The sequence below is a fragment of the Flammeovirga sp. AWQ4_249 genome, from assembly GCF_056161045.1.
Genome location: NZ_JBSWYJ010000006.1, coordinates 1 through 57,671 on the forward strand (window position 1 = coordinate 1; position 57,671 = coordinate 57,671).

Consider the following 57,671-nt stretch of genomic DNA (forward strand, 5'->3'; position numbering starts at 1 on the left):
TTTGGAGACACGATAAATCGTGCCTCTACAAGGGAATACTTTCAATTTATATTCTACGCTTTTTTGGAAGGATAGCCAACCTCAAGCCCATCATTTCAATCATGGGAATACGTGTATTAGCGTTATTAATTATTCATTATTCACTTTTCATTTTTTGCTTGTGGTTTGGAGACACGATAAATCGTGCCTCTACAAGGGAATACTTTCAATTTATATTCTACGCTTTTTTGGAAGGATAGCCAACCTCAAGATCATGAATTTATGCGTGGGAATATGGGTATTGGCGTTTTTTATTTTTCATCCTTCACTTTTCACTATATTCGTGTATTAGTATTTGAATGAAATCACATGAAGCAGACATTTTTTATCCTTCTATTATCATTTTTAACGATGAATAGTTACGGTCAAGATTTTTTAAATTTATGGGACATAGCGGAAATTCCTAACAGTAGAAAATCTAATGAAAAAGAAGAAATTCCTGAGAGAGATATTGTTTTTATTAAACATGTTCAATCTCCTACTTTGGAGGTTTTTTTACCATCAGAAAGAATGGCGAATGGTAAAGGAATATTGATATTACCTGGAGGTGGTTATGGTGGTGTCGCTTATGATTGGGAAGGGACTGACTATGCAAAATGGTTGAATACACAAGGTATTGCTGCATTTGTATTGAAGTATAGATCTCCTCAATCGAAATCTGTTGTTACTTCTTATGAAGCACCTATTCAAGATGCACAGCGTGCTATGCGTTATATTCGTCATCATGCTTCTAAATTTCATGTCAAGAAGGATAAAATTGGTGTCATTGGTTCCTCTGCTGGTGGTCACCTTGCCTCTACTTTGGGTACACATCAAAAAGCTTATTATGAAGCCAGTGATGAAATTGATCAAGAAGAATTTTCACCTAACTATATGCTTTTGATCTACCCTGTGATCAGTATGCAGAAAGGAACAACGCATATGGGTTCAAGGCTTAATTTACTAGGTCAGGAGGCTACTGAAGAACTAATTCAACAGTTTTCCAATGAATTACATGTTGATGAAAATACGCCTATGACTTTTATTGTCCACTCTGGAAATGATGGAGCTGTTCCTGTCGAAAACTCTATTCTTTTTTACAAAGCCTTAAACGATAAAAAAGTGAAGGTAGATATGCATCTTTTCCCAAAAGGAGGTCATGGTTATGGAATGGGAACTGCTAGTGATAGTACTCCTGACTGGACAGTTTTGGCAGAACAATGGTTATTACAATTTGATAAAGAATAATATTATACTGCCTCTATTTTATCACAAATATTGAGGCTTTTTTCTAAAGAAATATTCGAATTTAACCTCCACAGTAAAAATAGCCTTATTTTCTTAAATAAAGTTATAATCAATAACCTTTCTAGTATGCTTTCGTAATACAATTAAAATCTATTTATTGAACACTACTGACTAACAAACTTTGAAAGCAAACAAAAACACCCCTTATGTAGTAGGTAGTTTAGTGCTATTTATACTCTTAAAATTTGGGTTTACATTTACTGAAACAGAACATTTACATTTCATATTGTATCCTATAGATCAATTTGTCTGTTATTTTACAGGAACTTACTCGATCTATCAGGAGGGATACTATCATCCTGAACTAAATATCATTATTGATAAATCATGTGCGGGAGTCAACTTATGGTTAATTAGTTTTATACTTATTAGTTATCTCTTTATCAAATACACTTCAGACAATGTATTCGTGAAGTTGATCATTTATCCTTTTGCATTAATAAGTACCTATTTTTTTACCATACTAGTTAATTCTTCTAGAATTATCTCATCGATCATAATACAGACACATACTAGGGAAATATTTGAGCATTCTCAACATATCATTCATGAGGCTATTGGTGTGATTACGAATTTAACCTTCCTCATACTTCTTTATTTAATTACCGAAAAATTACTAAAAAGCAAACAACAAAATGCGCAACTTACTTCATCCTAGATGGCTTTTTGTCATCAACACAGCCCCTATTGTATTACTTTTCCTTCTCTTTTTTAGTCAATACAACATCATTCATACTTTATTAAAAGAAGATGAAATTGATAGCTGGATTCATCTTACTATTACCTTAAGTTTCCTCGGCATCAGCAACTTTATTTATGCTGTAGTATTGGAATTTAAAAAACAAAAGGTCTCTGTAATTTATGGCTTTATAGCACTTGTTTGTTATATAGGATTTATCTATTTCTACCTCAATGAAGGTCATAATATTATTCCCTTTTCTATTCCTAGGTGGATGATCTCTGGAAATCTTGAGTTGTACCCTGCCACTTTTTTAATGCCTACTCTACTGTATTCTATTCTGATAATTGTAGTGCATTTTACACCCGAAAATAAAGATAAAAAAGCTTGGAAAAGCTTTCTTGGAGCTATCAGTGTTCCTTTGATTTGTTATCTATTTATCCAATTGATTTTACCATTATGGAAAGGTTTTGAAGATATAATCTTTTCAAAACATGTGGGAGTGGTTTTATTCACTTCTTCAACTTTATTGTTTTTATTTTTCCTCCTTCAATGGGTCTATATATTAATCTCAAGGAAAGCACAAAAAATCAAAGAACTAGCGCTACTTTATAAAATACCTTTTACGATCTTATTTCCTATTTTAGGTTTAGCCCTAAATAATGGAACTTTTAAAACTCAAATGGGTCTTCATGGTGTGTTTGGAGACTTCTCTAATCATTGGTTTTATATTCTTGCATTGGTCAATGGTCTTTTAATATGTTGGCCTGCAATACAAAATAAATCCATCAGATTATTGATCTTTTTAGGAAAAAGTATCACACTCGTCTATACTCTTTATTTTTTAGTTGTTTTCCTTCCTTATTTTCCTCTTTCAATTATAGCCATACTTATTTTTGGAGCAGGCTTCTTGATGCTAACTCCACTTGTATTAATGGTTATTCATGTTGAAAATTTGGTGCAAGATTATCGATTCTTAAAAGCCAATTATGAGGATAAACTACTAAAAATGCTCTTGATTTTAGGACTTCTTGTTCTCCCCTCAATCATTACTATTCAATACAAAAAAGATAGAATAGTATTGCATGAAACGTTAGATTATATCTACAGCCCTGATTATAATGCTGAATATAAGATTGATACCACTTCCATTCGAAAGACACTCTCTTTAGTAAAAATACATAAGGAAAATAATAGAGTCAGTTTTGAAAATGATAATACTCCTTATTTATCGGCCTATTATAAATGGATGGTATTGGATAATTTAACCTTGTCAGATAGAAAGATAAATACCATTGAAAAAATCTTTTTTGATCAAGAACCAATCGAATTGAGAAGTGAACAATTAGTCAATAAAGAGGTAGATATAACAGGAGTTTCATCTACCTCAACATACGATCCTGATGAAAAAGTTTGGCATAGTTGGGTGGACCTTGAAATTACAAATCATAATAATAATAACTTCCAATCTGAATATGCGACAACCCTTGACTTACCTGAAGGATGTTGGATTAGTAATTACTATTTGTATGTAGGAGATAGAAAAGAATATGGATTATTGGCAGAAAAAAAAGCCGCAATGTGGGTCTTTTCACAAATAAGAAACATAAGAAAAGATCCTGGTTTGTTGTATTACCTTACTGGCAATAAAGTAGCCTTTAGAGTTTTTCCTTTTGCAAAGAAAGAAGTGCGTAAAACAGGGATAGAATTCACTCACAAAGAACCTATTACAATCACATTTGATCAACATCAAATAAAGCTAGGAAATAAAGAAATGGAGTTGTCTGAGATAGTTGAATTGGAGCAGATTGCCTATATTCCTTCTCTACAAAAAAAGAAACTCCCTTCAATAAAAAGAAAGCCTTATTTCCACTTCCTATTAGATGTTTCCTTAACACAAGAAGAGGCGAAAGACCGCTATACTCAAAATATTACTTCACTTGTAAATCAATATCCACATTTGGTAGATGGAGCCAAAATAAGTTATGTCAACACCTATACCCAAACGATGAATTGGACTTCAAATTGGTCAGAAAACTTGAATACTATTCCTTGTGAAGGCGGTTTTTATTTGGATTATGCAATCAAGAGCACTTTAGTGAAAGCACATCAAAATAATGATAATCGCTATCCTATCTTTGTTGTATTAACGAACTCGATAGGAAATGCAATTGTCAAAAATGACTTTGCTGATTTAGCATTCACTTATCCAGAAAGTGAGCAATTTTATGTTATCGATCAAAATGGTATTGTTAATGCACATTCTTTAGCTAAAAAAGTAAAAAATGTAGTAGAATATGCCGCAAAGATAAAGGTTGATACAGAGGTGAAAAAGTTTACGTTTAAGGATCAATCGATAGCCTACCTCCCTCAAAATAATAAAGGCAATTTAGCCATTAAAAAAGATTTGAAACCAATACAATCAGAAGTATCTAGAGCTAGAGATTGGGAAGCTGCATTGATCATGCAAGGGCAATGGTATCAACAACAATTACATCCTGAAGAAGCCGATCAGGAATGGCTCTCATTAGTGAAAAATAGTTTTACGGCCCAAATGATGACACCGGTGACCTCTTTTATTGTTGTAGAAGATGAAGCACAAAAGGCCATGATTTTAAAGAAACAAGAAGAAGTACTATCTGGGAAAAGAGCACTTGATCTCAGTGAAAATATAGATCGAATGAGCGAACCAAATTTACTTTTGATAATTGGTCTTTTGTTCTGTATTATAGGCTATAGAAACTATTGTAAAAAAATTAAACTTTAAGTTTAAACCAATGAAAACAAGCTTAAACTTCATTTTTTTGTTTTGCTTTGCCATAAATTCATTTGCACAATTTGGTAAAATAATTCCCAATGATACATCTGCTCAAGATCCATCATTAGTAGAATTTTTGGAGCAATTAAAAGTAGCTGTTCAGTCAAAAAATAAAGCCTTTATTCAAGAGCATTTAGCAACTACATTATATACACCATACGAAGGAGGTGAACAAGTATCTCCTCAAAAATTTATGAAATATTACTTCTCTGAGAGTAGTAATGAAAGTTCCTTATGGAGTAATTTTAATGCTATTTTCAAAATCGGTGGAGGTGGATTTGGAAAAGATGCTCATAAATACTGCATTCCATATACTTCTGGTAATATCAAAGAAAATGATGAAAAATGTGGTTTAGGATTAGTCGTTGCAAAAACGGATCATGTAAAGGTGTATTCTTCTTCTGATAATAACGCTACAATCATTGATACACTTTCCTATGATGTCGTCGCAATTCCTTACGATGACTTTGTACAAAAATACAATTGGCTAAAAATTAAATTGGCTGATAATAAAGTAGGGTATGTTCATGAAGATGAGATCTATTATACCTTATCCGTAAGAGCAGGTTTTATCAAGGAGAATGGTCTTTGGAAAATACAATACGCTGACTACTACGATTAAATACATATTAATCGTTACAATCTAAAAGTAGGTATATAACTAGCATGTATACCTACTTTTTTATTTGACAAACTTCGAAAAAGTAGTAAATTGAAATATTGAAATGAAACTCATTCACTACTAGAATTATTTAAACTAATCTTTCTTGTTATTGCACATTGTTAAATGAATGTACTAAACAAAATAACTAACTTAGGTATATCTGAGAGTATACCTGAATCTGCACAAACCAAAATAAAATTGACCAATTCATTTTTGGTAATAATGCTACTTCATGTACCTGTCTATTTGGTACTTTTTTACTTCTTTGATTTAATGCATGTAAGTTGGGGATTTATTTTTCCCTCTATATTGTATCCAATAGGGCTTTATGGGGCAATGAAAAAAAATCACCTCCTAGCAAGACATAGTCTTATGTTGGGTTTTATTTCTGGAATTTGCTTCTTTCTTTATTTACTTGGAGATGGTATTGGTATAGAAATGTTCTTTTTTGTAGTGATTGGCCTATCCTATTTGGTCTGTCCTCCCACTGATAAATATTTTAGTTATGTCTATACAGCACTTTGTATTTTATTAATGGGCCTAGGGTATATAGATTGGAACTTTTCATTACAGCTTCCCGCTAATATTAAAGTTGCCTTAAGAATGTCTCTCTATCCTGTTCCTTTTGTTCTTGTATTTTTATTAATGAAATTTTTCAATGATAATATCTATAAACATGTCAATAAGATAGAATCACAGAAGGAAGATCTTGAAAAGATGAATAAAGAGTTAGAACAATTTACCTATGTATCTTCTCATGATCTCAAAGAACCCTTAAATACCATCAGTAGTTTCACAGATATTATTCAATTAGATTATAAAGACAAATTTGACGATCAACTCAATCAGTATTTTAATTATATCTTAATAGCAACTACACGAATGGGGGCATTGATTGATGGATTGATGAACTATGGAATTATCGGAAAAAGAGGCCAACCTACCACTGTCGATTGTAATCAAATTATAGACAATATTAAAGGTGAATTAAGTTCTAAAATAGTAGAAACTGGAGCTATTATAAATTCAAGTAATCTTCCAAAGTTGAAGGCAAATTCAATGGATTTGCATATTCTCTTTCAAAATTTAATTTCTAATTCGATTAAATACCATCAAAAAGGCGTTACACCAAATATTACAGTATCTGCCGTGGAAATGGAAAAGTATTGGAAATTTTCTATTGAGGATAACGGAATCGGTATTGAAGAAAAATACAACACACGAATTTTTTCAATCTTCCAAAGGTTACATACAAGAGAAGAATATGAAGGCACTGGTATTGGTCTTGCACATTGTAAAAAAGTTATCGATACCTATGGTGGAAAAATATGGGTAGAATCAAAATTGTATGAAGGGAGTACTTTTCATTTCTTATTTCCCAATTAAAATCCGTTTTGGATATCTTTATTCGTTTTGTATTTTTGAATAAAAGAAATAATGATGAAAAGCAGACTACAACTTCCTTTAAAAGACAATATTTTACTTTTATTAAATGCCAATAAAATCGGATACATTATCAATAGTTTTATGGTATTGTTAATCCTATTTATCGGTTATAATTATGATAATCTTGACGTTCAATCGGTTTTTTATCTTCATAACAATAGCCCTGTTGGTGAAGGTGAGATCGTAAATATTTTCCCAACAAATCAGACCATGAATGATGAAACCTATTATGGCTTTGATTATGTTTTTCATCATGAGCTGGGAAATTTTGAATATACTTCTTACGGTCTTGGTGAACTATATGATATTGGAGAAAAAGTTTATATTCAATACAACCCTGACAAACCTCATATCAATAGGATTTCTGGTTTGTCTAATCAACCCATCCTAAGTTCATTTTATTATATTTTTATCTTCATTTTTATAAGTTGGATAGTCAATACATTGTTTGCTTTCAATAAATTATCCATCATACGAAACGCTATTTTAGTTGATGGTGAACGTTTATCAGTAACCAAAACGCTTGTAAGAATAAATAATGATACATTGTTTAACTTAAAGATTAAATATAAGACAATCGAAGGGACGAAATATACATTAAGTCATTATACAACATATCCTTATCTTGTGAATGATTATTCTGTTCTTTATCATAAAAAAAAACCTGGAAGCAAAATTTTACTTGCTTCTCTTCCTTCTTCAATCCAAGCTGTAATTCTCAAAAAATATAATGAAGAAGAAATGATTTAGAAATACTTACTAGGTAGTATTGTGATCTAATCATTTACCTTCTATCTTTCGACTTTTCTTAGAGTACTTTACTTAACAAACAATTCATTTTTAGTATTACAATGAAAATTCATTACCTTCTTTGTATCGTATTTTTAGCTTTATGGTCTTGTGATTCTTCGGAAGAAACAAATGAAGAACAAAAACAAGAAGTTACGGAAACAGATAAGATTAAATTATATCCGTCAGAATTGATTGATGGTCCTGCTAATATTCGCCAAAACCGAAAAGGTAAAGTGGAACTAAGTCTTCACAATAATGTCGCTGTTGAAACGGGTGTGGCTGTTAAGGGATGGTATCCTATTGGTGTTGATTTCGATCTTTCTGATCAACAGGTAAAAGACTGGAAAATCAATCAAGGAGAAAAATTATTCATTAATGGGAAAGAGGTTGGCGAAGCAAAAACAACTTTTTCTCTAACAATGGTCAACCGCCGAGCGAAAACAGGATATTATATGGGCTATACTTTTAAAGATAATATCCAATCTCCTACAATTTTGGAAAATCAAGTAGCAGCATTAATTGATATAGGAGAAAACACAAAAAATAGCCTACTTAGTAAGCTATCCACTTTAAAATTTGAAGAATTAGATGTTTATAATTTTGAAGGAATAAAAGGTTATTGTGTTTATGATCCTTTAGTAGTTGATCCATCTCCAATGGATAGAATTACGGTTTTCTTTAAAGGAGATCAATTGGTTGGCGTAAAGCATTCAAGACCATTACATTTTAAACATAGTAAGGATCTTTCCTTGAAACGTGATTTTATTTTGTCCATTTCAAAATCGATAAAAGACATTGATGTCAACGCATTTCAAAAACATATTAATGATGTACTGGGTGTAATAGATTAATAAAAATTTAAAAAGGCTATCTGAGATTATTTTAAATCAGATAACCTTTTTTATGAAACTGGAAATCGCTTATTTATTCTCTACAATTGAAATACGCTTTAAACGTCTCACCTTCATACGTGTCTGTCAATACCAGCTGACCTGAAACTATCTCTGCTTCAACACCTTCAAAATATAATGATCCATCTTCATAAGTTTCTGTATCTGTAGAATCTTATAAATTTATATATCCAAAGTCGATTACAGTAAGTTTGCCCTCTTCTTCGTTATAGGCCCAACTTCCTGTATATTTATCATGAAACACTTCTTCTTCTTCATAGTAGATTTCAGTACAAGTAGCTCTAGATGAATCATAATCTATCACATGATATGCATCATCATAAGATTCATAATAAGAACCATCTTGGTTTAAAACAAAATTCCATATATTACGATCATATCTATATTCTTCAACAGTAAGACTATCTCCATTATCACAAGAGATGCTATACCCTTCATCATCATCTTCTGGCTCAGCTCTATCAAAAACCCACTCACCAACAATAGAAGCATTTCCACCCCAAGCTTCTACAGTTACACAAACCGTTTGGATTTGGCTTACATTATTCGATGCATCATACAAGCAGATATCATAACAAAATTGGCCAGCAGGAACAGCATCACCAAAGTCCACATCAATCACTTCATCATAATCAGTTGTTGGTCTTGCATTCGAAAAACTATTATTTCCCTTTTTCTTCTTTGTAACTAAGCGGTCATTTGAGCTTCCAAAAGCAGAAGATGGAACGTCAAAATAATTCTAGTAGCATTACCTTCACTATCTTTAAATAAGATGTAAGCTCCTGCTACATTTGCTGTTGAAGTAAATTCAATTGTAAAACCTGTACCTTGAAACCCTTCCGTCAACTCTGTATTTAACTGGAAATCCATTTCACTGTCAGGTGCTGGAGGTGTTCCTACTTTTGAAGATGCACCATCAATTTCTATCCCTGTATCTAGTGTTTAGTAGTAGGAATATTGTTTTCTTCCGTAGCATTTTGATCATTAGATACCTGTTCATCTCCTGTATTTCCAGGATTAGTATCATCATCATTATCACATGATGTAAATAGTGTCGTCATTGCAAAAATTGCAATCAATAATAGGTAGTTTAACCTCTTCATCTTATTGTTTAAGTATGGGTAAAATAATAGAATACATTGAAGTAAATAGCAACCAGTTTCTAGCGGCATCGAAATTAATAATTTAATGGAGGTAACAATCATTTTAAATTGAATAATTATACTTTTTCTTTATTTCAAATAAAATATTCCTATAACAATGTACACCACATTTAAAAGCATAAAAAAACTCCATTCAATTTTCTTCAATGGAGTCTTCGTTTTTAAATTAATTCTTTGATAATAAAATACAGAAGTATAGCACCTACGACCACCATACTAAAGATGTTTCCCGGCCTTGTCTTCTCTTCTGATTTACTGGTTCTTTCGGGTTGAATGTTATTTATTGAATTGTCTTCCATACTTTGTGTGTTTATTGAATAGTAGTTTCGATAATTTACTGATACTGATTAAATTAAATTTTTATTAGAAAAAAAGCAAGAGATCAGAAAATGGATTTTGAATAACATCTTACAATCATTATTTTTAGTTCGTTAAACACAAAACCATGAGCAAAGTAGATTTTAATACGCTTTATCCAATTGATGGATTTACCAATACTATTTCTTTAAAATACCTCGTTGAGCAAAGTGATGTTCAAAATGTACAGGTCGGAGAATATACCTATTATAGTGACTTTGAAGATCCAACAAAGTTTCTAGAAAAAAATGTACTTTATAACTTTGGGATGTCTGATACCTCATTAAAAATTGGGAAGTTCTGTGCCATTGCCAATGGTGTCACATTTATTATGGCAGATGCAAATCATGCGATGAAGGGAGTTTCTACTTTTCCATTTGCTGTTTTTGGGGATGAATGGTCTGAAAAAATACCTATACAAGAGTATCCCATGAAAAAATACAAAGATATCATAATTGGAAATGATGTTTGGTTGGGTTATAATGCTACGGTTATGCCTGGAGTAAAAATTGGGGATGGAGCTATAATTGGAAGTAATGCTACAGTGACAAAAGATGTCCCTGCCTATTCTATTGTTGGCGGTAATCCTGCTGAAATAATTAAATACCGCTTTACGCAAGATGAAATCAATTTTTTGAAAAGTATCAAATGGTGGAATTGGGATCAAAAACATATTGATGAAGCCATGGAACTGTTAGTCAAAGGTTCTGTAGAAGAACTCCTTTTGTACGCTAAAGAAAAAGGGATTTTTTAAATTTTTGAGTAAGATCACTTGAAAAAAAATATAGCTAATAATATTCGAATTGAACTCTATAATGACGCTCTTATAAAGGGCTTAAATTCATTGGTATCAAAATACAATGGTTCTTTTGATGGAAGAATGTTTTGGGTCAATAATTCCATGATGAAATGGAAGATGGAATATTATGAATTCGTTGATGGTTTTGAGTGTGTCATTAGCGATTACATTGGTACAGAAGATACCGATTTATTCATTCATGGGGTTGAACCAGATATTGATAATAGTATCTATTTCAGGCTTGATTTTACAGAGGAGAATACCTTAAACCAAGCTCTACATGATCAAGGAATTTGTGTACATTCCTCTTCCTATTCCTTAAAAACACATATCAAAAAGAATCAACCCTATAGGTGTCTATTAGTAAAGATTTCTAAGAATATGATTGATCAACAATTTCCTTTTTTTAAAGAAATCTTATTACAAAAACTAAAACCATCTTTGATTTGGGTTCAATATGGTATTGTTCCTTTTTCGTTATACCTACTCCTCAGATCCATTTTTTATGTAGATAATGATCTCCACCCTGCATATAGAAAGTCAATTCTTATTGGTCGCTCTATTGAAGCTGTTGGTATAAGCTATGCAACACTTTTTGATATAGACAACAAAAAAAAGTCGCCAATTCACAAAGATGATTTGAAAGAATTAATCGAATTGAAAAACATGATTATTAAGATCAATGGTACCTTACCATCTTTAGAAGATCTTGCTTTTCAATATGGAGCATCAGTTTCTAAACTAAGACGAGATTTTAAGATTGTATATGGTATGAGTATCCATAGTTATCATAATAACTACCGTCTTGAAGAAGCAAAAAAATACATCTTCAATAATAACTTAACCATTTCTGAAATTTCTAGAAAACTTGGCTTTCCTTCCGTCGCAAAATTCTCGACTGTTTTTAAAAAGAAGTTTGGGTTGAGTCCAAAGCAATATATGAACATAAGTGTAAAAAAATAGACATTTATCGTCAAAGAATATCATCTACATTTGCGTTATGAAAATGTATGACTTAAAACATTATTCTTTGATATGAAAAAAATATATTATCCATTATTATCACTATTTCTCCTTTTTGGACTTACAAACTGTACTATAGATAACAGTAATGTATCAAAAAAAGGGAACAGTATTACCGCTAACTTCAAAGGTAAGATTGCCAAAACCTATGAGGAATCTGTTGAAGATTGGCCAAAAGAAAAAACATTCACAGGAGAGGAACCCAATGTATTAATCATTATGCTAGATGATACAGGTTTTGGTCAACTTGAAAGCTTTGGAGGTATCGTTTCCACTCCAAATATGAACAAAATTGCGAGCAATGGATTGAGATACAACAATTTCCATACAACTTCACTTTGTTCCCCCTCTAGAGCAGCTATTTTAGCAGGAAGAAACCATCACTCTATTGGTTTAGGGTCACATGCTTTGACAGCGATGGGCTTTCCTGGATATGCTGGTCGTGTACCCTTAGAAGCAATGGAAGTTGCTCGTCTTGCAAGGGATGAAGGGTATACCACTTATGCTTTAGGTAAATGGGACCACACTCCTGGCTATCATGTACATCAACAAGGGCCTTTTACATACTGGCCTTCAAACGATGGATTTGATCACAACTATACCTTTATGTCTGCCGATGCTAATAATTTTGATCCTGTAATGTATTTAGGTCATGAGCCTGTTGATGCAAAGGAAGATAATGAAGATTACCATCTAACAGAAGATATTGCAGACAAAGCGATCAATTATCTAACAGGACATAAATCTATCAATCCTGATCGTCCTTTCTTTATGTTTTGGGCTCCAGGTGCTATGCATGCCCCACATCATGCTCCACAAAATTACATTGAAAAGTACAAAGGTAAGTTTGATATGGGTTGGGATGAGCTTCGCAAAATTGTCTTTGAACGTCAAAAGAAAATGGGTATCATTCCTGAAAATACCCTTCTAACAGAAAGAGCAGATGACCTTCCTGCTTGGGATAGTTTAACAGACAGACAGAAGAAAATGTATGCCAAGCAGATGGAAGCTTTTGCAGGCATGTTAGACCATACGGATGCTCAAATAGGTCGTATTATGGAAACCATCGAAAGAATGGATGAATTAGATAATACAATTGTAATTGTTACTTCTGACAATGGTGCTTCTGGTGAAGGAGGAACGGAAGGTAGTCATAATGAGCTTAATTTTATTAATGGCATTAGTACTACTCCTTTTGAAGAAAACGAAAAGAAAGAAGATGAATGGGGTACGATTGAAACAAACAATCATTATCATGCTGGTTGGGCATGGGCTGGTAACACACCTTTCAAATACTTCAAACAAATGTCACACAGAGGAGGACAAGCTGATCCATTGATTATTTCATGGCCTAAAGGAATCAAAGACAAAGGAGCTATTCGCCAACAATATTGTCATATTATTGATATTACTCCTACGATCATGGAAGCGACCAATGTTGAATTTAGAGAGGAGATCGATGGTATTGAACAAATTCCAATGGATGGGACAAGTTTGGCTTATACTTTCAACAATCCAACTGCAAAAGATAGACATACAGTCCAATATTATGAGCTTTTAGGAAATAGAGCGATCTATAAAGATGGATGGAAAGCAGTCACAATTCATGGTAATAGAATGCCTTGGGATGGTGCTGGACGATATGATTTTAATAAAGATGTTTGGGAATTATATCATGTTAGTGAGGACTTTTCTGAAGCAAAAGATCTTGCTAAAGTACATCCTGAAAAATTAGAAGAACTTAAAAAAGTATTTGATGAAGAAGCTGTAAAATACAATGTATTCCCATTGTATGATGACCTTTTTGCTAGATTAAAAAATACCAATCTACAGTATGCCCCACATAGAGAAGAATATATTTACTATCCTCCAGGGGCTGTAAGAATTGCAGAAGGTTATTCTCCTCCTGTAAAAAATAAGAAACACTCTATCACATCTTATATCAAAAATTACAAAGGAGAAGAAGGCGTATTATTGGCAGCGGGTGGTATCTATGGTGGTTACACTGTTTACATTAAAGACAACAAACTCGTATATAATTACAATGCTTATAACAACAAATATTTTACTATTTCTAGTAACATTTTACCGAAAGGTCAAGATCTAGAGCTTGAAGTTGTTTACACTCCGATTTTGCCAAAAGATAAACGTAAAATAAGAGAGGCAAAAGCTAAAATTGAATTATTTGTAAATGGTCAATCCATTGGAAAAGGATTTGTAAATCAAGTGATGCCAGGTACATACTCACTGTCTGAAACATTTGATGTAGGTACAGATGAAGCTACTTCTGTAGCGAAAGAATGGAGAAATAAAGATCCTAAATTTAAAGGTGATCTTCAAAAAGTAAAAGTGAAATTACTTTAGAAATACAAATTTGAATAACAAAACATACCATGATAGTCAATTGATTATCATGGTTTTTTTTTAAGCCCATTTTTTATACATTTGACTAACCATTTTTTAATAAGCAAACTTCATGGACAACAGTATCATTCTTCTGATCATACCTATCGCCATTGTAACTTACAGTGGACTTAGAGATTTTAGTTTTAATAAAAAGTATATTTTTCATACTGAAAACATACTCAGTGGAAAAGAATATTATCGAATTATATCTTCTGGATTCCTACATTCAAGTTGGATTCACTTTGGTTTTAATATGGTCGCATTACACTCCTTTGGTAGTTATGTGATTTACAGGTATGGTTTTTTAGAATTTTTACTTATCTTCTTTGGCTCCTTAATTACCGGAAGTTTATTGTCTTTATTTATCCATCGTAATCATGCTGATTATAGAGCATTAGGAGCTTCAGGGGCTGTTTCAGGAGTTGTTTTTTCGACCATTGTAGCTGATCCTTTATCACCTATTTCATTTCTCTTTATTCCTATGGAGTTCCAGGCTTGGATCATTGGTGCATTATTTATAGCTGCTTCTATTTGGGGTATCAAAAAGAATCGTGATAACATTGGTCATGATGCTCATTTGGGAGGAGCTATCTTTGGTATCTTGATTATGTTAGCAATTCAACCTTCTTCTATTTATGACAATTGGTGGACTTATGCTCTGTTAGGCATTCCAAGTGTTGGGTTTACTTTATTTATCATCAAGAATCCCACTTACATTATGTATGAATCTATGTCGATTAGTGGTCATACATCTTTTTCTAAAAAGAAGAAAAAAGAAAAAAATAAGGAAGAGGAACTCAATAGAATTCTAGATAAAATCAATGAAAAAGGGATTGAAAATATCTCTAAAAAAGACAAAGCGAAGCTAGAAGAATTAACTGCACATGCAGATTAAAAATTTATTTCGTATTTTAGAATAGAAAATTTTTCTCAACCCAATAACTACTATACTAATGCTTCAACGTAAACTGGAACAATTTAGAAACATTATTCACCTCACTCCTATCAAACTTAGAAAATTAGGAGAGGTAGAAATGAACTATAAACCATCTCCCAATAAATGGAGTAAAAAGGAAATTTTAGGACACCTAATTGACAGTGCTGCGAATAATCACCAACGCTTTGTTAGAGGGCAATTTGAAGAAACGCCTTCTATTAAATATGATCAAAATGAGTGGAATGCATTTAGTTATTATCAAGATAGAGACACTGAACTTTTGATCTCTTTTTGGGAACTTTATAATCGTCAGATACTGGATATTATTGTGAGAATTGCTCCAGAACATTTAAATAATAAAGTTCAAGTAGGCGATGAATTACACACTTTAAAATTCCTTATAGTCGACTATGTAGATCACCTCCAACATCATTTCAAACAGATCTTTGATGAAAAAGTGATTTCAAAAACTATATAAGATAATAAATTTCAAGTGTACGTTTTATACAAATGATATGATTAAAAGTACAACTGCAATAAACTATAACAAGGTAAATTTGCAACATCTTAAAAAATCATTTATTAAAAATAATCATGAAAAAATTTACACTTATTCATCTAATAATATTATGTTTTTCAAACCTATTATTCAGTCAACAATCTAAACAGCCAAAAGAAGCTGGTGAATTATATGAAATTACATTCAAAAGTAATAGTAAAGATACTGTCATGTATAATGAAACAAATGTTGATATTAATGGATATAATACCAAACAAGATATTATCAATTCGATAACAAGAGAAAATAATGAATTTGATAATATCATTACAAAAGTTGGTTTAGTCTCATCAAGTGATCTAAAAGATTATTTTACATTATATGATAGAGAAGAATATCAAAAAGAGGTAACTCCAAATTCATACGAAGTAGAACTTATAACCGATAATGGGATACAAAAAAGTATTACAATGAAAATGGGGCTCTAATATTTATCATGGAGTATTTTGAATCAATTGACCTTCCTATAAAGTTAACTGAACAAATAAATGATAATTATCCAGGGTGGAAAATTATAAAAACATCAGAGAAAATTAAAGAAAATCAACAATCTTCAACTGAAGTTTTCAAAGTTTACATTAAGAATAAAAATAAAGCAAAAAAACTTTATTTTATAAATACTAATGGGTCTTTTAACTTGAAAGTAAGTAAATAAAATATATGGTAATCAGGCTAATAGTCATTTTCATATTATTAGCCTGATTGTTATATCTTCCCCAAAATCTTATCCATGACCCAACTTGTATGCGTGGCCGTTTTTCCAGTTGAAGGATGATGAAAAGTTGAATCAGTCAATGCTTTCATCATATTTTCAACATGATACTGTTGGATATGTTGAGGATTTTCAATAGATATTTCTTCTTTTTTTTCTCCTTGAATTAAGACGAGTGGTTTGTTGTCAAATACTGAGAATTCTATTCTTCCAATACTGCCGATAATCTCCACACTATCTTCATAATGATCACTGCCAAAATTCCATACTCCACATCCTGTTATTCCTTTTTTGTAGATCCAATTGCCTGTGATTGCATCGTATGAAGAGTAGAGCTTCTGCTGATTATTGACTAAACCTTTTGCCTCTTTTACATCTCCTAAAAGATAATTAAACAGATCCAGACCGTGACTTGCTAAATCATCGAAATATCCTCCGAGTGCAATCTTCGCATCGGTTCTCCAATTGTAATTTCCAGAACGATCAATAGCACTTGGTGTTCTCAAGTACTTCCAACTTATATGTCTTATCTTTCCTATTTCCTGATCCTCTAACCACTTTTTTAATTGTTGAAAACGAGGTAATGAACGTCTATAATAAGCAACAAAAAGAGGTAACTTCTTCTTTTCAAACGCTTCCGTAATTGCTCTACATTCTTCGTAAGAAGGTGCCATTGGCTTCTCAATACAACAGATTTTATTTGCTGCTGCTACTTTAATGGCATATTCATGATGAGAATCAGGTGGCGTTGCAATATAAATCGCATCCAATTCTGGATCTTGAATTAATTCATCTGCATTGCCATAATATTTTTGGACATTGTGTCTAATGGCATAGTCCTTTGCCTTATCAATATCTCTTCTCATGACTGCATCCAAAGAAAATTCATGTACCAATTGATAGGCTGGACCACTTTTAACTTCAGTTACATTACCGCAACCTAGAATTCCCCAACGTACTGTTTTTATGATTTCCATAATGAAAAAAGGTAATTAATAGAATAAAAGTAAATTTCTGAATAGTAAAGCCTTTTGAAATGACAACTCTTTAATGTGCATATATCACCTAAATGGAATCAAGTTAGTTGTCATTTTGTGAAAATTCAAATTCTATACAATACTTTTTTGCTTGATTTATCAATTTAATTACGTTTTCTTTTCCTCTAATTGTAGATAATTAATTAAATTGACATTCAACTTCCACAGTCCAAGAAACATAACTTTAAAACAATTCAATCATTAAATCATTATTTAAACGATAGATCAGTTTTTATTAATTTCCAATAATCAATTTTAAACTTCCAATCCTGATCTATTTATAAACTAAATCTTATGAGAAATATTACTCTTTTGCTATTGGTAGCTGCACTTTTTTTCAGCTATACGGAGAGCTCTGCACAAAGAAAACGAGCAGCAAAAACGAAAGTTACTCCATTAGACACACATCTTTTTGATAGTCTTACCTTTAGAAGTATCGGCCCTGCATTTATGTCGGGAAGAATTGCAGACCTTGCTATTGACCCTACCAATGAAAATATCTGGTACGTAGCTGTTGGTTCTGGCGGTGTTTGGAAAACGGTCAATGCCGGTACAACTTTCCAGCCTATTTTTGATGGGCAATCCGTCTATTCTATTGGCTGTGTTACTTTAGATCCTAACAATCCAAGTACTGTTTGGGTTGGAACAGGAGAGAATGTAGGTGGTCGTCACGTTGCTTTTGGAGATGGTCTTTACCGTTCTTTAGATGGTGGAGCCACTTGGGAAAATATGGGATTAAAAAACTCTGAGCATATTTCTAAAATAATTGTACATCCAGATAATTCAGATATCATCCTTGTCGCTTCCCAAGGGCCTCTTTGGAGTCCAGGTGGTGAAAGAGGTTTTTATAAATCTATTGATGGTGGAAAAACTTGGAAGAAAACCCTTGGAGATGAAGGATATACAGGTGTGACGGATATGGTGACTGATCCGAGAAACCCCAATAGAGTGTACGCTGTTACTTGGGAACATCATCGAACTGTCGCTGCTTGGATGGGTGGTGGAGAAAATTCTCGCATTTATGTTTCTGATGATGCAGGTGATACGTGGACACAATTGAAAGCAGGTTTACCTGAGGGAAAATGGGGAAAAACAGCTATTGCGATTTCACCTCAAAATCCGGATGTATTGTACGCTGCAATTGAATTGAACCGTAAGAAAGGCGGTGTTTGGAGAACTGAAAATAGAGGAGGGAACTGGACTCAAATGTCTGATGTTGTCTCAGGAGGAACAGGACCGCATTACTATCAAGAAATCTATGCTTCTCCTCATAAATTTGACCGTTTATACTTCATGAATAATCGTTTGATGAAATCTGAAGATGGAGGAAAGAATTTTACATTTATGGATGAAACGGCAAAGCACGGTGACAATCATGCTATTGCTTTTAAAGCTTCCGATCCCAACTATTTATTGGTTGGAACTGATGGCGGTGTATATGAAAGTTTTGACCTAGGTACAACTTGGAGATTCATGGAAAATATTCCAATTACGCAATTTTATAAAGTTGCAGTTGATGATGCTGTACCATTCTATAATGTCTATGGTGGTACACAAGACAACAGTACTGAAGGAGGTCCATCTAGAACGGATAATCACCATGGTATTCGTAATGCAGATTGGAAAGTTGTACTTAATTGGGATGGACACCAACCAGCAACGGAACCTGGAAATCCTGACATTATGTATGGACAACGTCAGCAAGGAACGTTGTCTCGTATTGATTTGAAATCTGGAGAAGTAATAGACATAATGCCTCAACCAGCTGCAAATGAAGGAAATGAAAGGTACAATTGGGATGCTCCAATCTTAGTCTCGCCCCATCAACCAACAACGATTTATCATGGTTCTCAACGTTTATGGAAATCGACAAATAGAGGTGATTCTTGGACGGCACTCTCCGATGATTTAACTAGAAATGAAGAGCGTTTGGCTTTACCGATTATGGGAGGCCAACAAAGCTGGGATTCTCCATGGGATGTCTATGCGATGTCAAATTACAATACGATTACTTCTATAGCTGTTTCTCCAAAAAATGAAAAAGTAATCTTTATCGGTACAGATGATGGATTAATACAAATCACTTCTGATGAAGGGAAAACATGGAAAAAAATTGAAGTCAGTAGCCTTGGTGTTCCTGCTAAAAGTTATGTCAATGATATAAAGGCTGATTTATACGATGAAAATACTTTGTACGTCGCTTTAGACAATCATAAAGAAGGAGATTATCATCCTTATCTATTAAAAAGTACTGATAAAGGAACCACTTGGACGACACTAAATAATGGTCTTGGAGACAAGAACTTAGTTTGGAGAATTGTTCAAGATCATGTTGATAAAGATCTACTATTTGCAGGAACTGAATTTGGTGTGTTCTTCTCTGTGAATGCTGGTGAAAGTTGGACAGAATTGAATGCGGGTATTCCTACTATTTCCTTTAGAGATTTAGCGATCCAAAGAAGAGAAAATGACTTAGTCGCTGCTTCATTTGGACGTGGTTTCTATATTTTAGATGATTATACAGCATTGAGAAATGTAGATGCATCGCAATTAGAACAAACGGCTACCCTATTTACACCAAGAAAAGCATGGTGGTATTTAGAGAAATCTACGATGGATTTTGACAATGCTAGAGGTTCACAAGGAAGTCAATTATTCCTAGCTAAAAATCCTGAATTTGGTGCTACATTTACTTATTACCTAAAAGAGCCAATTCTTAGTTTGGAACAAGAACGTCAGGAAAATGAAAAAACAAATGGCACTTCCTCATTCCCTGGCTGGGAAGCATTGGAGACAGAAAAACGTGAACTAAAACCCTTTGTTTATCTAGAAGTAAAGGATCAATCAGGAAACATCATCAACCGTGTACAAGCTGCCAACGCAAAGGGTTTCAATAGAGTAACATGGGATTTAAAAGTGGGTGGAACGGGTACTATTCTATTGAATGGAAAAGAGGAAAGGTTAACCGCTTTCTTAGCTGCACCTGGAACCTATACAGCTACTCTGAACGCCTTCGAAAATGGAAAGTCTACACCTCTAGCTGCTCCTGTTAATGTAGAAGTAGAACGTCTTGGTGAAACGGCATTGAAAGGTAGTGAAATGGAAGAGGTTATCGCTTTTTGGCGTCAGTACGAGCAACTAACAAGAGATGTCAATACACTGTCCATTCAACTAGAAAATACACAAAAGACAGGTCAACAATTATTCAACGCTGCGATGCACTCTTCTGTCAATAAAGACATTATAGAACAAATTGCGGAAATGAATAAAAAATTAGACGCACTTGATACAGCTTTATATGGTAATGCCGCAAGAAATGAAGTAGGTGAAAAAAATAAACCCACAATTGGTGAACGTTTATTTGCCTTAAACAGAGGAATTTCTGGTTCTACATATGGCCCTACCCCTACTCATCTTGAAACTTTAAAAATCATTAAAGACCAATGGAAAGCAATTAATGATCAATTGATTCCACTTAAAAAGGAAGCCAAAGAAATCGGTACGATTATCTTACAAGCTAACGGTTCTTGGATCGAAGGAATAGAATAATAATATTACATTAATATACTTATAATAAGGAGATTGCTCTGTCGTAATCTCCTTATTTATTGAACCATAATTAATTTACAAAAAACAGATACCCCTATTGAATCTCTTCAGATTGATTTGTTTATCAATAAAAAATCATAATTGAATTTATCAATTGTTAATTAACCTCGGTTTCAGCATTCTAGAAACTAAAATAGTTTAAATCAAACAAATGTAAATTGTAAAGAGAATCTGGATCTTTTAGATTAAAAAAAATAATACACTCTTTTAATCTATACTATCTTATGAAGCAACTATACTTTTTATTATCAATTTGTATCTTAACCTCCTCGTTTTCTTTTGCTCAAAAGGTAAAACCTTTCAAAGAATACAATCCAGAAAACAAAATTACAGTTAATTTCAAAGCGAAAATTGATGCTTTTCCTGATGAAGTTTGGTTTGGTGTAAAATTAGATAGACCTACTAGAAAAATTTATTTTTTGATCACAGATATCAACTACTTTGATGTTCTTTTTCCTAAAAAAAAGAGTGGAATTGTCATTGATTTAATTAAAAAAAGTCAATTTTCGTGTTCTAGAGCCAATAATGATTATTCCAGTAATGGGGATAATTTTTATGGCAAAAGTATGTTCACTACACTTCGAAATGAGTTAGAAAGTAATAAAGAAAAAACAACAGAAGGTTATTATAGATTTGAGATCGGAAGACTACCCAATACCTATAAGTTTGAAGATGTTGAAATCAATTTTCAGTTATTTATTAAAAATCAACTTACCTATTATCGGAGTTCATATAGTCTAGAAAGTAATTATCTTGATACTTTTTATATCCCCTTTTTACAATTCCCTTCTGTATCTGAAAATTTTATTAATTACACAAAAACACTAGAAAAAGAACTAGAAGCTGAGGTGAAATTTCAAAGAAATCAAACTAAATTTAATCAGACATTACTGGATAGCCTCCACCATGAACTTCAGCTTACTGATTATACAATTCAATCCATTATTATAGAAGCGTATTCTTCTATTGAAGGTAATCCTGATAAAAATAAAAAGATACAACAAAAAAGAGCACAAGCTCTGATTGAAGAACTAAGACCCTACATGCATCAAAATGCGGAGGTGAAAATTGAAACAAAAGAAAATTGGGATGCTTTTTTTGAGGATATCTCTTCCACATCTTATGCCTATTTAGGTACTAAATCAAAAAAGGAAATTCAACAAAGTCTAATGTCTCAAAAAGTATTAAAAGGTTTAGAACCGATTTTTCAAAAACATCGAAAAGGGATGATAAAAGTAGCTTTAAAGAAAAAAGAGAATTTTTATATGCTATCGAATGAGGAAAGTATAGAAGTCTTCAATACAATGATCAATAAAAAAGAGTATGAAAAAGCATATATGCTTCAAAATATAATTTTTTCAAAAATTCAAGTGGGTGAGTTTACGAAGGATACATATGAAAAAGTAAAAGTACCGAATGAACCACAATATGGGTATTTCTTGAATAATGAAATCTTCTTTTTAAGAAATTCACAAACCATAGATATCCCCACTGCTATCAAAAAGTTTAAAGCACTTTTAGAGCTGATTCCTGATACTGAAGAAACATATTTTAATATCGCTAATCTAAAAGTGCAATACTACTTTGATAATTATGATGTTTCTGATAAAGATATTCTTTCTTTACTTCGTCGTTTAGTAAAGAATAATTTTGATCCTGTATTAATGGATAAACTATTATTTAACTATCATCTTGGAAAGATTAAGAAAGCGTATTCGAGAAAGGATTATAAACAAGTCAGAGCGAGTATCAATGAGATCGATAAACTTTTTAAAGAAGTAGATTTGTCTGATGATGAAATTTTACGTCTAGCAAAATATTATAGTTTGTATAGTCAATATAAGAAAAGAGATCAATTACTTGCTACTAGAATTAATGAAAATAATGTATCGGAAGATCTTTTATTCTATTATCTCAATATTACTATTATTGACCCTAAATATTTAACGAAGTCAACATACAAGCAGTTATTATTTAAAGCAATCGATCTTAATCGAAAGCGTTTCTGTCAAATGTTTAATTCAAATCTATCTGGAGGTATCACTTTTCAACTTCTTCATCATGATATACTTAAAGAAATATATTGTAAAGAATGTAGTATAATGAACTAACTTGAATATATGATAATTTCAATAAAGGAAAATGTATTTAAGTAGAAAACTACCCTTTTTTTTGATCAGAATACTGATAGTATAAGCGACCGATTATTGAAGAATTAGTAGGGGAATTTTATTGGATTTTGTAAATGAAAATAAAACAATTGTCAATAGATTCTAATGGTAATACTGATCATTGTAAGTTGTTCCAATACGCTCAATAAAAGATTAAAAAGACGAAAAACATTGATTTATTGAGCATTAGAGTACATTTCATAACAATTTCAATGAGGCTATAAATAAAATTAATAGGGTTCTATAAATTTTTCTTATACCGCTATAGATTTTATCACTTTGTATTATAAATAGGTGGCTGTTATGTTTGCATCGTGTTCAGAAAATGGCACTTGAAAACGAAAAAATTTTATTAAACATAGATTTAACAATTATGTCACAAATCGGAAAACAAATTGTAGATTTCAAAGTAGAAGCTTTTGCTAACAACGATTTCAAAACTGTTACAAAAGAGGACGTTTTAGGAAAATGGTCAATCTTCTTCTTCTACCCTGCAGACTTCACTTTCGTTTGCCCTACTGAGTTAGAAGACTTAGCTAACTTATATGAGGAATTCAAAGCTACAGGTACTGAAGTTTATTCTGTGTCAACTGATACTCACTTTGTTCACAAAGCATGGCATGATACTTCTGAGACTATCAAAAAAATCAACTACCCAATGTTAGCAGACCCAACAGGTGTTCTTTCAAGAGGTTTTGACGTGATGATCGAAGAAGCTGGTTTAGCTGAAAGAGGTACTTTCATCGTTAACCCTGAAGGCGAAATCGTTTCTTACGAAGTAGTTGCAGGTAACGTAGGTAGAAATGCTGAAGAGTTATTAAGAAAATTAAAAGCTTTACAATTCGTTGCTGCTAACCCATCTGAGGTTTGCCCAGCAAAATGGAAAGAAGGTAACGAAACTTTAAAGCCTAGCATTGACCTTGTAGGTTTAATCTAGTCAAAGTCGACACCCAGACTTTTGTTAACACGAAATCCCATCTTTTGCTTCGGTAGAAGATGGGATTTTTTTATACTCTTTTTTACAATGGTACTCTATTAATTATTAAATTTAAGAAACTACTCAATCTTCACTAACTATTCGTATGAAAAATATAGCTATTTTTTTAATGTGTATTACACTAACTATTCTAAATTCATTCGCTCAAAATCAAGCCTATTATTTTGATAATTATACCGATAAGGAAGGTCTTATTCATAATCATGTCTTATCCATTTTCAAAGATTCCAGAGGGATTTTATGGGTAGGTGGTTACGGTGGTTTACAATACTATGATGGATATAAATTCCATAATTTTAATGTAGCTATTGATGAAAAAACCAATAAACTTTCGCATACAACCCTACAGGTTATCTATGAAGATCAAAAGAAAAATCTTTGGTTTGGTACAGAAAGCGGGCTTAATAAATTCGACGTCAAAACAGGAAAAGTAGAAGCCTTTCTTATTGAACAAAATTCTGAATTGAAATCAGATAATATCCGAGCAATTACACAGGATAATCAGGGAAACTTTTGGATTGGCACATATGGTGGGGGCTTAGTAAAGTTTAATGCTGAACTTAAAGAATTTTCAAGTATTTCGATTAAAGTGAGCGACAATCAAAAATTTAACACTCAATTTATCAATACATTATATTTTCAAGGAAATCAGCTCTTAATTGGTGGTGAAAATACAGGGGTAATCATTTATGATATTGCTACACAAAAAGTAGAAACCATACTTAAAGATGAAAAAAATGGTTTCCCTACTGTTAATACCTTATTTGTAGATTTGGACCAAAATATTTGGGTGGGCACTTGGGGAAGTGGGCTATTGCAGTATGATGAAAATTATAATTTAACCAATACTTTTGTACAACATCCTGCCTCCTCAGACGGTATTCCGGGAAATGTAATTCGTGTAATAGCTCAAAAAGATAAAAGGAACCTTTGGATTGGAACATATGGAAATGGATTATGTATTTTCAATAAAAAAGATAAGACTTTCACGTCAGTTCAACCCAAGGAAAAGAAAGAAAATTTAGATTATATATGGACAGCTTATTTTGATAAAAATGAAAATTGGTATGGTACATTTGGTTATGGTCTGATGAAGAGAAATATTCTCAAAAGTACTTTTAAATATCAAACGGTTAATCAAGGCATCAAGAAAGTTGACCAATTTGTATTAAATAAAAAAGGAGATGTTTTTTACAGAAATGAAAAACATGGACTCTTTTCCCCTTCAGAAAAACTCAATTTTTCAGAAGACATTTATAGAAGCTATACGAATTGTTTCTACATTGATCATCAAGACAATTTCTGGATCGCTAATAATGAATTTCTCTATTGTTTTGACATCAATCGACAATTAAAATCTGCTTATCCATTAGACAATACTTTTTTACCACATGGCAAAATCTCTAATATCACCCAAGATCAAGAGCACAATTTGTGGATAAGTTACGATAAGCAAGATGTATTTAAATTAGACTATAAAAACGGAAAATATTCCGAACATTTTACGAGTATCTATCAAGTATTCAAAGGGCAAAATATTCCTTTACATGGACAAATTTCTGCATTTGAAATTGATGACAATAACACTCTATTTATAGGGACTCCAACACACCTCCTCGCCTTATCAATTGATGATAAAAAAAGTAAGCAATACCCTATTCCAGTGGTAACTTGCCTTGAATCAGATGAACTAGGTAATCTTTGGGTAGGAACAAATGGTGAAGGATTTTTTCAAATTAGTTTTCGTAATAATAAAGTATTCAATTACCAAGAAGGACATGGTTTTGATTGTTTAGATATTCAAAGCTTACAAATAGATACACAACAACGGGTTTGGTTATCAACTTCTTGCGGTTTTTCAGTTTTTGATATCAAAACCAATAAAGCAACCAATTATGGAGAAAGTTATGGGTTAAAAAAATTCAGTTTCATCAATGGAACTGCTACGAAGACAAAAAATGGACAGTTCTTATTTGGAGGTAACCATGGTATAATCGCATTTAATCCCAATGCTATTCGCCAAACATATATTTCACCTCCTTTATTTTTAACAGATATACGAAAAGACAATGTTTCTATTGCCTATGAAAATAGAAAGGATTCCATCTATCAAGTTGATGGGCTTCTTGCTGAAATAGATACTATCACATTGGATTCAGATCATCACATTCTGACCTTTGAGTTTGCCTCCATAAACTATGAAAAAATAGCAAATGTATTGTATTCTTATCAATTAGAAGGATATGATAATCAATGGATTGAAACAGCCGATGGAGAACGTACAGCCACCTTCACCAAGCTACCTGCAGGTGAATATAAATTAAAAGTCAAAAGTAGTTATCAAAAAGGGTATTGGGACAGTAATATCAAAGAATATCTTGTCGTTGTAAAAGGAAAATTCTATGAAAAAATCTGGTTCAAAATAGCTTGTATTTTATTTCTTTTAGGTATGGTATCACTTATTATTCGCTCTTACTTAAAACGTCTAAAATTTGAATCAAAATTCGATCTTAAAAACAAAGAAATCTTTAAACTTCATGAAGAAAAAATCAGTCTAGAGCATCAAAATAAATCCTTAAAACAACAACTTAATGATGCAAAAGCAAATACACATGCAATCAAAATAAAATACGAAAGTATAAATGAACATATGCAATCAATGTATCAAACAGTGTCAGAAATAATGGAAAGTCCTTCCTCTGAAGTTCCTATTAATCACTTAAAAGACAACCTTCAGACAATCAAAAATGACCCAATGTTTGAAGATTTTAAAGAAGTTGAACGCGAAAATTTCACCCTAGATTTTGCCAAAAAATATCCTAAGTTGACCTCAACCGACCTTCGTATATGTGGTTTAATTAGACAAAATAAAACAAATAAAGAGATCGCTCAAATCCTCAATATAACTAGCAGTAGCTTAGAACAAAGTAGGTATAGAATTCGTAAGAAAATGGCCTTGGATAAAAACGTCAATCTAAACGATTTAATTTTGAGATTTTAGTCATCAATGAATGAATTCATGGGCTAAAAAGTAGATATCTCTCAAAAAAAATTTAAATGGAATTATAACACATTGATTATCTAGACCTTATGGTACATGTAGAGTATTTGTAGAGTCGACAAAAAAGGTTTGTAGAGTGCCTTTTTTTCTCCTTTATAAATGTAGTAAGTACTATTGTGACATTACTTTTTTTTACTAACTATCATAAATGAAATGAGAATTAAATACTTATTACTCTACTTATTTTTTGGGTTAACCTTTGTCCCTGCTTATGCACAAAAAGGAGACCTACTATGGAAAGAAGATTTTAATGATCTCAACGACAATGTTTGGACTTTTGAAACAGGCAATGGCGACTGGGGTTGGGGAAATGGGGAACTCCAATATTATTCTGAAAACAACACTTCTATCCTACCTATTCCGGGGGAATCCAACAATTCGGCGATTGTGATTGAAGCGAGACAAGAAGAGAAAGAGGGTTTTCAATTTACTTCTTCTCGATTGATCAGTGAAAATGGATTAGCGGTTCGTTATGGTCTAATCGAAGTACGTATGAAAGTACCTGAGTTGGGGAATGCATTATGGCCTGCTTTCTGGATGATGGGTACAGACCAACCACAATGGCCTCAGCGTGGTGAAATCGATATTATGGAAATGGGACACAAACAAAGTGTCAGAGAACATCATGCAGACAGTGATGTCAATAGTTTTACAGGATCGAATATTATCTTATATGCTGATGCGGCTTGTAGTCCTGAAAACCCTACTTGTGCAGGAAGTGCAGCATACGATGTAAATTATGCCAATCCTTATATTGCTCCTACTCCCTTAAATGACCGTTTTGTACTCTACAGAATGTATTGGTCAGAAGAGTCTATTCGTATTACAATGGTTGATGAAGGTGTGGAACATGAGATGTTTAATGGTCCATTTGGCTTAGAAGAAGGTACAGAAACGGAAGTATTCCAAAAACCTTTCTTTTTCCTATTCAATATGGCTGTTGGAGGTAATTTCACGGATGCTATGAGCAGTGATGCTGTAAATATTTCCACTCCTGCTCAATTATGGATTGATTATATCAGCGTGCATCAATGGAATGGTCAAGGTGAAGTTTTTGAAGGGACTATCAGCAAACCAGAAGTTGCTTTTACCTCTCCTACTTCACATGCTGTAAATAATGCTTCTCCAATTTTATTAGAAGCGGATGTGACTTCAGAAAATAGTATTCAAGAAGTAGATTTCTATTTAAATGATTCTTTAGTAGGAACTGCTACTACAGCACCTTATCAATTCAATTTAAATACTATTGAAACAGGCGATTATACGCTAAAAGCAACTGCCAAAGATAGCAAAGGAAATACGGGTACTTCTGCTGATTTTGACCTTTATGTTTCTGACGATTCCGGTGAGGGTGAAATCATTTGGGAAGAACAATTTACAGAAATTGATCGTAATGTCTGGACGTTTGAAACCGGTAATGGCGACTGGGGTTGGGGTAATGGAGAATTAGAATTCTACACTGAAAACAATACTTCTATTCAAGAAATCCCAGGTGAATCTGGTAATACTGCTTTGGTAATTACTGCCAAAGAAGAAGCTGCTGGAGGATATAATTATACTTCTTCTCGTTTGAAAAGTGAAAACGGTTTAGCGATACAGTACGGAGTTATTGATGTGAGAATGAAAGTTCCTGAGCTAGGAAATGCCCTTTGGCCTGCTTTCTGGATGATGGGAACGGATCATCAACAATGGCCACAAAGAGGAGAAATTGATATCATGGAAATGGGACACAAAACTTCGGTTCGTGAACGTGAAGGGGGTGAAACAGTTGATGTCAATAACTTTGTGGGATCAAATATTATCCTTTACTCTGAAGCGGCTTGTAGTCCAGAAAATCCTACATGTGCAGGAAGTGCGGCATACGATGTAAACTATGCAAGACCGTATATGCCCGAGACTTCATTAGCTAATAAGTTTGTTAATTATAAAATGTATTGGAGTCCTTCAGAAATTCGTATTACAATTATCGATGAAGGGCAAGAATACGATTTATTTGCCGGTCCATTTGGATTGGAAAAAGGGACAGATACAGAAGTTTTCCAAAAGCCTTTCTTCTTCTTAATGAATATGGCTGTGGGTGGTAACTTCACTGATGCATTAAGCAATAATGATGTAAACATAACTACTCCTGCTGAGATGTGGATTGACTACATTAAGGTATCAAAATGGAATGGTAGAGGAGAAGTTTTTACAGGAAAAAGAAATGCTAAAACAGGAAAATTTGCCGTTTTTACAGACGATACGTCAATAGAAAATGGGATTACTGTGGGTGTGGATGCGAATGTATTTGTTTGGGAGAACTCTCTGATAGAGGGAGACATCACTCCTTTTGAAGGCAGCAATACGCTTTCTTGGAACAATGCATTTGAAGATTGGTTTGGTGGTGGTATTGCGACTTCTACTTCTGAAAACATGACAGATTATGCAGAAGGATCATTAAACTTCGCTGCTAATGTACCCTCAGATTTAGGTTTTAAAATCGGGATTATTTCGGCTTTAAATGAAAGTTGGATTGAATTCCCTGCCAACCAAAGTAAATACGGATTAGACCGTTCGGGAGAATGGGAAGAAGTCAGTATTCCAATCGCTGATTTTGGTTTAATTGACCTTACTCAAGTGGACTATTTCTTTGCGGTGGAAGGTTTAGAAGGTATTGCTGCGAACCAATCTTTTTCATTCGATAATATCTATTGGGATGATACTCCTACTGTCTCTAAACCACCGGTGGTTACATTATTGAATCCTTCTAATGGAATGCTTATTGAAAGTCTAGAGCCCATCGAATTGAGAAGTGCTGCTTATGATCTTGATGGTACTATTTCCTCTATTCAATATTATGTCAATGACTCTTTAATTGGCTCAAGCAACAACGCTCCATATAGTGTGATTTGGAATGATGTAGTAAGTGGTACACATCAAATTAAGGCTGTTGCCACAGATGATGCTGGTATCACTGGAGATAGTGAAAATGTAGAAGTTTATGTGATGGATACTTCAGAAGGAATTGGTGAGGTATTGTGGGTTGACGACTTCAATGCTATTGATAAAAACTATTGGCAATTTGAACATGGAAATGGCAACTGGGGTTGGGGAAATGGTGAATTGGAATATTATACTGAAAAGAACAGTACGGTCAGAAATATTCCTGAGGAAGGCGATAATTCAGCCTTAATCATTACTGCGAAAAGAGAAAATATTAAAGGCTTTTCTTTTACTTCCTCTCGTTTAAAAACACAAGATAAATTAGCCGTCAAATATGGTGTAGTAGAAGCTAGAATTCGTGTTCCTGATTTAGAAGATGGACTATGGCCTGCTTTCTGGATGCTAGGTACAGGATCTCAAGGATGGCCTGCAATTGGCGAATTAGACATCATGGAAATGGGACATAATGAAGCTGACCGATTAAAGCATTTGGAAGATTCTACGGTAATTCCTCATGTCAATAATTTCACAGGTTCCAATATGTTTTGGAAGTCAGAAGCCGCTTGTAGTGAGGATAACCCTACTTGTGCTGCAAATGGTACTTGGTTTAAAGGTTCAGCCACTCCTTATGTTTCTGAAACTTCTATGGCAGATCGTTTTGTCACGTATAGAATGTACTGGTCACCTAAAGAAATTCGCTTTACTATTTTAGATGAAGGCATTGAGCATGATTTATTACCTGCTCCTTTTAACATCGAAAGTGGTGATGGAATTGATGCATTCCACCAACCTTTCTACATCTTATTGAATATGGCTGTGGGTGGCGTATTCCCTGATATTCTTGATCCAAATGGTATTACGGCTGATCTTCCTGCGGAAATGTGGGTGGATTATGTCAAAGTATCAAAATGGAACGGATTGGGTGAAATTTATACGACTCCAGTTTCCAATAAGAAAGAAGGTCTTTATGCTGTATTTAGTGATCTAGAAGCTGTAGACAGTAGAATGAATCTAGGAGTTGATGCGGATGTTTTTGTATGGGAAAATACTTTTGAAGGTGGTTCTACTGCTCCTTATCATGGTAATGGTGTCATTGCATGGAAAACTTCTCAACCAAATTGGTGGTTTGGTGCAGGCTTGACTTCTAGAGAATATATTGATCTTACAGCACAAAGAAATGGTACTTTACGCTTTAAAGTAAAAATCCCTGCTGATGTAGGATTCAAAGTAGGAATTGAAACCGTAGATGCCCAATATTGGGTGGATTTTGAAGCCAACCAAACTAAATATGGTTTAGAAAGAAATGGAGAATGGGGTGAGGCCATTATTCCATTAAGTGATTTCAATGGTATCAACTTACAAAAAGTGACTTCACCTTTCTTGGTTCTTTCGGGTGAAGGTGGGACGAGTACTACCTTTGACTTAGCTTTCGATGATATCCTTTATGATCCAACAGTGTATCCATCAATTGCACCAACGGTAAGCATCACTTCTCCTGAAAACAATTTAACGTTAGAAAATCCTGCATCAATTCTGATTACTGCTGATGCTTCGGATGAAGATGGCAGTATTACCAACGTAACTTTCTATGATGGTGCTCAACTCATTGGTATTGCAACTGAAGCTCCTTATGCGATCGAATGGAGTGGAATCACAGAAGGTATACATATTATTACGTCTAAAGCAACGGATAACAGTGGTGTTTCTACTTCTTCAAGTGTTACAGTTGAAGTAACTGGTGAAGGAATTGGGGAAGTAATTTGGAGAGAAGATTTTAATGCTATTAATTCTGAAACATGGAGTTTTGAGATTGGCAATGGTAATTGGGGATGGGGTAATGGTGAACTTGAATATTACCGTGAAGAGAATGCGAGTATTGAAGCAATTCCAAATGATCCAACCAACAATGCTTTAGTAATTGAAGCCAAAGAAGAGGCTTTTGGTAATCAACAGTTCACTTCTTCAAGAATGATTACAAAAGATAAAGTAGCCATCCAATATGGTGTTGTTGATGTGAGAATGAGAGTACCGGATGTATCAGGTGGACTATGGCCTGCTGCATGGTTACTGGGAACTGGTGCTGGAGAATGGCCCCATATCGGTGAGATTGATTTAATGGAAATGGGGCAAAATATAGAGGATAAAGCCCGCCAAGGTTTCCCTTATGCTGATGTCAATCATTACACCGCTTCCAACATTATTTGGTATTCTGAAGAAGCCCTTTCTCCTCAAAACCCAACAGGAGCAGCATTGGCGGCTTGGGACCCCAATTATGCAAACCCTTATGAGGCTGAAAACTCATTAGCAAATCGTTTTGTTACTTACAGAATGTACTGGTCTCCTACTTCTATTCAGTTGTCAATTTTGGATGAAGGAGAAGAACATTTTATGTTTGCTGCCCCTTATTATTTCTCTGAAAGTACTTCTACATTCCAAAAGCCTTTCTATTTCTTGTTGAATATGGCAGTAGGTGGAGTCTTTACAGATGCTCACGCCAATGAACATATCACAGCAAACTTCCCTGCCAAAATGTATGTCGACTACATTCAGGTTTCAAAATGGAATGGGCACGGTGAAGTATTCCTTGGAAAACAAGAAAATGAAGTGGCTGAAGGTCGTTTTGGTGTCTATACCGAAGAAACTGCCACAAATGAAAAAGTTACGCCAGGAATTGATTCTGACATTTATCTATGGAATAATTTAACGCCTGTTACTGCTTCGGCTTATGAAGGGCAATACAGTATTGCTTGGACGAATAATGCCTCAAATGTTTGGTACGGCGGCGGTATTCATAGCCGTGCAAATTGGAACTTAAATAACTATACTGATGGTAGTCTAAACTTAAAAATGAAGTTACCAGAAGATGTGGGTATCAGACTTGGTTTCACTACAACTTCAGCTGAATATTGGGTGAATATTGAAGCGAATACATCTCCATATGGTTTAGTAAGAGGAGACGAATGGTCTACCTTACGAATTCCAATGACTGACTTTAATGTGGGTGATCTGAGTGAAGTTAATGCTCCTTTTATTTTATCATCTTTAGATCCTTTGAAAGATAGTATTTATACTTTTGAAATCGATGATATTTATTGGGAATCTGCTACGGTAAATACACCAATTGTCAACTTTGAAATCACTGCACCTCAGAATGAGTTCGCTTATGTAGTCGGTGAATCAATTTCCACTACTGCCAATGTCTACTCTCCGACCAACTCAGTACAACGTGTCGTTTATTACTTGGATGATGTACAAATTGGAGAAGCAAATGTAGCTCCTTATTCAATTACTATTGATAATTTGACATTTGGCAATCATACTTTGAAAGCTATTGTTTATGATAATGAAAACGAAGGGCAATCCTCAATCAAAAATATCTCAGTGATTGAAGGAGGTGTAGTCTTTGAATTACCTAATGTTACTGTCACTTCTATCAGTAATGGACAAACATTTGCTGAAGGAAGTCCAATTCAATTGCAAGCTGATGCTTCTTCGGTTAATGGACAAGTGACAAAGGTTGAGTATTATGATGGTACGACTTTGATTGGTGAAAGTACGCTTGCTCCATACACTGTCAATTGGGACAATGCTTCATTGGGTGAGCATGCCATATCAGCAAAAGTATATGATGCAATTACAAGTAATACTTCTGATCTAGTAATTATTGAAGTCATCGAACAAAATTGTATTCCTACTAATATTGCTCAAGGAAAAGTAGTGAGTATGTCGAGCCAAGAAGGGTATTATATTCCTGAAAATGCAGTAGACAATGATCCAAACACCCGTTCATCAACCGCATTTAGCATTCCTCAATGGTTCAAGATTGACCTAGGTCAGACCTATGATATTGCTACTGTAAAATTGGTTTGGGAAAGAGCTAATGCAGACGCGTATTACATTATGGTTTCTGATCAAGATACTGAGCCAAACCCTGCTACTTGGACGATCATCAGTGACCAAAGTGGTTTGGAGGATATCGCGAGAACGGATTCATTGGACAACCTACAAGGAAGTGGTCGTTACATCGCACTTTATGCCACAAGTAAACAACATCCTTATGGTATTTCATTGTATGAATTTGAAGTCTACCCTACTTGTGGATCAGTAGCCAATAACACCGCTCCAGTAGCAATTGCTGATGTCACAAACCAAGGAAGTATGTATACATTTGATGCCACAGCATCATTTGACGCTGAAAATGATATTCTCACTTATACATGGGATTTTGGTGACGGTGCAACAAGTCAAGAAGCTATTACATCGCATCGTTATTTAGCCAATGGTATTTATTCGGTAGTCCTAACAGTTAATGATGGAAGAACTTCAGATACAGTATCATTCGAAATTGAAGTAAATACTATCAATGAGGAAGTTTGTTTCTTCAGCAGTCAGAATGGAGACTTTGAAGTGGAAGTTGAAAACAATGCTCAACCATTAGTGACCTTTATGCCTACTGCACAATTGGGTGAAACAGATTGGGTGATCATGACAGTATTCAAAGATGGTGTCAACATTGGTGGATACTTTATGAATCAAGATGGTGCAAATTATAGCTACAATATCAATTTACCTTTAGGTGATCAAATAGAAATCTTCTTTACGTATCAGCACGATACTTTTGGACAAAGAGATACAGGTGGTGACCGATTTGCTTTTGAAATTGGGGGATGTAGTTCGAATGCTAGAAAGATAGATATACTTTCATTACAAGAAGAATTAATCCTCTACCCTAACCCTTCGCAAGGAAAGTTTACCATTGCTCTTCCTTCAGATTTAAAAGGAGTTAACAGTCAGATTAGAATTATCGACGCAACGGGAAAAGAGATATTCTATGAGTCCTACTCTAAAGATGCTCCAATGAGAAGAGGTATTCAGCTTGAAAATCGTCTGGCTTCAGGATTGTATCATGTAATTATACAAACAGAAGTAGGGGTAATTTCAAAGACACTTACTTTAAATAAATAATTAAACTAACTACCTGAAATCTATCGCTATTTGATAAAGTCAGTACTTTCGGGTACTGGCTTTTTTTTTAAAAAAAATGTTCAAGTATACAATGGCTAATTCTATTGAAAATTGGTGATACAAAAATTCCTATATATCAGTGTTCAAAATTATTTTTCAATAAAAGTTCTTTATAAATTTCAATTTATGTAGTAATTTTTCAGCCTGACACTATAAAAACTCACCCATATGCTTACAAAGGAAGAACAATTAGCAGAAGATCAACTAGATAATAGCTTCAAATGATAGATTCAACAAATAAAAGAAGCGTTAGAAAACGAAGACTTAAATACGATTCGTGAAGTCATCGGAAATATTACTGTATGGTCTGGACATTTAGGAGAAAGACCGGACTGGTTAACGAATTTTTCTAAGGCACTTCAGGATACCATCAATAGTTATGACATCTATTCTAAGAATGAAAATAAAACACAATTCTTTCATGAACTGAGAGAGGCTTATCATAAGTTCATTTTAAAGTTATCATAAAAAAGGTGAGGTAGCTATATTGCACAATTTTTAGATAGCGAAGCTTTAGAATAGGGAACTATTCAAAAAAATAAAAATCAAAGCATTAAGTCTTGCTGTTATCTAGTTCATATTTTGATAGTGCTTGGCTCTCTTTAAACGTTGAGGGTAAATAACAAACTGTATAAAATTGAATTCAACAAATTGCTGGCTTAATGTTTTTTCTTTTCTTTCCATTTTCAAAATGGAATAGCTACATTTACCCGGAGAATAAGTTAAGTCCCATTAATCAAAAAAAGTATTTTTGCATTATGGGAAAAAGACGTACAAGAAAAAGCTACGACAAAGAATTCAAATTGATGATAGTTAACTTGGTTCAAAGTGGTCGAGCAGCAAAGACAGTTGCTGAAAACTTCTTTAAAATTTTAAAGTCAGAAATGGTTGACCATAAGTATTATTACTCTTTCACACAGGCTAGAAATGATATCTTCGAATTTATCGAGGTTTGGTATAATAGAAAGAGAATTCACTCTGTTTTGGACTATAAATCCCCAGAACAATTCATGAAATTATATAATCAGAAGGTGGCTTAACTTTTTATACGAAAAAAGGTTGCAAATCCAAACTTTATGATATTAATGTATCCTCTTCAACAATATCACGTATTACCGATCGTATTTCAGAAGATATTGTAGCATGGAAAAACAGACCTTTAGATCCGTTATATCTCATCGTTTGGATGGATGGTATTGTCTTCAAAGTAAGAGAAAATTCCAAGGTGGTAAATAAAAGAATGTATATCGCTATTGGACTGAAAACCAATGGTAAAAAAGAAGTTTTAGGCTTGTGGTTAGGTAAAAATGAATCATCATCTTTTTAGATGACAGTACTTACAGATATGAAATCTAGAGGACTTCAAGATATTCTAATTACTTCTACTGAAAACTTAAATGGGTTTACAGATACCATTAAAACTTGCTTCCCTGAATCTGTAACACAAATATGTGTAGTACATCAAATCAGAAATGCTTGTAAATATGTCGTATGGAAGGATAAAAAGGCTTTTACTAGAGATATGAAAGAAGTCTATACTGCTCCAACAAAAGAAGCAGCTCTTGCAGCATTGGATGATTTTGCAGATAAATGGAATAGTAAATATGTTTACGCCATTAAAAGTTGGAGGGACAATTGGGATGAATTAACCGTATTTTTTGATTTCCCAATAGAGATCAGAAAGATTATTTATACCACTAATCTAATTGAGAATCTTAACGGGAAAATCAGGAAATACACCAAGAATAAACTCTCATTCCCTACCGATGATGCAGTCATTAAGTCTGTCTATCTGGCTACTAGAGAAATTACCAAAAAATGGACTATGCCTATCAGAGATTGGGGCATTATACTTAATCAATTTTTAATTATATTCGGAGATAGAGTCAAGTTATAAAACTTAACTTGACCCTATCCAAAAAGAACTTACACACTTTACAGGAAAGTGTCAATCATTGAGAATTATGTATAAAAACAATTTTATAAACTTGTTTGCAATGCCGCTTTCAGCAGTATTGCTAACCTATTTTGGCTTTATGAATAGGAGTTTTACTAGCATTTGGTTTCATGGTATTATTTATTGTGGAGTTATCACTCTATGTTTTTGTTTAATATTTTTTTTAAGTAATTATTATGATGATATCAAAAGTCGAATTATTGGAGTTACTCCTTACGTAACTTTATCAATACTATATACTTACAGTATTAATTATTTTTTACTAATTCCGATTGTAATTGCATATTTATTGATATTTGTTTTGCATTCAAAAGCAAAGAATGTAATAGTTTTAGATTTATCTATATCAGTTTTATCTAATTTTATTAAGCAGGCTAGCCCTTTTTATAAGTTAATTTTAGTTGCCTATATAATTATTACTTTAGGGATGTTTAAAAAATTAGGTTTAGGGCTTTAAAAGATTCACTCTCTTGTTGAAAACATAACATGAAAACTAAACCACTCTGCACTGAAAGTGCAGGGTTTTAAACCCATTTCTGAGACCAATAAATTCCCTACCTATAAAGGACATGATTACACCGCTGCAAACAAAAGAAAATTAAAAGCGATTAAAGGGAAAAAATGGAAGACAATTCGAAAAGAGCATATCGAAGATTATCATCAATTGTTCCAAAGAGTCACGCTATCTTTCGATGAAAATTCAATAAATTCTCTTCCAACGGATGAAAGATTATAAGCATTTTCTGAAGGAAATAATGATTTAGGGTTAGTGCAATTGTACTTCCAATATAGTAGATATCTGATGATTTCTGCCTCTTGAAAAGGTACAATGCCTATGAATTTACAAGGAAAATGGAACAATTCATTAAATCCAAAATGGGCATGTGATTATCATATGAATATCAATCAACAGATATTGTATTGGCCTGCTGAAGTGACAAACCTAAGTGAATGTGAAACACCATTGAATGACTACATCGAAAATCTAGTAGAGCCTGGCAAGAATACAGCAAAAGCATTTTACAATACCAGAGGTTGGACTGTGGGAACAATGAATAATCCATTTGGTTATACTGCTCCAGGTTGGAAATTTCCGTGGGGGTACTTCCCTGCTGGAGCTGGATGGATTGCTCAACATTTATGGGAACATTATGAATTTACACAAGATAAAGAATTCCTAAAAAAGCAAGCCTATCCTATCCTAAAAGAAGCCTCATTATTTTGGATGGATGTATTAATAGAAAATAAAGAAGGTTACTTAGTTTCTGCACCATCCTACTCCCCTGAACATTGAGGCATATCAAATGGTGCTTCTATGGATCTTCAAATCGCATGGGATTTATTGTCAAACACAATCTCTGCAAGTGAGGCCTTGGGAATTGACAAGGAATTTCAAAAAGAAATGTTGGAAATACGTGATAAAATTGCTCCTCCAAAAGTAGGTTCTTGGGGACAATTACAGGAATGGATGGAAGATGTTGACGACCCTAATAATAATCATCGACATGTTTCTCATCTATATGCCTTACATCCAGGAAAACGAATTACTGTAAAAGAAACGCCTGCATTGGCTGAAGCCGCAAAAGTTAGTTTAAATGCAAGAGGGGATGGTGGTACAGGTTGGTCTTTAGCATGGAAAGTGAATTTCTGGGCAAGATTAAAAGATGGCGATAGAGCCTATAAACTATTCCAAAGGTTATTAAAACCAATCGAAAAGAAACATGATTCTGGTACATACAACAATCTATTTTGTGGACATCCACCTTTCCAATTAGATGGAAATATGGGAGGAGCAGCAGGTATTGCCGAGATGTTATTACAATCGAGAACAGATGTTTTAGAAATTTTACCAGCTCTTCCTCAAGCATGGAAAAATGGAAAAGTAAATGGTCTGAAAGCTCGAGGGGGATATACTGTTGATATACAGTGGGAAAATAATCAATTAAAAAAGTTGGTTATTAGGCCGATGAAAAATGGTAGTTGCCAAATCATTTATGGAGAGACAATCATCACCAAAGAAACAAAAGCCAATAAGGATATTTTTTAGAATTCTAATCTTTATACAGCTTTAAATAATAAAGGACAGCTCATCAAGCTGTCCTTTTTGCATTAATCATCTAGTAACGAGTGTGTCTGGTTGAATTTCTCGTAAACATTTAATTCTTTCTTTGCTTTCTGATAGGCTTCCTCATACGTTTTATGTACAGAATAATTTAAATTCGTTTGTGAGACGAGATTTATTCCTTTAAATAAGATATTCTGTACAACGTTAGGAATGACCATGTATGACTTTCTAATAATTGAACTATAATTATCTTCGCTATCTCTAACGCCCTTACCTAACTCAATTCGAGCATCGGCAGGTATCCATTTAATGGCTGATGTATCAAAAATAAATACAACTTCTTCTCTAATAGCGTCAAAAATGTCCTTTTTTAATAGTTGATATTCCTTTATATCTTTTAAGTCTGGCTCTGGGCAAGTCGTGATAATCTTTATTATTGGGTATTCTGTAAGATCAAAAGTCGCGAAATTACAAGTGTATTTTTTTTCTAAACGCATAGCTGTAATGATGTAATAATTAGTGGTCTATTACTACTTACTACATTTTTTTTACGAAAATCGTTCAAAAGGTACTTAACTAATATTTTGTCTGATATTGAATAAAATTATTCTAATGGAAAAATCTTTTATTTCACAATCAACTGATTAGTGCTCTATTTTTAAAAAAATATAAATAGAATAAAGACGTAAAGACATGGATTAAGATGGTGAAACTTGTTTATTGATAAACAATCATATTCAACGGTTCTATAGAATGAAAAAATTGAGATAAAAAAAACTCCTTACAGATTACAACAAAATGTATCTGAAAGGAGAATAATTTTATTAAAAGTATTTTTTTTAGTTCTTCACCTCATCTGAATTATCTACTTCGATAAAAGGAATTGTAACGATAAATTGTAAAATATTCGCTTTAGATGACAGTTCTGCTTTATCACTCATTACATCTGACAAACTTAGGTTATAACGTAAACGCATATCTAATCCCTTCCCTTTACGCACATTTCCAAAACTTCTTACAACTTCAAATGCCCAATTATAAGAAACTGCATTAAAATAATCTTTTACGTTTTGATTAAATGTTGCATTATTTCCGTTGGTTAAATCAACCTCTGTAACTTCTGTCGCTTTTCCCACAAATGAAAACATTGGACCTGTACTCACGTGCCATTTATTAGTTGCTGAATAACGTAATAAGATAGGCACATCTAAATTATTCACTTCCCATGAGGTTGAACTTGTAGAAATCAATGAATCCGCAAAATCGGGAACCGGTAATATTCTTGGTGTATTTCCACGACTACGATCACTTAACATCTTAAATTCTGCCACCAATTGAAACTTATCAGAGATTTTTGTATGAGTACCCAAACCAAAATTCCAACCTGCTTTTACATCTCCTGGTGCATTGGTATAAAAAGTACCATTAACGCCAAGGTCTAAACTTAGATGGAAGTTTTCTGAGGCGACTTTGTCTCCAAAAATTAATACTAGAATAGCTGCTTGAGCATTACACAATCCAACATTGAATAATGAAAATAAAACAAGTAGAGAGATTTTTTTTGTATTCATATAGATTGATAGAAGTGGTAATAGTAAATGAAGATACTGAAAAAAATAAGAGCAAGGTTGCCTATGAATAGAATAATATAGACAACCTTGCTTTTTATTATAATGACATTTGAGATGTCAAATTATTTATGTTTTTATTCATAGTTTCATTAAAATCTCCAATTGAAGGTTTATTCCCGCAAGGGTTAAAAACTACATTCCAATAGATACACTGTTTATTAAAAAACTAACCCTTACTTTTGAGATAAGAAAATACCGCCAATGATTAATAATAATCCTAGTGCTTTACTCAAAGATATTTTATCTACTGGCATACCCATTAAACCAAAATGGTCTATAATATAACTCATGGTAATCTGCCCTAATAATAACAGGGTAATGGTTTGCCCTACCCCAATTTTTGGAGCGATTACTGTGGTGCTTGTTACGAAAAACACTCCCATAAAGCCACCTAATATTTTCCAGAAGGGAACCTCACCTCTAAACAATAATTTAATATTGTCTTGTGTTTCTGGTATAAAAATAAGATTGATTAATAACAAAAGGGTAAATCCAATTCCAAAGTTGATCAATGCAGAAGCCCAAGGGTTATCAAATTGAAGTCTTAATGATGAATTGGTACTGGCTTGAATCGCTACTAAGAGTCCGGCACTCAATGCCCACGTGATATAAAATATTTTCATTGTTCTGAATTTTAAATAAAGATACTATGAAAACAGTCAAAACAGTAATAATAAATCTCTCTTTTTCTATTCAAAAAATGATTTCTCTATTGTAATTTGCTTATTCAATGAAGTGAACAATCATCTCTTCACTTGTGATAAAAATAGATACCATGATAATGTTAAAAGATAAAACTCTTCTTAAAGATAAATGTTATGTGAATGGACAATGGTTAAATGGACGAGAAGGTAAAACTTTCGAGGTCACAAATCCTTTTGATCAATCCTTAATCCTTTCAATTGCAGATTTTGATGCTCATGATACTCGTCATGCAATTGAAGCGGCTGAAAAAGCTCAATTGGAATGGAAAAAAACAACTGCTGGTGAACGTTCTATTTTACTAAGAAAATGGTTCGACCTGATGATTGAACATAAAGAAGATCTTGGTAAAATTTTGACTTTAGAACAAGGAAAACCACTTCCTGAAGCAATAGGTGAAATTGTTTATGGTGCTTCGTTTATTGAGTGGTTTGCAGAGGAAGCCAAAAGAACATATGGAGATGTCATTCCTGGTCATCAAGCAGACAAAAGAATTGTTACCATCAAACAACCTGTTGGTGTAGTTGCTGCTATTACTCCTTGGAATTTTCCGAATGCAATGATTACTCGAAAAGTGGGACCTGCTTTAGCTGCAGGCTGTACTATAGTTGTAAAACCTGCAAAATATACTCCTTTGAGTGCATTAGCAATAGCAGAATTAGCCCATAGAGCTGGTATCCCAAAAGGTGTTTTTAACGTAATTACTTCTTCTAGAACAGCTGAAATTGGAAAAGAACTCACCGAAAACCCTATCATTCGAAAACTCTCATTTACTGGATCAACAGCAGTAGGTAAAGAACTCATCAAAGCGTGTGCATCCACCGTCAAAAAAGTGTCTATGGAGTTAGGAGGTAATGCTCCGTTTATTGTCTTTGAAGATGCTGATATTGAAAAAGCTGTGGAAGGAGCTATTGCTTCTAAATATAGAAATGCAGGGCAAACCTGTGTCTGTTCCAATCGTTTTTTTGTACATGAAAAAGTATATGATGCATTTTCTAAGAAGTTAGCAACTGCAGTTCAATCCTTAAAAATAGGAAATGGATTTGAAGAAGGTGTACAAATTGGTCCTTTGATTGACGAAAAAGCAGTGGAATTTGTGGATGGTGTTGTTCAAGATGCATTAAAGAAAGGGGCAAAAATAACTGTAGGCGGGAAAGTTTCGGATAATAATGAACGCATCTATCTCCCTACTATTCTTGCTGATGTAACAAAAGGCATGGAGGCGTATACGGAAGAAATTTTTGGTCCAGTGATTCCTATTTTCAAATTCAAAACTGAAGAAGAAGTCATTCAAATGGCGAATGATACCCCGTTTGGACTTGCCGCCTATTTCTACGGTAAAGATTACCAATTGGTTTGGAGAGTTGCAGAAGCCTTAGAATATGGTATGGTCGGAATTAATACAGGTATGATTTCTACCACAGTGGCACCATTTGGTGGTATCAAAGAGAGTGGCTTTGGACGCGAAGGTTCTAAATATGGAATCGATGAATATATGGAAATAAAATATATGTGTTTCGGTTAATAAAACACCTAACAAGAGGTTGATTCACAGTAAAGTTGGATGAACCTCTTTTTTATAGCCACTTTCTTCTTTTTAGATAAAAATAAGGAATGTAAGCCGAAATACAGAGTAAAAGCATCATTTGCCAGAATCCATAACTATTATTACTTCCAGGAATATTATCGAAATTCATTCCAAAAATACCTGCAATTAAAGTTGGGATCATCATACAGATTGTAAACACAGTCAGCATCTTAAAAATATAGTTTTGCTGTAATTCAATGGTATTCGAAACATTCTCCTTCAATCCATCTAAGCGTTCTATATTAAACTTAATGTAATCTGAGATAACGGACATATCATACAGTTCTATATCCAAGATTTCATTGTTATTATTGACTTTATTCCAATCACTTTTTTTGTAAAGAAAAAATACCTTCGTCGTTTCCATAAGAAGTTCTTTCACCAACAAATTATTGAAAAGGTATTTTGTGATAATCACTGTATAGTCATTTTTGAATTTTTTCTCCAATAAAATCTCATTAGCAAGCAACTTCACTTTCTTAGCTTCCACTTCAATAATATCCGCGAAGTAATCCGAGATAAATTGTATTTGATATTGGAAAACACTTTTGATATCCGTCGCATTTCTAAAGTGTCTAATCTTGAAAGCATAGTTTTTTCTTAAGAAAAGATCAATTTCTTTTGAGAGAAATAGAAATACTCTATCCTTATAAATGATCACGAAAACTTGGCTTTCTAATAAGTTTTTATCTTTATCGTAATAGGGAAAAGTAAAGTGAAAAGAGAGTTGATTATTTTTGGATAAAAAATGGGAACTGATCTCAAAATCTTCAAAATTACGCATGATACGAAAATCGATTTTCAGTTCTTTTCTAAGCCAGATCATTTCTTGTTCAGACATATCTATAAAGCGAATGATACTCAAATCAAACTTTTGCTCTACTATAACATCCAAATTGGGCACTGAGATATTTTGTCCACTATTTAAAATAGCTTCTACCATATTTTATAGCGTATAAACGGGTAAAATCAACACTAGGAATCACACACTTTTTGTATTCCCTTCTTTAAAATCGGTAAAAAAAAAGGGATTTCAATACTTTACTTTTTTATCTACAACTCTATATTTCGATTTTTATATTCAAGGATAAATAGTTAGCAAAAAGTGAAACTATTAATTCACTATTCCCAAATAATATCTTTGACTTTCCAACCTTTTATATCTTCTCTTGTATATTCATTTTTATCAGGACCTTTCCATTCTCCCTTCATCCAGTATATGATATGACTCCCTTCTTCTTTGATAAAGACCTGATGATGTTCTGTATAATGTATTGCTTTGGGGCGTTTCTGTAGTACATTTTCTGTTGTCATTCCTATTTTCACTCCGTATTCATCTTCCATCAGATTTCCCTTAAAGTAAACATCTCTCAATGTTAAATCATCAATATTTTTCGTATTAAAAACCACCTGCGGTTGATTCTCTTTTAATAAAATAAACATCTTGAAATTAGGTCCATCTTGTCTCCCTAGGCGTTCATTTAATGTATAGCCTTTAAAGGTTTTCATTAAAATATCACCATTTATTGTATTCCCTTCTTTAAGTGGAAAGCCATTCCAAGTGTTTTCTGTAATCACCTCTTTATTAGGTTTTGAAGTACATTGAATAAAGATGAATGCAAGAAAAAATAAAGAAATAAAGGTTTTTAATTTGATAATCATTCTATAAAAGGGTTAACTCGTTTTTTCTACTTCTCAAAGATAGAAAAATGGTCTTTGTTTAAATAAAATCACCCTTTTATTTAAAACCTTTAGTTTAATCGAACAATTTCATGAACTTAAAATCCTATGATTTGTTGTTTACATTAGTGAATTATTTTAACCCATATATTAACCTATGAAGCACTTAATTGTCTATTCTCATCTTAACCCAGAAAGTTTTTCTCATGCCATGGTCAAAGAAATAGCTGAGGCCAGTAAATCTAGAGGTGATGAAGTCAAGATTGTAGATTTATATGCAGATAATTTTGATCCTGTAATGCGTTTTCCTGATATTCAAGGCATGTTTATGGGTGGAGACACTCCTTCTGATGTCAAAAAATATCAAGACGATATCACTTGGTCTGAACATATTACTTTTGTTTTTCCATTATGGTGGGGACAAATGCCTGCCATGCTAAAAGGATACATAGATCGAGTATTTGCTAGTGGATTTGCCTTCCAATATTCTGCTACTGGTGTGGATCAACTCTTAGAGGGAAAAACAGCAAGAGTAATTGTCAATACAGGTACTCCACATGAATATTATCAAGCTACTGATATGCATAAAGCTCTAAAAAGAGTTTTTGATGATGGTGTACTTGGATTTTGTGGAATCAAGACCGAAATGACTTTCTTTGGTGGAGTTGCTACCACAACGGATGAAGTTAGAAAAGGCTACATTGAAGAAGCGAAAAAGCTCTATCAATAGGCCATTTAAAATAAACGACAGTCTCAATCGTAATCTACGAGAGAGACTGTTTTGTTATAAGTAAGTCTATCTTAATAAAAATCTAACTTCACCTTTCGATCGGGTAAATACATCATCTGAAAGTCAGCTATTTGCTTTTTAGGTACTTTAAAGGAAACTATATATTGTTCTTCTTTGTCATTTGTGGGTAAGAATAGATTGGATAAAGAAACGGATCGTTTATAAAATTTCACATTCGTCAAATTCTTCTTGAGTTTATATTTTGATTTATAGATAAAAGAAACAAAATAGGTATCTGTGTTTTGTCCCGTAATAGCATAAGGTAATTGCTGATGTTCTGACATGATTGCCCCCTTTTTTCTCTCGGTATCCCAAGCTTTGATATAATCATCATTCGATAGGGTAAAGTGGTCAATTTTTTTCACAGACAATTTAAAAGAAAGGTCCACTTTAGCTTTATTGAAAAATAACATTTTCAATCGATCACTTTCAGTATTCACCAACCTACTCATCGTCACTTTCATCCACCAATTCACAGTATCAGTATCATAGTTATAAGTGAAATTTACAACCGGATCATAAAAACTTGGAGAATAATTTAGGTCAGGATAATCTTCTTTAAAATGTATAGGAATTAAAAAACTAATTTCTTCATTGACACCATACTTTCTTTTTGAAAACCGATAATCAAACATGTAAAAGGCTTCCATAGGAAGATAGGTTTCTTCACTTTTAACAAATTCTCTCCACTTTTTGATATAAGCCATCTCTTCTGAAGAGGTAGTATCTACTTTGACATAAATAGATTTGTTGAGATGAGCATGGACTGAAAAAGAAAGAAATAATAAAAGAAGACTGATTATACTTTTCATAGATGTATCCATTAATAGTTTTATGTCGCCTGCCATTGCTTTACAATGACAGGCTTGGTAAAGAATAGGCATCACACATTAAATATCTTTGTGTTCTATATCATCAAATTCAGTGGATTATTCTGTTTCCTCCTCTTCTTTCCTGAATGGTTCAACATCATAAGGAGAAGTATATTTATCTACATAATTAGCTATTTGTTCATCTGTTGCATCTTCACCTAACGTAATCATACTTAGTAATAAATGCATTTTTGATTTATCTAAAAAACCACCAATCGATAGGTTAGATGTTGCTGTCGGGTTTAAAAAAGCAGTAGTTGGATAAGAGAAAGGATCATCTGAAACGAATAACTCAAATTCATGGTATTTTCGTCCTTCAAGTTCTGACGCTTTGTATTCTGTTCCATTGAAAGTAAATGTTTTTTCTTCTTCGGGATTGAATTTTACAGCATAAAAATGCTCATTAATAAATTCGGCAATGATAGGGTCAGCATAGGTTTGTTTGTCTAATTCTTTACACCATCCACACCAATCTGTATAGATATCAATAAGTACAGGCCTTGGATCTTTTTTCATCTTTTCTTCTGCTTCTTTAATCGTCAACCAATTAATTTCTGAAGCAAAAAGATTATTGATAGAAATAATAGAAAATAGTAATACGAGAATTAAGAGCATCTTTTTCATAGTTATAGTATTAAGAGTTATAATTAAATACACTAACTATTATCCATAAAGCATTCCAAGTGTATTTCCATTAAAAATGATTGTTATCTACTTATTAAATACTCATATTTTAATTTATTAGCTCATTATTTGAACACATTAAATCGTATTGCATTAATTTTATAAATAAAAAAGGTATTGTTTTTACACAATACCTCTTGTAAGATTAGAGTTTTTATTGAGTTACCAATTCCAATTCTCTTCTCTTATTTTTGATTCTTTTTCGATAGTGATTTCTAAGACATCACTTAATGCTAATAATTCTTCGGTTTCTAATCTTAGAGAAACTAATTTATCACCCATCAGTAAATTCATTGTTCCATGTTCGTAAGCATAAGAATTTTCACTTCCTGGTAGAATCACTTCTATATCAATCATTTTCTTTTGGAATTCTTTAAAAAATGGATCACAAGTAGAAAAGAACCCTTTCCCATGATTGATTATATTAAGTTGATTTTTTTCATGCCTTAACATCTTGACATCCTTCACTTCATATCGTTTGCTATAGCTCCCATTTTGTAATAGTCGATAAACTGTAATTGTATAGAACTCAGATTTATCAATGGTAATTTTCACCTGTTTGTTATGGAAATCTTGACGAGTTTCGGGCTTGTATAAACCACATATTCTAAGAGAACAACGGGATACTTCTTTAGGATATAAATCATAAGATTGTGCAAAAAGTGGAGTACTGACAAAAAGTAAAAAAGGAATCAATAAAAAACGCATAATATTTTGTGATTTTAGTAAGACATCACAAATCATTATGCATTAAACAGTCCAATACAACAAAGTGATCTTTTGCTATAGAATTACTGAAATAGGACTTTATAATTTAATTCTTTATTTAAATTTTGAGTATTTATAAGTAATATTTCGCGAAATAAGGGTATTTACTTCTTGTAGTTGGTGAAGTATTGGGTTCAAATTGAGTGATTTCAATTTCGTCACCTTCTATATTGTGATCAATAACAAATCTTTTGTTCAATAAGAACTCTCCACAATGAAAATTACCAAATTCGTCTTTATGAATAATCCCTTTGTAATTCTGAGAAATTACCTCTTTCCAATTGTTAGGTGTAGGGTTTTCGTCAAGGAAGAATTTCAACCAACATAAAACATCAAATAACTGATAAATAACGGCCTTTAAAAGGTAGTTTTGCGTGTTTAATTCCAAGTGAAAATCCAAACTTGAACGGTGAGAAGCGGGCTGAGTGACAGTCAATATAAACTTCACTTGATCAGCAATTAATCTTGGAAAATAAGGCTTATTGAGTTCATATCCATCAACATCAAAACCAGCACAAAAGCGGTTGGAAGGACCTAATCTCACTTGACCATTTGGACGTAATAAACCAGGCAACAAATCTCTCTTATACAAGGTTGTAAATACATCCTCCAATAGCTTTCGAATAGGATTAAATAGGTAGACCTCTAAGTTATTTTGCACTTCGTTTTCTCCTTTGATGATCCCTAACAAAGTGATCACCTCTTTTTCGGCATGTGTACCAATATACTCCTCCGTACAAACTTTAAAAAGTTCATAATGTTCGTTACGCATTCCCCAACTTAATGCATTATTTTGCACAAAATTTTTGATAGTATCAATAAGACGATTGTCATCTTTTCCTTTCATGAAAAACTCTGTATCATCTTCATCAAAACCATACGTTTCTCTAAAAGACTCATCATATTCTAAGTTTTTCACACCCGTAAAAGTGAAGAATTTTAGGTTTTGACTATTGAAAAAAGAGACGGCTTCCTGATAGGCTTTTTGCCCTACTTTTGAACTTCCTTTCTCTAAATAAAAGCGTACATCAAGAATAATCACATCAAAATGATTCTTCTTATTCAATACCATTTCCTTGGCTTCTTCAAGGCTTTTTACCTCTGAAATATCGAGTCCTTTGGATTCAGCATTGACGATAAAAGATTCTAATTGGTCTAATTGATCATCTACTAACAGTACTTTTATTTCTAACATCGCAGGAGAAGTATAATTTATAGCTTATCGGAAATTCAATATTCCTGTCTAAATATAAGTCAAATTCTCCATTCATCGCCTTCATTGTACGATAAATATCATTTCCCCCCAGTCCAGTGTTGTTATTTCTATTAGAAGTTTGTCCTCTTTCGACTAAAGCATTAAAATCAAAATCCTCTGGAAAAGGTAACCCATTGTTCATGATTTCTATACAAATCAGGTTTTCCTCTTCCATTTTTGTCAATTTAAAATCAACTTTAATCTTATAGGCTTTTTGTCCATCCACAAAACCATGACTGATTGCATTTTGGATGATATTATCAGTGACTTTAAAAAATCCTTCTTGATGTAGAAAAGGAAAGATATCCACATTATGATGATGTAAATTCAACTCTAAATTGAACTCTTTACGATTGCCATATCTTTTTTCCAACAAGCTGATGACTTGTTCCATTGGCATTTTTTCCAGTGTATAATCCTGCCTTAATTGATCCTCAAAACTTTTTAACCAATTGTAAATATCACTACTACTTTTCTTTACTTTCGTAATCTGATCTCCAAAGGTGACATTACGTTTTCTATTGATAACAGTAGACAAGTCAAGGTCATAATCACCATGTTCTAAGACATTACCAATTACTTCAATACTCGACTGTATAGAAGATAAAAGATGCCCTAAATTGTGTCTAAGGGAACGATATTCATTGTAAAAATCTTCCTTTAACGCCAAATTAGCTTTTTCCAAACCTATTTCTTTGGCTTTAGAATGTACGTAAGCTTCTCTAAAACCAACCACTTTCAACTTTTGATCATGAAAGGATATTTTAGGAATTTTGATATTCAAGAAATCTGCTACGGAAATACTTTTCAAGAAACTACCATTTGAATAAGCCTCCAATTGCTCCAAAAAGAAAGGAGAATGCAGTTCATTGATCAAATATGGAATATGAATTTTGGTTTCGTCAATGACAAAGTAATTCAATTGATCATCATAAATCACTCCCGTATTTTCTTGTTCCTGCAACCAACGGTATTGTAATTGATTATTTTTCAAACGGTTCAATTGACAAATAAAAAGACTATCATGAATCACTTTATCTTCTTGTCTATAGGTTACATCTTCCAGTTCTTCAGAAGCGATTTCATAGTTCAAGAAACTCTCATTGAGAATAGTAGATGAAGGTTTAATGTATTTTCCATAAAATCCTCTTTCCATTACATTTGCCGTATTCAACAATTGATACAAGTAAAAGTATTCTTCATCTTCTTGTACATCCAATAAGTATCTTTTGGGAGATAAGATCGTATTGTTTTCCATGACTTTTTGACCATCCTCAAAACAAATACTTTTCATCTTACCCTGCCCATCAAAAGAAGCAAAAATAAGTTGCTCTAAAGTAGGACCTTTCTCAAAAACAAGTAAGGTATTAACTCCATAATCTTCCATCAGATCGTCACCAATAGAATATACTTCTAATGTTTTCAAATGGTTTAAAAAATCAGCCCGAAAAGCATACAATTGTTCTTCCTCAAGTAGAGAAGAATGCACACCTACGATTGCCTTTCCTTTTTCCTTCAAAAGACGTAAAACGACATCTGTCAGATACCAAGAAGTGTTTGAAGAATCGATTCGGTATTTTGTTCTGTGATTGGCTAAAGAAATGGAGATTTCGTTGTATTCTTTGATCTCAGGAGGATAAATAGAAATCACACCGTCATATTGATTTTCTTCTTCAATTTTATAGATATCGATAGCTTTACTTTTCAGCTTACTCGTCTTTTCCTTTTGAAGAAATTCAATCATAAAAAGAACAGAACTCACCAACGAATCCATACAAGTCAATTCTATTTCTTGACCATTAATATTGGATGGTGTAAGCAATGCGTCTTCTTCTATTTTTCCTAAAGTATTTAAGTTCGAAAAATCAATAGTAGATACATTGAGCAACGTTGAAAATATCTTTTCTTCAAAATGTTTTTTGTGTTCAAAATGATGGAATTTACGTTGTAAAAATTCCTGGGAAGCCTGATTAAAAAGAGTTTGATAACTTAATTCACTTTCCCTAATATTATCGATGACATGAGCATAATCATTCCCATAGAGATCATTTTCCTCCATATTAATTTCCAACTCCTCTACACCTGAAATCTCTAGTTTGATATAAGAAAGGATTTGAACAATTTCGAAAAAAGGAAAATCCTTGACTCTATCTTCCACTTTAAAACCTTCAGAAATAGAGAAGCCCTCACCCATTCCTCGTTCATTTCTTGCTTCTAATTCTAAGAAAAAAAGCAAATAGACCAATCCTAATAATTGATCATTACGGATACGTTCATATCCTTTTGAGGCTACATTTTCGAAAATTTTATTTTGAAATAAAGTATATATATGATTCGATTTGTTCATTGCAGTGTCTTTTTCTTATACCTAACGCATAGATAGTACCAATTCATTTTTCTTGGTAAAACTAAAAAAATAACTTAGATTTCAATTAATAAATAAATTTAGCACTCAAATATTGAATATAAAATGAAGGCATTGGTATCATTTATCGCTTTCTCTCACGATTTTTATTTTAATGAAACCAGCAAACAGCTAGAAGTTAATAAAAATGGTACAACATATAGCTTTTATAAGGATCTTTTTGAACAAGAAAAATACGATAAACACTATTTACTTGCTTCATCACCAAGAGATGAAAATAGAACTAGACTTAATTTATTAGTACGTCAACTTCAACAAGATTTCCCACAGCATAAAGACAAAATTATTCGTCAAGAATTACTGATAAGAGATGTGATCGATCATAAAGAAATCACCTCAGAAATTCGACGTTTTTTAATAGGTTTGGAAAATGAAAAGTTTGATTTGGTAGACTTGTTCATTTCTCCAGGTACACCTGCTATGCAAACGTGTTGGATTGTTGCACATTTGAATCCAAATATTAAACTTCCAACACGACTAATTCAAACGAGAAAACCGGAAGCTGATCAGAAAACGAAGCTCAGTGAGGTACATTTTGAGATGGGAGGTATACCAGAAAATGTGGAACGTAAATCCTTCTTTATCGAAAGCAGTAATACTTTGGAGCATAAGGAAGATTTTCTGCTATTGGATGATTTAAAGGAAGTGTATGCTCGTGCCCGAATGGTTGCAGAGAGTAGAGATATAACCACTTTGATTTATGGTGAAACAGGTGCAGGGAAAGAAAATTTAGCCAAAAGTATCCATCTATTTAGTGCTCGTAAAGAAAAAGAATTTGGAGCGATCAACTGTTCTGCTTTAAATGATGAACTGTTAGAAAGTAGACTTTTTGGACATAAAAAAGGAGCATTCACAGGAGCAATTGACAACCATAAAGGGATCTTTGAACAATGTAATGGTGGAACAATTTTCTTGGATGAAATCGGTGATATTTCTCCCAAAATGCAACAGACATTATTGAGAGTTTTACAAGAAAAAGTCATTAGTCCAATTGGTGGAACAGACAAGAAAGTGGATGTTAGAGTGGTTTGTGCAACCCATAGAGATCTCTCGAAAAAATGTGAAGAAGGTACTTTCCGATGGGATTTGTATTATCGCCTTTCGGTTGTTGAATTAAAATTACCTTCACTTAGAGAAATGTCTAAAGACAATAAAAAGACATTGATCAAACACTTTTTGAAAACACAACAAAAGTATTTCAAACGTAAGAAAATCTTGAAGTTGGCTCCTGAAACAGAAAGTCTTTTGATGCAATATCACTTCCCCGGAAATATACGTGAATTGGAAAATGTATTAATGGGATTATATGTTTTTAATAAAGAAGGTGAACTTATCAATCCAGATGCTTTGCCAGATCGAATTACTTCATCGATTCACAAAAAAGTAGTTTCACTAAAACAAGATTACGTATTGCGTCATCATTATCATAAAGTCTATAAAATGATGAACAACAATAAGGCAAAAGCCTATAAAATGATTGGTGTTTCACAAAATACCTTTGAAAAATACTTTAATATGGAAATGGATTAAGACAAAAATTGTTTAACTTCCAATAGCTCTCCGCTCTCTCTAATTTTTATACCATGAAAACTACTACTTTAGAAGAAATAAAAGCTATTCCTACCTTTGAAGGTGTTCCAGATGATCAACTGGAATGGCTTGTCAACAAAGGTGAGGTCAAGCATTTCAAACCCAAAGAAACACTCTTCGATCCCGGTGAAAAAGCGAAATATTTTCATATCGTTTTGGAAGGGGAATTTAGAACTTATGGATTTAGTGATAAAGGCAAAAAGTATCTCGATTCCTTTGGTGCCGAAACAGTGACAGGTGTACTTCCTTTTTCTAGGATTAAAACATACGGAAATATCCATTGTCATTCATGTGGAGATAGTCGCGTTTTCTTTTTAGAAAGGGAACATCTTAATGAAATGATTCAAAACCACTATGAACTGACAGCGTGTTTGGTCCATAAAATGACAACAAGGGTGCGTGAATTTGCGAAATTAGAAACGCAAAATGAAAAACTGATGGCACTCGGAAAAATGAGTGCAGGTTTAGCACATGAACTAAATAACCCTGCCAGTGCAATGGCAAGAAGTGGTAAAGAACTTAAAAAACACCTTTCATCTGTTCCTGCCAAATTCAAAAAACTAATGCATGTAGAGTTTGAAGACGATGACGTAGATATGGTCAACAATCTTTTACATGAAAAAATTAATACTACACTCCCAACGATGTCTCTATTGGAAAAAAGTAATTTAGAGGATGACTTATTGGATTTTCTAGAAGACAAAGGGATAGAAGACGCTGATGATATTGTTGGACCTTTAGTCGATTTCCAATTTCAAGAAGAGGATGTGGAAGCGATTTTTGATCAAATTGGAGAAGATGGCTTTGCTACTACAATGGATTGGATCGGCAGTCAGTTAGTGACCGAAAAAATGGTACAAGATATTAATGAAGCGGCTGAGAGAATATCGTCTTTAATCACTTCTATTAAATCCTTCTCTTACATGGACCGAAGCCAAGACATGCAAAAAATGGATGTTCATGAAGGCTTGCATTCTACAGTCAAATTACTTGAACATAAAATTCAAAAAGCCGGTAATCAACTTGCTTTAGAGTTACACCCCGACTTACCGAAAATTGATGGTATGCCAGGGGAATTGAATCAAGTTTGGATGAATATCTTATCCAACGGTATTGATGCGCTGGAGGAAACAAAAGGGACGATTGGCGTGAAAACTTCTTTTGATGAAGAAAATGTCATTATCAGACTTTCTGACACAGGAAAAGGTATTCCTGAGGAAATCCGTAGTAGAATTTTTGAACCTTTTTTCACCACTAAAGGAATTGGAAAAGGAACAGGCTTAGGTTTAGATATATCGAAAAAAATAATAGATAAACATGAAGGCACACTTAAAGTAAAAAGTGAACCTGGCTATACTGAATTTATGATCACTCTTCCTATTGAAAATAATTTATAAAATGGAAAAGAAACCAATTTTACTTCTGGTTGACGATGACCCACAGGTATTGCAAGCTGTAAAAAGGGACATGCGTAATCAATATAAAAAGGAATATAAAATACTGGCAACAGACTCTGCAAATGAAGCATTGAACCTTGTCAAAGAATTAAAAAATAAAGGGGATGAAATTGCACTTTTCTTGAGTGATCAAAGAATGCCTGAAATGCAGGGCGTAGATTTCTTGGAAAAAGTAAAAGCTGTCTATCCCAATGCAGGTAGAGTGTTATTGACCGCATATAGTGATACAGATGCAGCCATTAAATCTATTAATTCAGCTCAAATTGATTATTACCTTTTAAAGCCTTGGGATCCTCCAGAGGAAAAATTATACCCGGTAATTGATGATATTTTAGCAGAATGGCACGCTCAATTCACCCCAAGCTTTAAGGGTATTCGAGTAATGGGATACCCTTTCTCTAAACTTTCACATGATATCAAAGACTTTTTAGCTGCCAACTTAATTCCATATCAATGGCTAGATGTGACCAAAGATGAGGAGGCAATTGCTTTAGTCAACAATAACAATTTATCATCAGCAGATCTACCAGTTGTTGTCATGGAGGACGGAACGTTGATTCATCAACCTAATCCAAACCAATTGGCTTCAAGTCTAGGATTCAATGAAAAAGCAAAAGAAGAAGTTTATGATGTAGTCATCATTGGTGCCGGTCCTGCAGGGTTAGCTGCGGCTGTTTATGGAGGCTCGGAAGGTCTTAAAACACTATTGATTGAAAAGAAAGCTCCTGGTGGACAAGCAGGAACAAGTTCTAGAATCGAAAATTATCTTGGTTTTCCAAAAGGTTTGAGTGGGCAAGATTTAGCAAGAAGAGCTATTACTCAAGCCACTCGATTTGGAATAGAATTTTTGAATCCTCATTCTGTCAAGAATATAGAATTTGTAGACAAATACAAAGTACTCTCTCTGGAAAGTGGTGAACAAGTCAAAACGAAAAGTGTCGTCCTTACTACAGGAGTCGATTACCGAAAACTGATGACGGAAGGTTTACCAGAATTGACAGGTGCAGGCGTTTATTATGGTGCAGCGACAACAGAAGCGAATGCTTGTAAAGATAGTCATGTGTTTGTGGTCGGTGGGGGAAATTCTGCTGGACAAGGTGCTATGTACCTTTCTCGTTTTTCGAAACAAGTGAGTATTCTGATACGAAGAGAAGACCTGTCTTCTACGATGTCTCAATATTTAATTGATCAAATTGCAGCAACTCCTAACATTGATGTAAAACCATTTACACAAATTGTCAAAGGAATTGGAGAAGACAAGTTAGAATCTTTGGTGATAGAGAACATGAAAACCAAGGCGCAAGAAACGTATGAAGCTAGAGCTGTTTTTATCTTTATTGGTGCAAAACCATATACAGATTGGTTACCTGAAAATGTGCATAAAGATGAAAAAGGATTCGTTCAAACAGGACGAGATTTAGCTGGGAATAATTTCAAAAAGTATTGGAAAGAGGAAAGAGATCCTTTCTTACTAGAAACATCTGTTCCTGGAATTTTTGCTGCAGGTGATGTTAGATCAGGAGCAATGAATCGTGTCGCTTCCGCTGTTGGTGAAGGGGCAATGAGCATTTCTTTAGTCCATAAATATTTGAGTGAGTTTTAAGAACTGCTGTAATAGTGGTCAGAAAGTAAAAACTATCGTAAGAAAAATGTCTTGCGGTAGTTTTTTTTGACTTTAAAGGACATGAAATCTGATTATAACTTTGAAATTGTATTTTTCCTTAGTTTAAATGAAATTGCTTTCTATTGGTGGTACGTATGGTGTTTCTTGAGACGCAATAAATCGTGCCTCTACAAGAGATATCCTCCTAATCTAGCACTTATTTTCCTTCTTAGGTTAGAATAAAAATTAGATAATACGTTTTTCATTTTTCACTATTAATTTATCATTCATAAAAACTCAAAACACTATAATACTGATAGTTACATTTTTATTTTCAGTAAAATATGAGTATTTTTAATTAAATAATTGAACTGCAAATGAATAAAAAGAGTGTCAAAAAACTATTTTCAGTTCAATAAGTTAAATATCCAATAACTAACCGAAATTAACTTGTATGGAACTAGAATCATTGTTTAGTAACCCGACTTTAACCTGGTTTCTAATAGGATTAGTTTTATTTATCGTCGAACTAATCGGTCCTAACTTAGTCTTAATATTCTTTGGAGCAGGTGCATGGGTCACTTCATTATCAACCCTTCTTTCTGGTCCTTCATTGAATTTTCAAATTGTCATTTTCGTACTATCCTCTGTGATGTTTTTGATCACATTGAGAGGACAGTTGAAATCGCGCTTTTTTAAATCTCAAGTAAGAGAAGAGAAGTTCTTAATGGATGAATTTTTAGGGCATCAAGCAACAGTGATTGAAAGTATTCGTCACGATAAAGAAGGACAAGTAGAGTTCAAAGGAACAGTTTGGACAGCACAGTCAGACCAAACTATTGAGAAAGGTGAAGTGGTTGTCATTAAAGACAAATCAAGCATTATTTTAAAAGTCGAATTAATTGAAAATTAACATGGAAGTAAGCACAATCGTATATTCAGGCGTCGGATTATTTATCTTTTTGGTATTAATCCGATACATTAAAGTAGTTCCTCAACGTTCTGCTTTTATCATCGAAAGATTAGGTAAATATAAAGGAACTTTACAAGCAGGATTTCACATTTTAATTCCTTTCTTTGATAAAGTTGCTTATAAACATTCTCTGAAAGAACAGGCTATTGATGTGGATTCACAAAGCTGTATCACAAGAGATAACATAACTGTAGAGGTTGACGGGATTTTGTATATC

The 57,671-nt window shown here is 33.3% G+C and carries 43 protein-coding genes and 2 pseudogenes (1 of these 45 running past the window's edge); 31 read left to right on the top strand and 14 right to left on the bottom strand.

Translation table 11 applies throughout. The features are described 5' to 3' along the window. The first annotated feature begins 348 nt into the window (after positions 1-348). The 7 genes from ACXAHM_RS06760 to ACXAHM_RS06790 all read left to right on the top strand — a co-directional run bounded on the left by ACXAHM_RS06760 (position 349) and on the right by ACXAHM_RS06790 (position 8,576). Positions 349-1,266, top strand: a complete 918-nt coding sequence (locus ACXAHM_RS06760) for an alpha/beta hydrolase (protein ID WP_474959654.1) — start codon at positions 349-351, stop codon at positions 1,264-1,266. 181 nt (positions 1,267-1,447) lie between these two features. Further along, positions 1,448-1,984 (top strand): exosortase K, encoded by a 537-nt coding sequence (gene xrtK / locus ACXAHM_RS06765; RefSeq protein WP_474959655.1) that lies wholly within the window; start codon positions 1,448-1,450, stop codon positions 1,982-1,984. Next, positions 1,962-4,772: an MSEP-CTERM sorting domain-containing protein gene (locus tag ACXAHM_RS06770; RefSeq protein WP_474959656.1), complete on the top strand. Its 2,811-nt coding sequence runs from the start codon at positions 1,962-1,964 to the stop codon at positions 4,770-4,772. Before xrtK ends, ACXAHM_RS06770 begins: the two co-directional genes overlap by 23 nt. Before the next feature lie 10 nt (positions 4,773-4,782). After that, positions 4,783-5,445, top strand: a complete 663-nt coding sequence (locus ACXAHM_RS06775; protein WP_474959657.1) for an SH3 domain-containing protein — start codon at positions 4,783-4,785, stop codon at positions 5,443-5,445. A 165-nt stretch (positions 5,446-5,610) separates the two neighbouring features. Continuing rightward, a complete protein-coding gene (locus tag ACXAHM_RS06780) occupies positions 5,611-6,873 on the top strand; it encodes a sensor histidine kinase (protein WP_474959658.1) in 1,263 nt (420 codons plus the stop codon). Between the two features lie 54 nt (positions 6,874-6,927). Further along, the gene (locus tag ACXAHM_RS06785) at positions 6,928-7,683 is read left to right on the top strand and encodes a hypothetical protein (RefSeq protein WP_474959659.1); all 756 of its coding nucleotides are present in this window, start codon (positions 6,928-6,930) and stop codon (positions 7,681-7,683) included. 101 nt (positions 7,684-7,784) lie between these two features. Beyond that, positions 7,785-8,576: a hypothetical protein gene (locus tag ACXAHM_RS06790; RefSeq protein WP_474959660.1), complete on the top strand. Its 792-nt coding sequence runs from the start codon at positions 7,785-7,787 to the stop codon at positions 8,574-8,576. Positions 8,577-8,790: 214 nt separating this feature from the next. On the opposite strand, the gene ACXAHM_RS06795 is transcribed toward ACXAHM_RS06790, so the two are convergent. The 3 genes from ACXAHM_RS06795 to ACXAHM_RS06805 all read right to left on the bottom strand — a co-directional run bounded on the left by ACXAHM_RS06795 (position 8,791) and on the right by ACXAHM_RS06805 (position 9,739). Beyond that, positions 8,791-9,258, bottom strand: a complete 468-nt coding sequence (locus ACXAHM_RS06795) for a hypothetical protein (protein ID WP_474959661.1) — start codon at positions 9,256-9,258, stop codon at positions 8,791-8,793. 65 nt (positions 9,259-9,323) lie between these two features. Next, positions 9,324-9,506, bottom strand: coding sequence for a hypothetical protein (locus tag ACXAHM_RS06800; protein ID WP_474959662.1), 183 nt, complete (start codon positions 9,504-9,506; stop codon positions 9,324-9,326). Between the two features lie 65 nt (positions 9,507-9,571). Continuing rightward, positions 9,572-9,739 (bottom strand): hypothetical protein, encoded by a 168-nt coding sequence (locus ACXAHM_RS06805; RefSeq protein ID WP_474959663.1) that lies wholly within the window; start codon positions 9,737-9,739, stop codon positions 9,572-9,574. A 505-nt stretch (positions 9,740-10,244) separates the two neighbouring features. Between ACXAHM_RS06805 and ACXAHM_RS06810 the strand changes: the two genes are divergently transcribed. From ACXAHM_RS06810 to ACXAHM_RS06835, 6 genes are all read left to right on the top strand, one after another. Then, complete coding sequence (locus tag ACXAHM_RS06810) at positions 10,245-10,910, top strand: CatB-related O-acetyltransferase (protein WP_474959664.1); 666 nt, start codon at positions 10,245-10,247, stop codon at positions 10,908-10,910. 18 nt (positions 10,911-10,928) lie between these two features. Next, positions 10,929-11,918 (top strand): helix-turn-helix domain-containing protein, encoded by a 990-nt coding sequence (locus tag ACXAHM_RS06815; protein ID WP_474959665.1) that lies wholly within the window; start codon positions 10,929-10,931, stop codon positions 11,916-11,918. 72 nt (positions 11,919-11,990) lie between these two features. Then, on the top strand, positions 11,991-14,342 hold the full coding sequence (locus ACXAHM_RS06820; RefSeq protein ID WP_474959666.1) for an arylsulfatase: 2,352 nt from the start codon (positions 11,991-11,993) through the stop codon (positions 14,340-14,342). 112 nt (positions 14,343-14,454) lie between these two features. After that, on the top strand, positions 14,455-15,279 hold the full coding sequence (locus ACXAHM_RS06825) for a rhomboid family intramembrane serine protease (protein ID WP_474959667.1): 825 nt from the start codon (positions 14,455-14,457) through the stop codon (positions 15,277-15,279). Positions 15,280-15,337: 58 nt separating this feature from the next. After that, the gene (locus ACXAHM_RS06830) at positions 15,338-15,799 is read left to right on the top strand and encodes a DinB family protein (protein ID WP_474959668.1); all 462 of its coding nucleotides are present in this window, start codon (positions 15,338-15,340) and stop codon (positions 15,797-15,799) included. A gap of 116 nt (positions 15,800-15,915) precedes the next feature. Then, the gene (locus ACXAHM_RS06835) at positions 15,916-16,308 is read left to right on the top strand and encodes a hypothetical protein (RefSeq protein ID WP_474959669.1); all 393 of its coding nucleotides are present in this window, start codon (positions 15,916-15,918) and stop codon (positions 16,306-16,308) included. Between the two features lie 277 nt (positions 16,309-16,585). Here ACXAHM_RS06835 and ACXAHM_RS06840 read toward each other — a convergent pair whose 3' ends face one another. After that, on the bottom strand, positions 16,586-17,569 hold the full coding sequence (locus ACXAHM_RS06840) for a Gfo/Idh/MocA family protein (protein ID WP_474959670.1): 984 nt from the start codon (positions 17,567-17,569) through the stop codon (positions 16,586-16,588). Positions 17,570-17,923: 354 nt separating this feature from the next. Here ACXAHM_RS06840 and ACXAHM_RS06845 point away from each other — a divergent pair, with 354 nt between their 5' ends. The 11 genes and pseudogenes from ACXAHM_RS06845 to ACXAHM_RS06895 all read left to right on the top strand — a co-directional run bounded on the left by ACXAHM_RS06845 (position 17,924) and on the right by ACXAHM_RS06895 (position 39,418). After that, a complete protein-coding gene (locus ACXAHM_RS06845; protein ID WP_474959671.1) occupies positions 17,924-21,178 on the top strand; it encodes a VPS10 domain-containing protein in 3,255 nt (1,084 codons plus the stop codon). A 284-nt stretch (positions 21,179-21,462) separates the two neighbouring features. Continuing rightward, positions 21,463-23,349 (top strand): hypothetical protein, encoded by a 1,887-nt coding sequence (locus tag ACXAHM_RS06850; protein WP_474959672.1) that lies wholly within the window; start codon positions 21,463-21,465, stop codon positions 23,347-23,349. Between the two features lie 433 nt (positions 23,350-23,782). Beyond that, positions 23,783-24,346 carry an alkyl hydroperoxide reductase subunit C gene (gene ahpC, locus ACXAHM_RS06855; protein ID WP_474959673.1) on the top strand — a complete coding sequence of 188 codons (564 nt, stop codon included), beginning with the start codon at positions 23,783-23,785 and terminating at the stop codon, positions 24,344-24,346. Positions 24,347-24,515: 169 nt separating this feature from the next. Beyond that, entirely contained in the window at positions 24,516-27,407 is a 2,892-nt protein-coding gene (locus tag ACXAHM_RS06860) for a two-component regulator propeller domain-containing protein (protein ID WP_474959674.1), read from the top strand. A gap of 213 nt (positions 27,408-27,620) precedes the next feature. Continuing rightward, the gene (locus ACXAHM_RS06865; RefSeq protein WP_474959675.1) at positions 27,621-35,354 is read left to right on the top strand and encodes an Ig-like domain-containing protein; all 7,734 of its coding nucleotides are present in this window, start codon (positions 27,621-27,623) and stop codon (positions 35,352-35,354) included. Between the two features lie 818 nt (positions 35,355-36,172). Beyond that, positions 36,173-36,454 (top strand): IS3 family transposase, encoded by a 282-nt coding sequence (locus tag ACXAHM_RS06870; protein WP_474959676.1) that lies wholly within the window; start codon positions 36,173-36,175, stop codon positions 36,452-36,454. Positions 36,455-36,483: 29 nt separating this feature from the next. Beyond that, positions 36,484-37,311: pseudogene (locus tag ACXAHM_RS06875) on the top strand (IS256 family transposase); the annotation flags it as partial. 100 nt (positions 37,312-37,411) lie between these two features. Beyond that, positions 37,412-37,828 (top strand): hypothetical protein, encoded by a 417-nt coding sequence (locus tag ACXAHM_RS06880; RefSeq protein WP_474959677.1) that lies wholly within the window; start codon positions 37,412-37,414, stop codon positions 37,826-37,828. A 57-nt stretch (positions 37,829-37,885) separates the two neighbouring features. Next, positions 37,886-38,107, top strand: coding sequence for a hypothetical protein (locus tag ACXAHM_RS06885; protein WP_474959678.1), 222 nt, complete (start codon positions 37,886-37,888; stop codon positions 38,105-38,107). A 15-nt stretch (positions 38,108-38,122) separates the two neighbouring features. Then, positions 38,123-39,175, top strand: a pseudogene (locus ACXAHM_RS06890) (glycosyl hydrolase family 95 catalytic domain-containing protein); the annotation flags it as partial. A 6-nt stretch (positions 39,176-39,181) separates the two neighbouring features. Then, positions 39,182-39,418 carry a glycoside hydrolase family 95-like protein gene (locus ACXAHM_RS06895; protein ID WP_474959804.1) on the top strand — a complete coding sequence of 79 codons (237 nt, stop codon included), beginning with the start codon at positions 39,182-39,184 and terminating at the stop codon, positions 39,416-39,418. Between the two features lie 62 nt (positions 39,419-39,480). On the opposite strand, the gene ACXAHM_RS06900 is transcribed toward ACXAHM_RS06895, so the two are convergent. The 3 genes from ACXAHM_RS06900 to ACXAHM_RS06910 all read right to left on the bottom strand — a co-directional run bounded on the left by ACXAHM_RS06900 (position 39,481) and on the right by ACXAHM_RS06910 (position 41,690). Continuing rightward, positions 39,481-39,933, bottom strand: coding sequence for a hypothetical protein (locus ACXAHM_RS06900; RefSeq protein ID WP_474959679.1), 453 nt, complete (start codon positions 39,931-39,933; stop codon positions 39,481-39,483). A gap of 342 nt (positions 39,934-40,275) precedes the next feature. Next, complete coding sequence (locus ACXAHM_RS06905; protein ID WP_474959680.1) at positions 40,276-41,007, bottom strand: outer membrane beta-barrel protein; 732 nt, start codon at positions 41,005-41,007, stop codon at positions 40,276-40,278. Between the two features lie 233 nt (positions 41,008-41,240). Next, positions 41,241-41,690, bottom strand: a complete 450-nt coding sequence (locus tag ACXAHM_RS06910) for a DMT family transporter (RefSeq protein WP_474959681.1) — start codon at positions 41,688-41,690, stop codon at positions 41,241-41,243. A gap of 158 nt (positions 41,691-41,848) precedes the next feature. On the opposite strand from ACXAHM_RS06910, the gene ACXAHM_RS06915 reads away from it, so the two are divergent. Beyond that, positions 41,849-43,294 carry an NAD-dependent succinate-semialdehyde dehydrogenase gene (locus tag ACXAHM_RS06915; RefSeq protein ID WP_474959682.1) on the top strand — a complete coding sequence of 482 codons (1,446 nt, stop codon included), beginning with the start codon at positions 41,849-41,851 and terminating at the stop codon, positions 43,292-43,294. Positions 43,295-43,346: 52 nt separating this feature from the next. Here ACXAHM_RS06915 and ACXAHM_RS06920 read toward each other — a convergent pair whose 3' ends face one another. Beyond that, the gene (locus ACXAHM_RS06920) at positions 43,347-44,300 is read right to left on the bottom strand and encodes a CorA family divalent cation transporter (RefSeq protein WP_474959683.1); all 954 of its coding nucleotides are present in this window, start codon (positions 44,298-44,300) and stop codon (positions 43,347-43,349) included. 179 nt (positions 44,301-44,479) lie between these two features. After that, on the bottom strand, positions 44,480-45,019 hold the full coding sequence (locus ACXAHM_RS06925; RefSeq protein WP_474959684.1) for a DUF1131 family protein: 540 nt from the start codon (positions 45,017-45,019) through the stop codon (positions 44,480-44,482). A gap of 175 nt (positions 45,020-45,194) precedes the next feature. Between ACXAHM_RS06925 and ACXAHM_RS06930 the strand changes: the two genes are divergently transcribed. Next, positions 45,195-45,767 carry an NAD(P)H-dependent oxidoreductase gene (locus tag ACXAHM_RS06930; protein WP_474959685.1) on the top strand — a complete coding sequence of 191 codons (573 nt, stop codon included), beginning with the start codon at positions 45,195-45,197 and terminating at the stop codon, positions 45,765-45,767. 71 nt (positions 45,768-45,838) lie between these two features. Here ACXAHM_RS06930 and ACXAHM_RS06935 read toward each other — a convergent pair whose 3' ends face one another. From ACXAHM_RS06935 to ACXAHM_RS06955, 5 genes are all read right to left on the bottom strand, one after another. Then, positions 45,839-46,639, bottom strand: coding sequence for a hypothetical protein (locus ACXAHM_RS06935; protein WP_474959686.1), 801 nt, complete (start codon positions 46,637-46,639; stop codon positions 45,839-45,841). Positions 46,640-46,756: 117 nt separating this feature from the next. Continuing rightward, positions 46,757-47,314 carry a thioredoxin family protein gene (locus ACXAHM_RS06940; protein ID WP_474959687.1) on the bottom strand — a complete coding sequence of 186 codons (558 nt, stop codon included), beginning with the start codon at positions 47,312-47,314 and terminating at the stop codon, positions 46,757-46,759. Positions 47,315-47,545: 231 nt separating this feature from the next. After that, positions 47,546-48,091, bottom strand: a complete 546-nt coding sequence (locus ACXAHM_RS06945) for a hypothetical protein (RefSeq protein ID WP_474959688.1) — start codon at positions 48,089-48,091, stop codon at positions 47,546-47,548. Positions 48,092-48,224: 133 nt separating this feature from the next. Then, positions 48,225-49,346, bottom strand: a complete 1,122-nt coding sequence (locus tag ACXAHM_RS06950) for a response regulator (protein WP_474959689.1) — start codon at positions 49,344-49,346, stop codon at positions 48,225-48,227. Then, positions 49,315-51,753 (bottom strand): hypothetical protein, encoded by a 2,439-nt coding sequence (locus tag ACXAHM_RS06955; protein ID WP_474959690.1) that lies wholly within the window; start codon positions 51,751-51,753, stop codon positions 49,315-49,317. The genes ACXAHM_RS06950 and ACXAHM_RS06955 overlap by 32 nt, the downstream gene beginning before the upstream one ends. 123 nt (positions 51,754-51,876) lie before the next feature. Between ACXAHM_RS06955 and ACXAHM_RS06960 the strand changes: the two genes are divergently transcribed. The 5 genes from ACXAHM_RS06960 to ACXAHM_RS06980 form a co-directional block, all read left to right on the top strand. Further along, positions 51,877-53,361, top strand: a complete 1,485-nt coding sequence (locus ACXAHM_RS06960) for a sigma 54-interacting transcriptional regulator (protein WP_474959691.1) — start codon at positions 51,877-51,879, stop codon at positions 53,359-53,361. 53 nt (positions 53,362-53,414) lie between these two features. Beyond that, positions 53,415-54,818 (top strand): ATP-binding protein, encoded by a 1,404-nt coding sequence (locus tag ACXAHM_RS06965; protein WP_474959692.1) that lies wholly within the window; start codon positions 53,415-53,417, stop codon positions 54,816-54,818. A gap of 1 nt (position 54,819) precedes the next feature. After that, positions 54,820-56,481 carry an FAD-dependent oxidoreductase gene (locus ACXAHM_RS06970; RefSeq protein ID WP_474959693.1) on the top strand — a complete coding sequence of 554 codons (1,662 nt, stop codon included), beginning with the start codon at positions 54,820-54,822 and terminating at the stop codon, positions 56,479-56,481. A gap of 454 nt (positions 56,482-56,935) precedes the next feature. Beyond that, positions 56,936-57,394, top strand: coding sequence for an NfeD family protein (locus tag ACXAHM_RS06975; RefSeq protein WP_474959694.1), 459 nt, complete (start codon positions 56,936-56,938; stop codon positions 57,392-57,394). A gap of 1 nt (position 57,395) precedes the next feature. Further along, positions 57,396-57,671 carry the beginning of an SPFH domain-containing protein gene (locus ACXAHM_RS06980; protein ID WP_474959695.1) on the top strand. Its footprint extends 666 nt past the window's final position, so the window shows 276 of its 942 coding nt (coding positions 1-276); the start codon lies at positions 57,396-57,398; the stop codon falls past the right edge of the window.

What these genes read in the sequence shown, in the direction of transcription:
- ACXAHM_RS06865 (WP_474959675.1), top strand. Translation starts at nt 27,621, where the DNA reads ATGAGAATTAAATACTTATTACTCTACTTATTTTTTGGGTTAACCTTT.
- ACXAHM_RS06965 (WP_474959692.1), top strand. Translation starts at nt 53,415, where the DNA reads ATGAAAACTACTACTTTAGAAGAAATAAAAGCTATTCCTACCTTTGAA.
- ACXAHM_RS06955 (WP_474959690.1), bottom strand. Translation starts at nt 51,753, where the DNA reads ATGAACAAATCGAATCATATATATACTTTATTTCAAAATAAAATTTTC.
- ACXAHM_RS06800 (WP_474959662.1), bottom strand. Translation starts at nt 9,506, where the DNA reads ATGGATTTCCAGTTAAATACAGAGTTGACGGAAGGGTTTCAAGGTACA.
- ACXAHM_RS06835 (WP_474959669.1), top strand. Translation starts at nt 15,916, where the DNA reads ATGAAAAAATTTACACTTATTCATCTAATAATATTATGTTTTTCAAAC.
- ACXAHM_RS06895 (WP_474959804.1), top strand. Translation starts at nt 39,182, where the DNA reads ATGTTATTACAATCGAGAACAGATGTTTTAGAAATTTTACCAGCTCTT.
- ACXAHM_RS06930 (WP_474959685.1), top strand. Translation starts at nt 45,195, where the DNA reads ATGAAGCACTTAATTGTCTATTCTCATCTTAACCCAGAAAGTTTTTCT.
- ACXAHM_RS06820 (WP_474959666.1), top strand. Translation starts at nt 11,991, where the DNA reads ATGAAAAAAATATATTATCCATTATTATCACTATTTCTCCTTTTTGGA.
- ACXAHM_RS06845 (WP_474959671.1), top strand. Translation starts at nt 17,924, where the DNA reads ATGAGAAATATTACTCTTTTGCTATTGGTAGCTGCACTTTTTTTCAGC.
- ACXAHM_RS06860 (WP_474959674.1), top strand. Translation starts at nt 24,516, where the DNA reads ATGTGTATTACACTAACTATTCTAAATTCATTCGCTCAAAATCAAGCC.
- ACXAHM_RS06970 (WP_474959693.1), top strand. Translation starts at nt 54,820, where the DNA reads ATGGAAAAGAAACCAATTTTACTTCTGGTTGACGATGACCCACAGGTA.
- ACXAHM_RS06935 (WP_474959686.1), bottom strand. Translation starts at nt 46,639, where the DNA reads ATGAAAAGTATAATCAGTCTTCTTTTATTATTTCTTTCTTTTTCAGTC.
- ACXAHM_RS06805 (WP_474959663.1), bottom strand. Translation starts at nt 9,739, where the DNA reads ATGAAGAGGTTAAACTACCTATTATTGATTGCAATTTTTGCAATGACG.
- ACXAHM_RS06880 (WP_474959677.1), top strand. Translation starts at nt 37,412, where the DNA reads ATGCCGCTTTCAGCAGTATTGCTAACCTATTTTGGCTTTATGAATAGG.
- ACXAHM_RS06940 (WP_474959687.1), bottom strand. Translation starts at nt 47,314, where the DNA reads ATGCTCTTAATTCTCGTATTACTATTTTCTATTATTTCTATCAATAAT.
- ACXAHM_RS06830 (WP_474959668.1), top strand. Translation starts at nt 15,338, where the DNA reads ATGCTTCAACGTAAACTGGAACAATTTAGAAACATTATTCACCTCACT.
- ACXAHM_RS06785 (WP_474959659.1), top strand. Translation starts at nt 6,928, where the DNA reads ATGAAAAGCAGACTACAACTTCCTTTAAAAGACAATATTTTACTTTTA.
- ACXAHM_RS06775 (WP_474959657.1), top strand. Translation starts at nt 4,783, where the DNA reads ATGAAAACAAGCTTAAACTTCATTTTTTTGTTTTGCTTTGCCATAAAT.
- ACXAHM_RS06945 (WP_474959688.1), bottom strand. Translation starts at nt 48,091, where the DNA reads ATGCGTTTTTTATTGATTCCTTTTTTACTTTTTGTCAGTACTCCACTT.
- ACXAHM_RS06780 (WP_474959658.1), top strand. Translation starts at nt 5,611, where the DNA reads ATGAATGTACTAAACAAAATAACTAACTTAGGTATATCTGAGAGTATA.
- ACXAHM_RS06840 (WP_474959670.1), bottom strand. Translation starts at nt 17,569, where the DNA reads ATGGAAATCATAAAAACAGTACGTTGGGGAATTCTAGGTTGCGGTAAT.
- ACXAHM_RS06950 (WP_474959689.1), bottom strand. Translation starts at nt 49,346, where the DNA reads ATGTTAGAAATAAAAGTACTGTTAGTAGATGATCAATTAGACCAATTA.
- ACXAHM_RS06925 (WP_474959684.1), bottom strand. Translation starts at nt 45,019, where the DNA reads ATGATTATCAAATTAAAAACCTTTATTTCTTTATTTTTTCTTGCATTC.
- ACXAHM_RS06870 (WP_474959676.1), top strand. Translation starts at nt 36,173, where the DNA reads ATGGGAAAAAGACGTACAAGAAAAAGCTACGACAAAGAATTCAAATTG.
- ACXAHM_RS06850 (WP_474959672.1), top strand. Translation starts at nt 21,463, where the DNA reads ATGAAGCAACTATACTTTTTATTATCAATTTGTATCTTAACCTCCTCG.
- ahpC (WP_474959673.1), top strand. Translation starts at nt 23,783, where the DNA reads ATGTCACAAATCGGAAAACAAATTGTAGATTTCAAAGTAGAAGCTTTT.
- ACXAHM_RS06810 (WP_474959664.1), top strand. Translation starts at nt 10,245, where the DNA reads ATGAGCAAAGTAGATTTTAATACGCTTTATCCAATTGATGGATTTACC.
- ACXAHM_RS06915 (WP_474959682.1), top strand. Translation starts at nt 41,849, where the DNA reads ATGTTAAAAGATAAAACTCTTCTTAAAGATAAATGTTATGTGAATGGA.
- ACXAHM_RS06905 (WP_474959680.1), bottom strand. Translation starts at nt 41,007, where the DNA reads ATGAATACAAAAAAAATCTCTCTACTTGTTTTATTTTCATTATTCAAT.
- ACXAHM_RS06790 (WP_474959660.1), top strand. Translation starts at nt 7,785, where the DNA reads ATGAAAATTCATTACCTTCTTTGTATCGTATTTTTAGCTTTATGGTCT.
- ACXAHM_RS06920 (WP_474959683.1), bottom strand. Translation starts at nt 44,300, where the DNA reads ATGGTAGAAGCTATTTTAAATAGTGGACAAAATATCTCAGTGCCCAAT.
- ACXAHM_RS06910 (WP_474959681.1), bottom strand. Translation starts at nt 41,690, where the DNA reads ATGAAAATATTTTATATCACGTGGGCATTGAGTGCCGGACTCTTAGTA.
- ACXAHM_RS06960 (WP_474959691.1), top strand. Translation starts at nt 51,877, where the DNA reads ATGAAGGCATTGGTATCATTTATCGCTTTCTCTCACGATTTTTATTTT.
- ACXAHM_RS06825 (WP_474959667.1), top strand. Translation starts at nt 14,455, where the DNA reads ATGGACAACAGTATCATTCTTCTGATCATACCTATCGCCATTGTAACT.
- ACXAHM_RS06900 (WP_474959679.1), bottom strand. Translation starts at nt 39,933, where the DNA reads ATGCGTTTAGAAAAAAAATACACTTGTAATTTCGCGACTTTTGATCTT.
- ACXAHM_RS06975 (WP_474959694.1), top strand. Translation starts at nt 56,936, where the DNA reads ATGGAACTAGAATCATTGTTTAGTAACCCGACTTTAACCTGGTTTCTA.
- ACXAHM_RS06760 (WP_474959654.1), top strand. Translation starts at nt 349, where the DNA reads ATGAAGCAGACATTTTTTATCCTTCTATTATCATTTTTAACGATGAAT.
- ACXAHM_RS06770 (WP_474959656.1), top strand. Translation starts at nt 1,962, where the DNA reads ATGCGCAACTTACTTCATCCTAGATGGCTTTTTGTCATCAACACAGCC.